Here is a 54,282-nt window from a genome sequence, read left to right as displayed (position 1 = left end):
ACGCTCCGAACAAGCTCAATTATAACCGTCACTCTGAGGTTGAGTTTGAAAAACGAAACCGCGAGAGTATGTTGTTTGGGAGAGGAGGTGCTAAAGAAAGTGGACAGAGTCCTTGATTAATAAATTGTCACAGGTTCGGTGAAGCTGCGACAGTGGTGGATAAAACACTATGCAATGGTTAGGTTAGCTGTGTACGCATTTTAGCTTTTATAGGAGTGTCTTTTTATTCTTTTTCAGTTTTAATAATGTGTACAGTCCCAAATCCCTTTTTGGTACTAACTGTGAAATACCAAACATTCACTAATCCGTTTAAAATTACTGGTTTTTCGTCAGAATCTTTTCTAAGTAATTGCTCTTTAATTTCCTTAATTGTTTTTAATCCAAGTTGGCCTATTTGTTTTTGCTCCTCATGAATTCTGTCAGTCCAGTCCTTTATTGAGGCTTCAAGATTATTGGATTTCACTTGGGTTGTGTATGTGCCTCCACGGAATTCCATTATGTATGTGTATATGTTTTCCATTCTTTAATGAATGCTAGCGTTATATATGTGACAAATTTGTATCGTAGATTACCCATCTAATTTATCAAAACTTCCTTACAACATACCAATAATATTAGCGATGAGGTTTCTTACCTAAACTGTTTTGGCTTTAAGTTTTCACTTGCATTTGCTGCGATTTCTGAAACTCTCTTTTGTCTGGTTTCTGGTCTTTTCGCAGAAATTACCCAGTGCAGCAAAATCTTTTTAGCGGACTTACTTAGGTCATCAAAGTAGTCTGTGGCGCCTTTATGTTTGGCTAATTCTACTGCTAAATCTTCTGGAATAACAAGGGCTTCAATTTCATCTAAGAATGTCCAAGAACCATTCTGTTTTGCGGTTGCTATACTGGCCAAACCAGCTTGGGTCATTTGGTTGTTTTGAATGAGTTGGTCCACCTTTTCTTTGTTTACTCTAGACCACATGCTATTCGGCTTTCTTTTGCTGAAATACTGCATGTACCTTTCTTCGTCAATGGTTTTTTTGGTGCTGTCTATCCACCCAAAGCAAAGGGCTTCATCCACAGCTTCGCTCCAAGTAAGAGAATCAATTTTTGTGGATGTCCTAAAATAAACCAGCCAAACAGACTGTTCAGACGCATGGTTTTTCGCCAACCATTCGCGCCATTCTGCTCGGCTTTTAGGGCAAAAGGTTTCTGTTTTTTTATTACTCATTTAAAATTGTCTATTGCCTTATATGGGTTAACTGTTCATTGGAGCAAACCTAAACCCAACAAGTGACAACCCTATGTCAGTAGTTCATTATGGTTTTTTTCGTTTGTAATGCAACTGAATTAACCCCGTTTCAAATGTTTTAGCAGTTACAAATTCAAGCAGTTGTTCGGGGCGCCCATCTTTAAATAACCTTGTTCCATTTCCTAACAAAACTGGAATGATTGAAATAATAAACTCATCAATCAAGTCATTTTTTAGAAGTTCGTTGATTACTTCTGCACCTCCATCACAATAAATATTTTTACCGTTTTCAGATTTTAGTTGTTTAACCAAATTTGTCAAGCTTCCTATGTAAAAGGTTGTTCTTCCAACACTTGGTCTTTGAGTTCTTGTAATGACATAAACATCTCTTTGTCCATTGTCGTAATGAGATGAACCGATTTCTTTTATTACATAATCATAGGTTTTTCTGCCAATAATCAGCGTGTCGATGGTGTCTGTAAATTGCTCATAGCCATAGTCTTCCCCCTCTTTTTCTACTAGCTTTAAGAAACTAAGGTCGTCATTGGGTTTTGCAATGTAGCCGTCTAAGCTTGTGGCGATGAAGAGCGATATTTTCCGCATTTGTCTTGAGTTTTAATATTTCTGTAAGTTAAAGTCGATAACCTCGAGTTCTTGGTTACATCATCAAGCAATCAATATAATCAGTAAGCATATGAAAGAGTAAACCAATGCCAATAATTCTAAAGGGCTTTTTGAAAAATAGAAGGACAACGTAAAAGCCCATGGCATAATAGGTATGCAGAAAATGAAAATTGATGCTGCATCGGCCAGGGTCGAAAATTGGGTTGGCGAATAAGTGATCTAAATCTACAAGCATAGTTGCCAGTAAAATCAAGTAAGTTTTCTTCCAGTCATTTTTAAAAAATACCAGAGCAATCACCAAAGGAAAACCGAAGTGCAAAAAGTAGTGAATTAATGATTGCATAAAGGCAATGGGTTAAGAATACAAATGATGTTGAGTATCTTCAAAAATACCGTGTTGCAATAATCACTAAAATCATTGAGGTATAAAAAATGAAAAATCGAACCTCTGTTTTATAACTATTCGGTTTGTTAGCCTTAATTTACAACCCCACCTGTAAGGTAGAATGCGGTTAGGCTAATGGTGTTGATAATCATATGCGCTAGTATTACGGGTATAAGTCTCTTTTTTGATATTAAATACATTGCTCCAAAAATCAGTGCTATAAAGGCTGTTGTAATTATTCCGACTAAGCCTTGATAGCTATGGAGCATTCCGAAAAATATGGATTGAACAATTAGCGAAACTACCCAGCCAATCTTGCTTTTGCCAAGAAAATCGGACAAGCGATTGAGTAAAAAACCACGCATCAGTAACTCTTCTCCAAGGGCGGCTCCAATCCAAACCACGGTTACAAGGTATAAAATGAAATAAACTGGTTTGCCAAGAAAAAATTGAAACCTGTCGGCTACATCAGTCGGTTTTTCTAGCCCATAATGGGAAAGGATAGGGTCAAGAATAAGGCCCATAACTAGAAATACACTTATTACGGCCAATAAGGCCAAACCTATATTGATTGCCCATTCTCTTTTACCTTTTGGTAGAGTTAGCCCATATTTTCGCCATTTTTCTTTAGGGCGCTTCATAAAAATTGTGGCGACAATGATTCCACACCAAATACCAATTGAACCAGCTCCGTTGATTCCGAAATAGTCGGCAATGGACTTGATTCCAACCATGACGATTAACACAGTGATGATTTCTAATAATATTTTGACGTTGAAGGCACTTCTAGGTTCTTGGGTCATTAATTTTTGGTTTTCTACAATAGTTCAGGAAGGATAAAATGGTTTTTGGCGAATTATTTTTTCGTTGCTGTTAGGCGTTCTGTTCCATTGAAATAGACAAAACTGTTTTTGGCAGCATTGAAAGTAAGGTGTTTGTTTGGAAACTGACCTTTTAGGTGAAACTGGGTTTCTGAAATAGGAGTGATCTCGAAAATGTAGGCTCCCTCACTTCTTAAAATCAGCTTACCTTGTTCCAAAATTATTTCATCAACCTGCCCATTTTCGTATTGATAAAAACCTTCGTATTGCTTTAGATTGTTTTCCGAAATGGAAAAATTAGAGGCCAAATCAGCTGAAATGGTTTTGTTGATGGTACGAAGTATCGATTCGCTAGAAATATTTTTCCTATCGTTGAAAACAATGCTCAACTGCTTAATCTGTTGGTCGTTCGCAATCTCTTCAGGGCTTTTCCCTGTTTCATGGAGTTGAGCAATTCTATCGATCCATTTTTGTGAATTTTGTTTATACGCTTTTAGGTCGCTTTTACTAGAAATCAGTTCACCATGGGCCGAAACTATTGTTGTTTTTGTGTCACCAATTGATAATGCTTTATCTAAAATCTCAATATGACCTTTTCCGCCACCACCGTAATAAAAATGTGGAAATGAGTTGGTCATGTAAGTGTCGCCCATAAATATGGTGTTGCTGTTTTTGAAGTAGATCAGCGCATCGTCAAAAGTATGAGCAGCAATGTGAAGTAACTCGACTGTTTCATTTCCCATTTCTAAGGAGAAAGAGTCTTTGAAAGTGAGGTCGTGTTTCGCTTGTGAATATTGGGCATTCTCATGCGAAACTATGGTAGCCCCTAATTCAGCAAAAAAGGCGTTTGCTCCACTATGGTCTGGGTGGCTATGTGTGTTTAGAACATATTTGATTGGCTTTTCGGAAAGTTGCTGTATTGCTTCCAGTAAATTTTGATGGTTATTTACACCAGACATTGGGTCTACCAAAAGCAATCCATTTTCACCTATAAATACCCCAGTATTTGTGTTGTAATTGACCGACTTTAAAACATAAAGATTGTCGGTTATTTTTTCTTGAGTAAAACCCACCAACAAAACGTTTTCTGTTCCTGTTGGTTGATTGCAAGCACTGTTGAATAGTATGGTTAAAAATATAAGGTACTTCATGTTTTCTTTATTTTATAGTTAGTTGGAAGGTTAGGAATGGGGCCTGAACTCCTTTTATTTTCCAATCATAATATCGTATTCGCTTGGTATTTCAATTCCGTTAAATCCATTTGTTAATCCATAAAGTATGGTTAATGACAACAATACTCCAAAAGCCAGAATTACAGATGATTGCTGGAGCGGCTTTATTCCCAAAATGGCATTCTTGAATTTTTGAGCATGAATTGCAGCAATGTGACCAAAAAAGGAAATGATAGCCAGTCCGTAATAGGGTACAAAGAATAGGTTAAACGGAAAGGTATTTAAGCCTGCAACTCCAAAATAGATGTTCGTGTCGAGTTCTAAAGCTAGCCTTCCCAAGAACACAGCAGCAAGGTGAAATATAAAGAAAATAGCCAAGTACAGGCCGCTCCATAATTGCAGTTTCCCCCAAAAGCTATTGGTAACTTTTCTCTTTTTTAAAAACAGTTTAAAACCAGTAATGATTTGTACAAGTACGGAGAGTAATAAAATGGTTTCAGCAAAAGCATTTCTATATACCACACGGAATTTCTCCATAAGCTCTATGTGTTCTTCTACTCCAAAGAGGCTGTAAGTATGATTGAGGAGGTGGAAAACAATGAAGATTGTAATTGTTAATCCTGATGTAAAATGTATTCGCCTTGTCATTTTTCAAATGTCAGGCTAAATACCGATGCAGCATTTGATCTATATCAAATTCGACTTTGTGATTTACGGATTCTGCTTAAAGTCTCGAGAGTGATCCCGATATAGGAGGCAATATGTGTCAAAGGTACTCTTTGGGTAATGTCGCTGCGAAGTGATATGATGTTTTGATACCTCTGTTCTGCAGATTGAAATTGGATTGCAACGATTCTTTCTTGCTGTTGTAGCATTGTTTTAATGGCTACATTTTTAGTTAGTCTTTCAAAATCGTGGTGTTTGTTGCTTAACTCGTCCGCACTTTCTCTTGATATTTCAAGTAGAATGGAGTCTTCTAGTACTTCTATATAATGCGGGCTTGGAACGCCTAGAAAAAAGCTTTGAATAGAGCTGATAAAGTCACCTTCGAAAGCAAACCAGTCTGAAATGTCCTTACCGTCATTTAAATAATAAGCTCTTGCACAGCCTTTTACAATGTAGAACGATTTGTCCGAGTACTGTTTTTCCTTGACCAGAATCGTGTTCTTAGTAGGTGTTACGAACCTTGATTTATTTAGTAAATCACCTTTACATGTTGGTGTTAAAGGAGAATATGAATCACTTATATGGTTAATGACTTCTGCTTTATTCATAGAGTACTGGCTCACAGCGCTTGTGCAGCCCATTTATAAAATAAAATTCAACCCAACCCATTTACGGATTACAGATTGATTTCTAAAACTAGCATTTGTTTTTAATTCGTTTAGACTTAAGAAGGTATCAAATATGATTTGTTACAATTCTACTTCTGTATTTTTATTAAAGGTTAGCCTCTCACATTAGGGGATTAAACGATTTTTTGATTTTAAATTTGGCAACGACATAAGTTGCTAACTTAGAACCCATATCACCATCAAATTTTTTGAGATGAAAAGAAGATCCTTACTTCAAAAACTCGCAGTTGGCGCAATTTCCTTACCCTTCATTGGTCGTTCCTTAGATGAGTATTTGCCTAAAGAGAGTATTGCAGAATGGAAGGGAGAGTTCGACCTAACCAAAACTCAAGATGAAGCATTTTGGGAAGCCTTTAAGAAAACGCACTATGATGTAAGCGACAAGTGGATCAATCTTGAGAATGGTTATTTTGGGGTACAGCCAAAACTGGTGGTAGACGCTTATGTGGAATCCATTAAAAAGGTGAATAGGGAAAGTTCTGGCTATGCACGTAAAAACTTTAATCAGGACATGTCTGCTGTAATGCACACGCTGGCTAAGTTTTCGGGAGCAGAGCGTGAAGAATTGCTGATTACCAGAAATGCCACGGAAGCGCTGAATATTCTGATTCAAGGCATCGACTTTCAACCAGGTGATGAAGTGATTTTTAGCGAACAAGACTACCCAAGCATGATTGAGGCCTTTGAAATGCTTGAAAAGACAAAGGGCATTACAATCAAGCGAATCGAGCTGCCGATGATTCCGGAAAGTGACGCACAAATTGTAAGCTTATACCAAGCAGCCATGACTAACAAAACACGCTGTATTTTGGTGACACACCTGATTCATTTAACAGGACAGATTATGCCAGTAAAGGCCATTGCCGATATGGCTAAGCCTAAGGGTGTAGAGGTAATTGTAGATGCTGCACACAGTTTCGCTCACCTCGATTTTAAAATTCCAGATTTAGGCTGTGATTTTGTGGGCGTCAACCTGCATAAGTGGTTCAGTGCACCCATAGGTATGGGGCTCATGTATGTGAAGAAAAACAGAATCAAAGATCTCAGCCCAATGTTTGGTGATGTAGGCCAACGTGAGGACAACATTAACAAATTAGGCCATTTCGGAACGCTGTCATTCCCTACTTTGCTTACGGTGCCCAAAGCCGCAGAATTTAATAATATGGTGACCATCCCTGTGAAAGAAGCACGACTTCGTTACCTACAAAACTACTGGACAAAGGAAATAGGAGGGATTGCTAATGCTGAATTGCTTACGCCCACGGAAGCAAAAAGAAGTTGCGCCATTGCTACCTTCAAACTTCGTAACCTAGATGCCGATGAAGTAATCAAAAGGCTCTATGATGACTTTGGCGTATTTACCGTTAAAAGGAATTTACCAGAGAATGAAAAAGCCATCCGCGTAACCCCAAATTTATATAGCTCAACTTCTGATGTAGATCGACTACTGGAAGGTATTCAGAAATTGAGTAAAGTGTAACAGGGTTTAACCGCGAAGGACGCTGAGTATCGCAAAGCCACAAGTTACTACCGCCAAGGTAAATTGGTCAGACCAATGGTTTAGTGCTACGTCACTCAGCTTCGAAACTGTCTTTTTTCTTTCCTTGAGGCACGAAAGGTCTAAAAGTGAATTTTGGGGAGTTGTGGTTCTATGTTTTAGTCTTTTATTTGAAAGTCTGATTTGCCTTGAAAATATAGGCGATTTCTTTACCCGGAGTTTCTAACTCCTCTTGATGAAGAAGTGTTTGCCTCTTCCTGAAATTTAAGAGAGTTTTAATTGTTGACCCTAATTTTAGTTGACCTAAGTTATTTAATATCTCTTCAGATATTGTAGTTAAGAACTCTCCTCCATCAAGGCTGTACTTTAACTTATAATTATCAATATGATTCATGTATTGATACCACAGATATTCGAACTTATCTGATAATTCTGATTTCGAACATTCACTTTTAGATATATCATTAATCCAATTTCGCAATGCAAAAAGTTTCAATTTCGTATCGGGGTCATTCTTGAAATCTAAGAGTCTGTTCAGGTCAAAGTCATATTGTAGCTTAGGTAACTTATTCATTGTGACACCCAATAAATAAGACTTTCTCCAATTGCTGTTTTGAATTGGCTCTAATGAATTATTTATAACTGATATGTCAAATCTTTCTGATAGTAGAAGTCTAGTTAATCTCGGGTCATTCTCGTAATCTTCAAATAGCCTTCTATTGTCTTGGGGTATGTTGATGTTTAGTTTGCTTAACCAGTTTTTTGATATTTGAATAGTATCTAAACTTACAATGAGATTTTGGCTAATTAATTCGCTAAATTTCTTACTTAAATATGGATGGTCATTTGGGACTTGAGGCTTCCTGTCTTTCCCAACTATCCATACTTGCGTTGTAAGTCTATGTTGGATACTAGGAGTGGTTATTATTTTATCAAAGACTAATAAGGAAGATCTTAGAGTATTATAAAAATCAAAGTACATATCGTCTAATATAAGACAGGCCTTTTCCATATTGTCTTTGTTAATATCGCCAATTTGTGATTTTCTACTGTAAAGAGCCAATTTTCAATAAGTTATTATACGTAGTGAAATAAGATTATTTTTAATAATTCATTACTGTTTCCAATCATGACTTGAATTTAGAAATTTGATTGGGTTTTAGTTAAGAAATCTTATGGATTATTGCATTCACGGACAGAGTCCTTTGGTTCATAGAGCGTCACAGGTTCTACCTAATTGTAGATAAGTCAGAGAACCTGCGACAGTAAGCTTCATTAGACTTTAAACAAAAACCCCTAAACAGATTTTCGCCCTACCCAATTCTTTTTCAAAAAAAAGAGTTGCCATTTCGAAAATGCATTTTACCTTTGGGGCAATGTTACATAGCAGCGCACATCATTATTACTATTACTACCCGAACGATCGGAACGGCAGCGCTATGTAAATTGTATAGAAACAATTAATCAAACATATAAGACCCGATTCCGCAAGAATCGGGTTTTTTGTTTTTTAGCCCATTCCAGCGGAGTCTTTAACAAGGAAAGAATGAAACAGATTTATGAGAATTACACAGCCGAAGACCAGAAAGTATGGGGTATCCTCTTCGACCGACAGTTTCCTAGTTTGCCTAAAGCCGCAACTACCGAATTTACCAAGGGTTTAAAGTTGGTGAACTTCACCAATGAAGGAATTCCAAACTTTGAAAAAACCAATGAGATACTTCGTGGTTTAACAGGTTGGGAGATTTACGCAGTGCCCGGAATTGTAGAAGATGGTCTTTTCTTTGAGCTTATGGCCAACAAGAAATTCCCTGCCACTACTTGGGTGCGAAAAATGAGTCAGTTGGATTACCTGGAAGAGCCAGATATGTTTCACGATGTATTTGCACACATTCCATTACTTACGAATCAGGCTTTTGTAGACTTCCTCCAGGCTATTAGTCAGTTTGGTCACGAATGGATCGAAGATGAATGGGCAATTCATTTATTGTCAAGAATTTACTGGTATACCATTGAGTTTGGCTTGATCAGAGAAGAGGGTGAAGTGAAAATATACGGAGCAGGAATATTATCGTCTGCGGGTGAAACTAAATACTCGTTGAGCGATGAGCCCAACCACTTTGAGTATGACGTAGATAAAATCTTAGAAACACCTTACAGAAAGGATAAAATGCAAGAGAATTACTTTATTATTGAGTCGTATGAGCAATTGTACAATTCTCTACCAGAGATTAAATCTAAAATTGAAGCGAAATTAAAACAAGGAAAAGAAGCGGTGGTTTAAACCGCTTTTTTCATTCAAAAATATGAGTGTAGTTATTGTAGATTATAATGCGGGCAATGTGCAGTCGGTTACTTATGCTTTAGAGCGTTTGGGCGTTTCTCCTGTGCTCAGTGCCAATCCGGAAGTGATTCGCTCTGCAGACCGCGTCATTTTTCCAGGCGTGGGCGAAGCCAGTACTGCCATGAGGTTTCTGAAGGAAAGAAAGCTGGACGAAGTGATTAAAGACCTAAGGCAGCCCGTTTTTGGCGTTTGCTTGGGTTTGCAGCTTATGTGTGCTCATTCCGAAGAAAACAATACCGATTGTCTTGGTATTTTCGATGTGCAGGTAAAAAAGTTTGAACCGACTTTAAAAGTGCCTCAGATGGGTTGGAATAACCTAGAGCATACTACTGGACCTTTGTTTAAAGGAATAGAAACTGATAGTTATGTGTATTATGTACATAGCTATTATGCAGAAACAAGTCCGTATACCATTGCTACCACTGATTACGTGAATACGTTCAGTGCGGGTTTAAATAAGGATAACTTTTATGCATTACAGGCCCACCCTGAAAAAAGTGGAAAAGTAGGAGAACGCATCCTTCAGAATTTCCTCAATATTCAGTGAATCGGTTGATCAGGGAAACAGTGGGGCAGAAAATCAGGGAACAGGTAATCAGTAAAAAAAGATAACCCTATCTCTGGATTTAAGTTTTTCCTAATTGACTATTGACTATTGACTATTGACTATTGACTATTGACTATTGACTATTGACTATTGACTATTGACCCAATACTAACTACCATATACCAGAAACAATGCACATTATACCAGCCATAGATATTATAGATGGAAAATGCGTTCGGCTCACGCAGGGTGATTACGCTCAAAAGACCGAATACGCTTCAGATCCGCTTATTGTAGCTCAAAAATTTGAAGCCGCAGGCATCAAACGACTTCACGTAGTGGATTTGGATGGCGCCAAAGCCAGCAAGATCGTAAATGAGCCTACTCTTAAGAGAATTGCGTCAAACACCAGTTTGCATGTAGATTTTGGCGGTGGTGTAAAATCCGATGAAGCGATTGATATGGCTTTTGCAGCCGGAGCAGCACAAATTACAGCCGGAAGTATTGCAGTGAACAACAAACCGCTGGTGCTAAGTTGGCTTAAGAAGTACGGTACAAGCAAAATCATTCTCGGTGCCGATGTGCATCACAACGAAGTGCGCATCAACGGTTGGCAAGAAGGTTCGGGGATGAATATTTTCGACTTTCTGGAAGATTATGTAAGCGCAGGAATAGAATACGTGATCTGTACGGATGTAAGTAAAGATGGACTGTTACAAGGGCCTTCATTTGATTTATATGATGATATTCTGAAGCGCTACCCAAAGCTAAAGCTGATAGCGAGCGGAGGAGTAGCTGAACTGGATGACCTTAAGAAATTGGAACAAGCAGGCATGTTCGGAACCATAGTGGGTAAAGCCTATTATGAAGGGAGGATTAGTTTAGAAGAACTGGCCTCTTTTGAACAAACCATAAACTAAGAACTAAATACTAAGAAGTGCTAACAAAACGAATTATACCCTGTCTAGACATTAAAAATGGGCGCACCGTAAAGGGAGTCAACTTTGTTGATTTACGCGATGCTGGAGATCCAGTAGAGCTTGCGGCCATATACGCTGCCGAAGGTGCCGATGAATTGGTGTTTCTAGATATTACAGCTACGGTAGAGAAACGAAAGACCCTGATAGAATTGGTAAAGCGTGTGGCTGCTGAAATCAATATTCCGTTTACGGTGGGTGGAGGTATATCTTCCATTGCCGATGTGTCTGCTTTGCTAAATGCAGGAGCGGATAAGATTTCTATCAACTCTTCTGCCGTTATGCGTCCTGAATTGGTGAGTGAACTGGCCGGAGAGTTTGGAAGTCAATGTGTGGTGGTGGCTATCGACTCTCGGTTTGTAGAAGGCGAACACATTGTTCATGTGAGCGGAGGACGTACCGCCACTGAAAGAAGAACTTTGCTTTGGGCAAAAGAAGTAGAAGAACGAGGGGCTGGTGAAATATTACTCACCTCTATGGATCATGATGGAACCAAAGCTGGCTTCGCGAATGAACTTACGGCTAAAGTTTCGGGCTCAGTGTCCATTCCTGTCATTGCTTCGGGGGGTGCGGGCAACCAAGAACACTTCCTCGATAGCTTCACAATCGGCCTTGCCGATGCTGCTTTGGCAGCCAGTATTTTTCACTTCAAAGAGGTGTCAATTCCAGATTTAAAAAATTATTTAAAGGGCTATAATATCCCAGTAAGAATATAAAAATGAGAGTACTAAAAAACATAAACGAAGTAGACTTTTCAAAAGGGGATGGACTGGTTCCTGTCATCATTCAAGACCAAGTTTCGAACAAGGTTTTAATGCTGGGTTATATGAACGCTGAAGCTTTGGAGAAAACGCTATCAGAAGGTAAAGTGACTTTCTTTAGTCGTTCTAAAAACAGATTGTGGACAAAAGGAGAGACTTCAAATAATTATATTTTTGTTAAAGAGGCTTTGATCGATTGTGATAGCGATACAATACTGATCAAGGCAAAACCAGAAGGCCCAACTTGTCATAAAGGTGATGATACCTGTTTCGAGGAAAGTAACGAAATTGGGGTTGAGTTTTTGGATCAGCTTACGCAAGTGATTAAAGAACGAAAAACAAAATCGCCAGAAGAATCGTATGTGTCTCATCTGTTTTCGAAGGGAATGAATAAGATTGCACAGAAGGTAGGAGAGGAAGCTGTTGAGTTGGTGATTGAAGCAAAAGACAACGATGAATCACTGTTTTTAAACGAAGGAGCAGATCTGTTATTTCACTACATGGTGCTCTTAGAAGCCAAGGGTTACACTTTGAAAGATGTGATCTCAATACTTAAAGAAAGACATAAGTAGGTAATTCATAAATATCTGATTTTTAAATTTTAATGATGAATTTTTAGACGAGTCGAAAAATGAGAAAGAGTGTATTTTTTACCATGTTGTTTTTTAGTCTGATGCCCAATGGAGTTTTTGCACAAGAGGCTAATGAAGGATCGGTTGGAGCATTAATTACTGATCGTCCTACACAGACTTACTCTTCGTTTGTAGTGCCAAAAGGTGCTTTTCAAATTGAGTCAGGGATCGGGTACTCAAGGGCTGCTTTCTCAAATTCTATTGCAAATGTTGTAAACCTCCCTGAGGATTATGCTTCTGAAAACTTCACTTTAAATTTCCTTCAGTTGAGGTATGGACTTAGTGATAATGTAGAGTTAAGGCTGGCTCAAAACGTTTACTTCAATCGAATAAAGTTTGACGGAGATGTTATTAATAGAAGCGATGTTCAATTTGCTCCAACTTGGATAGGTGCAAAATTTAATATTTTGAACGAGGATGGATTTGTTCCCCAAACCTCGTTTTTAGCAGAGTATGTTACCGATGTTTTTGATGAGGATATGGGGCAGGATTTGTTAAATCTTCGACTCAATTTTTCCAACACTTTGAGCGAGAAGTTGACTTTGGGCTACGGTCTTGGGGGCTTTGTTCCTACCAAAAATGGTCCTTTTTATTTAGAGTATTCAGTGGTAGGTTCATATGCTTTTCAACCCAATTGGGGAGCCTTTCTTGAGTTGTTTGGTACGCTAAGAAATGACTGGGTAAATACACATAATGTAGACATGGGCATAACTTATTTGGTGAACAATAATCTTCAATTGGATGCGTACACTGGATTTGATTTGACGAATAATCTTGGGGAGATAGATTTTATTTTTGGATTAGGATTTTCTACTCGGATTCTCAAGAAATAATGTTTCTTTGCGGCATGTCAAAACAAGCTGCCAAACGAATTATGATGATGAGGCCGAAACATTTCGGCTTCGATCCTTCTACTGCCCGTTCAAACTCTTTCCAAAACCAAGAAGGAGCGGAAGATATTAGCTCTATTGAAAGTCTGGCTAAACAGGAGTTTGAACAGGCCGTGATTAAGCTTCGCTCAGAAGGGATTGATGTGATTGCTTTAGATGATACCGATCATCCTGTTAAGCCTAATGCCGTTTTTCCGAATAATTGGGTGTCTTTTCATGAGGATGGCAGAGTGTTGCTCTACCCAATGATGACCGAAAGCAGACGATCGGAAAGAAGAGACGAAGTGTTGACACAGCTTTCTGAAGAAGGAATTAATATAAAAGAAGTGGTTGATTTATCGGTATTTGAAAAGGAGAATAAGTTTCTTGAAAGTACTGGCAGCGTAATTCTCGACTACGATTATAAACTTGCTTACGCCTGTATTTCTACACGTACACACCCAGCAGTATTAGATAAGTTTTGCGAATTAATGGATTTCGAACCTGTTGTTTTTGAAGCTTTTAATAAAACAGACGAGGCCATCTACCATACTAATGTGTTGATGTGTTTGGCTGCGAAGTATGCAGTGATTTGCCTAGATGCAATTCCTTTTATTCAGCGCGAAGATGTTATTAGTGCCTTGGAACGCACTAATCATGAAGTGATAGAGATTACTATGGATCAAATGTATGCTTTTGCGGGTAATATGTTGGAGGTAATCAATAATGAAGGTGAGTCGGTGTTGGTTATGTCAAAAACTGCCTATAATTCTTTATCAGAAAACCAAAAATCAAGGATTGAGAAGTATTCTAAGCTATTATGGACGCATATTCCAACAATTGAGAAATATGGAGGAGGTAGCATTCGCTGTATGATGTGTAAGGTTGAATAAGAAATTTTTATATGAAACCAGTTACTTTTTTGTTTATTTAAACGGTTGATTATTTGATTTGAGTGGTATTTTGCCGATTGTATATTTGGTGAAACTGCCGATTACCTAAGTATAGTTTTGTGTTTGTTCTGATCGTTAGAATTATTTGTAACTATCTGATAGTGAGTAATTAATGATTGGTTTATGACGTATATGCTGTATATTTGCACCCTTAATTTCAAAAAGGGGTCGCTATGTTGTTGATTGTGGGGTACGAAGATGAGATGGATTATGTGTTTGGAAAAATAGAAGGTGAATTAACTAAGGATGTAGCCAGTAGTTATTTTTCTAAAGTAGCGAAGGTGGCTGAGGAATATAACTGCTATAAAGTAATTACCGATCTTAGAGATGCCCAACTCATTGCTACCAGAAGGGAGCTTGAAATTATGGCAAAAGAATTGAAAGGGGTAGGCTTAGATTCTAACTTTAAAAGAGCACTTTTGATTTCAGAGAATATAAAAGATTATAAAGTTTGGGAGAATTTTAATTTCCATCATGGCTTTAAAGATATCCGCTTATTTTCAAACGAAGAAGTTGCCTTGGAATGGATTAAGCAATAACTGAGGCACCTATTTTAGATAAAACAAAGGCCAAATGAGTTAATCATTTGGCCTTTGTTTTTAAATGTATCTTGGTTAAATAATCATCTTGTAGATTTATAGTCAATACGAAGTTCTCTGTCGTTTAATTGATCAGAGGCTCCCTTAATTACTTGCATTCCGCCTCTGTAGTATCCTGTATTTTTCTTAACCTCTATAAGTACGCAATACTCAAGGTCTCCTAAATCAAATTGGTAAAAGCCGTTTTTATTTGGAATCACAGTAAACTTTGGTTCAATATCCTTTTTCTTCAGCTTTTTGAGATCGTAAAAAGTAGTTCCTTCACTTTGGTAGGCTACCCCCTCTATGGTTTCTTTATGTTCAATGTCATACAGAAGAATGCTATTCTGCACAGGTACTCCTACGCTGTCTAAACCTTCAAATTTTTTCAAATGGCCATAAAGACCACTTATAATAGTAGCGTCATTAATTTTGTCAGACATTTTAACCTTAAAATTGAAGTCTGTTGGTTTTTGGGGAACACTTTCTTTTTTACAACTTACTGCTATTGCAAAAATTAAAAGAGCTGAAAGGGTAATCTTAATACGCATTGAATACTAATTTTTGAGATCACGAAGTAAACAAAATTATTTGAGCAATCCGTTTTCTTTGTTTTAAGACTTGTTAAATCTTTAAGTGCTTGATTGGAGTTGAAAACAAAAGAGGTTGATCATTAACGATCAACCTCTTTATATACAATCAAAATTTAAAACGATTACTTTTTATACCAGATGTCTTGAAGTACTCTGGTTTCTTTACTTTGTTTCTTGCCGTTCATTTCAAGAACAACAGTAAACTCGCCTGGTTGGGTTGATTTAGTGATGTATCTCGATTGAGCGATTCTTTCTTCCAAATCTTCACCGCTCATTCCAAAACGCTCGAAACGCTCTCTCATTTGTTGTAGTTGAGCAGCAGATCTTTCGCTAACAATTTCGTCCATTCCCCAAATCATTTGATTTAACCCAGCTTTGGCGTTTACCTCAGTTTTGTAAATCTCTCTTGTACCTTTAAGGATTTTGATGGTTGCTTTGCCAGCGTTCTTTGCGTGGAAATTGATATGAACACCATCTGCACGGCTTTCTCCGTCAAAGTTAGTGTAAGCAGAAGTATTACTTAAACCGCGTACCCACTGAACCGCAGGCTGTACATCAAATAATGTAACATCTGAATTCATTGCTTCGGCAGTTAAGCCTTGAAGTGGGCTAATATCTGCAATAAAAATACCTCTACCATGTGTAGCCACAACAAGCTCATTTTCTCTTGGGTGAATCACCATGTCGTAGGCTGGGTTAGTAGGGTAATTATTGCTAAGCTTTGTCCAGTTTTTACCACCATCAATACTTGCGTATACAGAAAGTTCTGTCCCTACAAATAACAAATTAGGGTTTTTGTGGTCTTCGCGAATTACGTTTACAGGTTCAGTTGGAAGACCAGCAGCAATTGAAGTCCATGTTTTTCCATAGTCTGTTGTTTTGTAAAGGTATGGGGTGAAAACATCTCTACGCATTCCGTTGTATGATAGGTAAGCAGTACCAGGAACGTGTGCAGAAGCTTCAATTCTGCTCACCCAATATTCAGGGTTGTTAGGAATGTTAGCGTTTAGATTCGTCCATGTTTTACCTCCGTCACGTGTAACATGCACATTACCATCGTCTGTTCCTGCCCAAAGCTCGTTGGCATTAATTGGAGATTCTTCTAAAGTAGTAATGGTTCCGTATTGAATATTACCTGTACCATTGGCTTTAACAGCGTCATTTTTAGATAAATCACCACTGATTTCTGTCCAGCTTTCACCTCTGAAGTTCGACTTAACCACTTTGTTTCCGGCATGATAAATCACATCGCTATTGTGTTGTGATACTATAATTGGAGCGTTCCAGTTCCAACGCATATTACGATCGCCAGTATAACGAATGCTTTTGCTTTCGCCAGTTTCCATGTCTAGTCTTGAAAGCGGACCAAATTGAGACTCATTGTATAGGTAACGGTTGTTTGTTCTGTCTACAACATTGTACATACCATCTCCGCCACCTGTACGGTTCCAGTCTTCCAGTCCAATAGAAGCTCCACCTCTTTTAGAACTTGGGCCTCTTACCGAACCGTTATCTTGTAAACCACCATATACATTGTAAGGATAAGCCATATCTACATCAACAGCATAGAACTGCGCCAATGGAATTTCATCAGGGTGATACCAAGTTTTACCACCATCATAAGTAATTCCCATTCCGTGGTCGTAGCCTAATAGCATGTGCTCAGGGTCTGCCGGGTCAATCCACATCGCGTGGTTGTCTCCACCGAATCTAAAAGGAGTTTCCCAAGTTTCTCCGCCATTTCTAGATTCCCACATGCCAATACCAATTACATATACATGGTCAGGATCTTTAGGATTAACTCTTACCTGTTGGTAGTAGTAAGAAGGGGCGCCACCAATATCTACTCCATCAGGGCTGATTTTCTTCCAAGACTCTCCACCATCGTCAGAACGATACATTTCTGTTCCGTCTACAGATTGACCTCTTTCTAAAGGAATACCAATCTCTAACATTTTTCTTCTCTCTTCTGTAGAAATGCCCTTAACGTTTACGTTTTCAACGTTCGCATAAACCACTTTAGAGTTGCTTGGTGCATAAGCCACACCAATTCTACCTAAGAAGCCACCCGGAAGACCTTTGGTTAACTTTTTCCAAGTTTTACCACCATTAGTTGATTTATAGATTCCACTACCTTCACCACCTTCATTGAAAGTCCAAGGCGTTCTGATTTTATCGTAAGCTGCTGCAATTAGTGTGTTCGGGTCTTTCGGACTCATGGCCACATCTACTACGCCAATGAATTTTCCATCCTCTTTTTTAACCTCAAGAACTTTGGTCCAAGTTTTACCACCGTTGGTTGTTTTGTACAAGCCTCTTTCTGGGTTGTCTGAATAAAGTTTACCTAAAGCTGCTACGTATACTATGTCTGAGTTTTTAGGGTCAATAAGTATTCTACCGATGTGATGTGATTCAGGAAGCCCCATGTTGGTCCAAGTTTTTCCTGCATCAGTAGATTTATAGATACCATTTCCCCAGTAAGAGCTTCTAGAGTTGTTGGCTTCACCTGTACCTACCCAAACTACATCATTGTTTTTTTGGTCTACGGCAATGGCGCCTACAGAAATAATATTCTCATTGTCGAAAATTGGCTCCCATGAAATTCCGTTATTCACAGTTTTCCATACACCACCCGATGCCGTTGCAGCATAGATAATTTTGGTTGATTTGTCTACTACTGCAAAATCCACATAACGTCCACCTTGTCGGGTTGGGCCAATGTCTCTAAAATGAATTTTGTCGGCTACATTGGCCGGAATCTTTTGCGCTTGGGCAAACGGAGCTGCAAAGCACAATAAGACAAGCAAAAAGCTAGCGATCTTAATGTTTTTTGTAAATCTAAATTTCATAGTTATTGATTTGAATCGTGTTAAATTACTTCAATTTAGACCGTGGGCAAAAAACGGGTGCAAAGATTACATGAATGGTTTGATTGTGATAGGATTCATTAATGTATGAATTGAACTGGTTGATTATCATTTGGTAAATTAGCTGTTTGGCCAAATTAAAAATTCAAATTAGTCTCGGTCTTTTAAACGAAAAACAAACTTTAACCCCGACCAAATTTCATCAACGGCACAAACCTTTACATCAACCAAACCGCTTTCTAAACCAATTCTTCTCACTACACTATCGTTAATATCGGTGAAAACTTTTGAGGCTTTTTTAGGCCAAGAAATCCATAACATTCCACTCGGTTTAAGTCTTAATTTTAGGGCTAAGATTCTGTTTGAAAGTTCTTCTTCAGACTTGGTGAAAAAATGAATAAAATCGACCTGAACTTCACTTTGATCCTCAATAAATTCAATATGATCAGGTAGGCTTTCAAATAGACCGTTGTAATAGTCAGGTGGATTTATGAGCATGACTTTGAAGTCTTCCTTAATTCCTAATTTTTTAGCCAATGGGGTGCCAGAATATCCGCTCATTATTTTGTAGTGTTGAATATAATTTAATCTGGTGTCATCAGTTTCAAGTTATGGAAGTTGTTTCCAATTGGCAATACGGACGGTTTATCTTTTCTACTTAAAAGATGCGATACAATTACTTGTCATTTATTAGTGATTAGTCGACTTGAGTATTATTTTTGCGCATGGCTGAACAGATACTTATTCTGGATTTCGGTTCTCAATACACTCAACTAATTGCCCGTAGAGTAAGAGAACTCAATGTCTATTGCGAAATCCACCCTTTTAACAATATTCCACCCATTACAGACGACATTAAAGGAGTCATTCTTTCAGGTAGTCCTTGTTCTGTAAGAGATGCAGGTTCCCCTGATTTAGACCTTAGTCAGTTCAGAGGTAAATTGCCTTTATTAGGTGTTTGCTATGGTGCTCAACTTATGGCTCAGAAATTTGGAGGCAATGTGTTGCCTTCCGAAATCAGAGAATATGGTCGTGCTAAGTTGAATCATGTAGATATGCATTCCGATTTGATGAAAGAAATCAATTTGGGTTCGCAAGTGTGGATGTCGCATGGAGATACAATTTCCGATCTTCCCGCAGATTTCGATATAATTGCCAGCACACCAAGCGTTAAGGTAGCTGCGTATAAAATTCGTAATGAAGAAACCTACGGAATTCAGTTTCACCCAGAGGTAACCCATTCCACTGAAGGGAAAGAGTTGCTAAGAAATTTCGTGGTGCATATCGCAAATTGTAGTCAAGATTGGACCCCAGATGTATTTGTAGAATCTACTGTAGCCGAGCTTAAGGAAAAACTAGGAAATGATAAAGTAGTGCTTGGTCTTTCAGGAGGAGTCGATTCTTCAGTAGCTGCTGTACTTATTCATAAAGCTATTGGCGAAAATCTACATTGTATTTTTGTAGATAACGGACTTTTAAGAAAGAACGAATTTGAAAGCGTTTTAGAGTCGTACAAAGGAATGGGCTTAAACGTAAAAGGCGTTAATGCCAAAGATCAGTTCTACAAAGCCCTTGAAGGAATTTCTGATCCTGAAGGAAAACGTAAAGCCATCGGTAGAGTGTTTATTGAAGTTTTTGATCAAGAAGCACAGAAAATTCAAGGCGTAAAATGGTTGGGGCAGGGCACTATCTACCCAGATATTATTGAGTCTGTTTCGGTTAACGGCCCATCGGCCACAATAAAGTCGCATCACAACGTTGGAGGTTTACCTGATAAAATGAACTTGAAGGTAGTTGAGCCGTTGAATACGCTTTTCAAAGACGGTGTAAGACTTGTAGGAAAAACTTTAGAGATCGATCCAAATATTCTGGGCAGACACCCTTTTCCAGGCCCAGGTTTGGGAATTCGTATTTTAGGAGATATTACCGCTGAAAAAGTGGCTATTCTTCAAGAAGTGGACTACATTTTTATCAATGGTTTGAAAGAAGCTGGTTTATATGATGATGTGTGGCAGGCAGGTGCAATGCTACTCCCAGTTCAGTCGGTTGGAGTAATGGGCGATGAACGTACCTATGAAAAAGTGGTAGCACTTAGGGCCGTGAGCAGTGTAGACGGTATGACAGCCGATTGGTGTAATTTACCGTATGAGTTTTTGCAGGATATTTCGAATAAAATTATCAATCAAGTAAAAGGAGTAAACAGAGTGGTGTATGATATCAGTTCTAAACCACCGGCTACGATAGAATGGGAATAAACATGATAATTAAGACCCGCTGTTTTATAGTATTGACCTTCTTATTGTTTGTTGGTTCTTCAGCCTTCGCTCAAGATATTAAATCCATGTTTGACGAAGCAAAGGCTTTGTTGGACCGCGATCAATATGCTTTGGCAATGGGAAGGTTTAAGCAAATTACTGCTCTAGATCAGGATAATGACTTAGTGAGGTATGCTGGTTTTTACGAAGCCATTTCGGCTTATCATTCAGGTGATGCAGCAATGGCACAACAGCTATTCACACAGTTGGAAGAGAAGTATCCAAATTGGTTAGAGTCGGCCAATGAGATTAATTTTTGGCAGGCGAAAATTGCTTTAGAAAGTGGTGAACTCGAAGCTGGATTAAGCCATTTAGCATCGATAAATGATAATAATTTCAAGGAAGAAATTGAGGCCCTTAAAATTGAACACATAGCTAAGGTAAATGACAGAGATCAGTTAAAGTCTTTGCTTAAAGACCATCCAGATCCAATTATTGCTTCTAACTTATTGACTTCGTTACTTTCAGATAATGTGATGGATCGAAACTTTGTTTTGATTGATAGCCTTATTACTACCTTCAAAATTAATCCCGAAGCAAATATTGACGGAGTAGATTTCTCTCCTAAAAAGGATGTCTATAACATTGGTTTGTTTTTCCCTTTTCAATACGGATCAGACTCTATCAGTCTAGTCCGAATGATGAATGATTGGCCTGTTCGTTTTCTCCAAGGAATGAAATTAGGTTTAGAGAAGTTGGCGGAAGAAAACATCAATATCAATTTGATGACCTTCGATACCAAAACGAGCGCAACAACAACCCGTGCTATTCTAGCCGACCCTAAACTCAAAGAGCTCGACTTAATAGTTGGCCCTGCTTACCCAGGCCCAATTGGCGAAGTAGTTAGGTTTTCCAAAGAGAATAAGATCAATTTTATTAACCCGTTATCTTCAAATGGTGAAATCTTGATCGATAACCCATTTGCTTTTCTGTATTACCCAAGCAATGAGTCTTTGGCCATAAGTGCAGCAGAATATGCTCGAAAATACCTGACAAAGAACAAGAATGTAGCGATATTCTATGCTAGCGAAGCAGATAAGCCTAGGGCTCAGCTTTATAGAAAGCTGATAGAAAAGGATACATTCAATGTGGTAATTGAGCAAATGGTAAGGCCAAATGAATCAGCTAAAATTCAGCAAATGCTGGTAGAAAAAATCAAAGTTGATAAAGATTCTGCTAGGCGTGCTCGAATGATTGCTGAAATGGACTCACTATTAAACGCTGGCGTAAAGAAATGGGAGAAGTACTCGGGAGATGATTTTCTAGAAGAAAAGTTGGGCATAATGCCCGATAGTATTGGTCATATCTTTATCGCTTCCGATATCCCTTCGCTCTCTGCAAGTGTTATTAGTGGTATCGATGCCCGAGAAGACACCATCTATTATGTAGGCTCATCTCGCTGGTTAAGTTCTGAACAGTCCATTTCATTTCAGCAATTAGAAAGGGTAGAAGCTGTATTCACAGGCTCTAACTGGATTGATTATGATAAAGCTAGCGTAACGGAATTTAGAGAACGCTATTTAAATAAGTTCTCTGCTGTACCTAGAAAAGAAGATAGGCTAGGTGATGCCTACATCGGTTACGACATTATGGTTACTTATGGTAGGTTGCTGAATCAGTATGGAAAGTACTTTCAATTGGGTTTAAAAACTGTAGAAACGGTACCAGGTGAATTAACTGAAAGATTTAGCTATCAGCTCTCAAACGACAATAGGTATACACCGATCTTAAGAATGGTCGATTCGAAAGTAAAAAAATCAAATAATTAATTTCTCATGCTCAACTCTTCTCGCAGTCAAAAGCTATTTGACCAAGCTCAAAAATCTATTCCAGGTGGTGTAAATTCTCCAGTTCGTGCTTTTAAATCTGTAGGAGGAAATCCGCTTTTTATTAAAAAAGCAAAAGGAGCATTTATGTACGATGAGGATGATAACGCTTTTATTGAGCTTATTAATTCTTGGGGGCCAATGCTTTTTGGGCATGCCAATGATAAAATTGAGTCAGCTGTAATTGAAGCAGTGAAAGGATCGCTTTCTTTTGGCGGGCCTACCAACGCTGAAATAGAAATGGCGGAAATGATTTGCAGTATGTTTCCTTCCATTGAAAAAGTGCGAATGGTGAATTCTGGTACCGAAGCTACCATGTCTGCTGTGCGATTAGCAAGAGGGTATACGGGCAGAGATAAGATAATTAAATTCGAAGGCTGTTATCACGGACACGGTGACTCATTTTTGATTGCGGCAGGTTCTGGAGCAATGACGATGGGAGCGCCAGATAGTCCGGGAGTAACTAAGGGAACCGCTGCAGATACCCTTACCCTTCCTTTTAACGACCTCGAGAAGGTCAAAGATTTACTACATACAGTAGGGAATGAAGTGGCGGCAATAATTCTTGAGCCAGTGGCTGGAAACATGGGTTGTATTCTACCTAAAGAAGGTTACTTACAAGGTTTAAGAACATTGTGCGACCAGTATGGAATCATACTTATTTTTGATGAAGTAATGACGGGCTTCCGTTTGTCAAAGTCAGGAGCACAAGGTGTTTTTGATGTACAAGCTGATTTAACCACTTTAGGGAAAATTATTGGTGGTGGAATGCCAGTGGGGGCTTATGGTGGTAAAAAAGAAATAATGGATTTTGTTTCTCCAGTAGGACCAGTTTACCAAGCTGGAACACTTTCAGGAAATCCCGTGGCAATGGCTGCTGGCTTAGCTATGCTAAATCTCATTAAGAATGAGAGTGGTTTATATGATCGTTTGGCAAAAATTACTCAGCGAATAGAAGAAGGTTTTCAGAAGAATCTTGATGGGTTAGGGTTGCCATATACTATGAATAGAATTGGGTCCATGATCAGTATTTTCTTTACAGATCAGAAGGTTACCGACTTTGATTCTGCTAAAACTTGCGATACGACTATGTTTGGTAAATACTTTAGAGAGATGCTCAATAATGGCGTTTATTTGGCTCCATCTCAGTTCGAAACACTCTTTATTTCTGATTCAATTACCGAAGAACTAGCCGATAAAATTATTGAAGCCAACTACAAGTCATTAAAAGCTATTCATTAATAGTACCAGAAGCTCATAAAGATTTCGAAGCTGAAGAAAATCTGTAAGAGTATAATGTAAATAAAGCCTACAATGTTAAACTTAACTAGGGTTTTAAACCAGCCCTGTTTGTACACATTTAAGAAGGAAATATATACATAAGTACTTACTCCAATAAAAGTTAATATTCCAACGATGACCTGCCACCCTGAGTGACCTACCAATAGCTTGAACATCACCAATAAACTGATGCCATAAATAAAGTAGGCAAAAGAATGTACATGAAGCGCGTGTACAATATGTTTGATATACAGGTGGTTACGTCTTGCGTAAACTACTTTAAGTACTAAGGCAAAAAGCGGAATAAGCAAAAACATCATAATAGGAAGGTTGCCAAGAATAAAGCCTTTGAAACCTTCTTCATTTTTAAAAACCTTTCTCACTTGTGATTTAAGGTGTCGAGCATCTTCTCCACTAGTAGTGTCTGTAATATTAAAAACCTTATAACGACCTTTTCCTCCCATTAAAGAGTCCATAAAAGCATCGTCACTCATGTGCCTGTCTCTAGCCCATCGGTTTGTTTTATCAAGAAAATGTTCATTCTCGTTCGAAGCAATAAGATCAACTGCATTTAATGTTACTTGGGTGTTATTTATAATAGCGGAATCGTATTTACTTACGAGTGAATCATAGAGCATATTGAAGTTACCAATACCACTAAATTGCTTCACGAGCGAGTCGTTTAAGGCTTTTATTTTGAGTGAATCCGTAAGAATAGCAAAATCTGGGTCATTGCGAAGTTCCTCAATGTCGGTCCTGGCAGGAATACTAAAACTGTCGTCACCTAGTTCTCTAAGATCGAAACTGAGCAGGTACGAAATAACAAAAAAGTAGAATACACTGAGTACTAAATAAAGCCTTACTGGATGAATGAAGTGCTTAATTTTACCATCCTGAAACCTATTCGTGAGCTTACCAGGGCTGAATAAAAACGGCATAATGCTGTTGGCCATCTTAGAATCTACCCCAAGGTAGTTGTCTAAAAACTCCCTGATTAGAATTGAAAATGTGATATTATTATCGGTATTGGATTGTCCGCAGGTAGGGCAAAAGTTATAACTTTCTTCCAACGCACTCTCACAATTACTACAGTGCGTACTTCTACGTTTTTTGGCTTTCATTCAAAAAAAAGTGTTTTCCCTAAAGTTAAAGATAGGTGCTTAATACCATTCCCCAAATATGGGGCAAGAAAAAAGAGCTAGAAAATCTCCCAGCTCTTTTAATGAGTAGTATTTAGGTGTAAGTTTTTTAGATCATTTTCAGAATCATGTCATGATTCAACTGCCCGTGCTTTTCTTTTAAGACATGAATCTTTGCTACTTGTGCTTGTATTTCGTTTCGAACGGACAGACTTCCCGAAAAATAAGTCATTCGTTGTATCATCCCTTCCTGTATTTCCAGTGTATTATCTTCACTATCTACTAAAGTGCCAACCCAGTCTTCTTGCTGTACATTGTATTTTTTACGCACTAAATCTGTTATTTCTTTATGGAGTTGAATAGAAGTGTTTTTCACTTCAATTACGCCCAAGAAAAATTCATCTTTTAAAAAGTGGAATTGTAGTATACAGTTAACATTACAAACAGTGATTCTGTAGAAGAGAATCTTATGATTTTTTAATACGGATTTCTTTCGTGAAATATAGTTTGGCTTGCCTAAATGCTTAACGGCTTCTTTTGTTGTTTGGCCAAAGCTTACTCCGTAAAAACGGATGTTCTTATCCGTGTTTAATTTGTTGGTGTTTCTTAGGTTATTAGTAAGGTTGAGGAGTCGAGATTGGTTTGCTAAAAAGTTCTTTCCTTCATAGAAATCACTTTTGCTTACTTTGTAGCGCTGGCTTTTATTGCGTAACATGAAAAACCCTCCAAAAAAAGGATTCATCTTCAATGATTGCATCACACGGGTGTTTAGGTCTAGTAATTGGCGCTTTTGGTTGAAGAGCCGATTTGAAGTAACAAAGAATATCATTCTTTTCCAAAAGGGTAAGCGTTACTAAATCATTAATTAGGATGCTTTAGCCCACTTTTTTTGATTTTACAGCTTCGTTTTGCTTGTGAAATACGAAAAATTGTGTGTGTAAAAAGTATTGAATTTTGTTAAGTTTTTATTTCTTAGCTCGCTAGTGATCAGAGAATGACAAAATCGATTGAGAACACTGTTTGATCCCATATTAACTTAATTACTCCCCCATTTTCTGATTCTTCTATTTTAATAGTAAAGGGTTCTGTAACCTCTTTTTGCTGATTGATCTGCATTGGAACTCGCCCCAAATCACGATCTTGGTTATATGACTGTCCATTTTGGCCTGTCTGCTTGTTGATAATCAAGGTTCCGCCATCGGGCTCTGGGATAGTAAAAAAGGTGTATTCACCTGCAGGCACATTAAGATCACCAATTTTAAGGTTTTTAGAGGTTTTAAAATGTGTGGCTCTGTTGGCGCCAGTTCTCCAAAGCTGTCCCCAAGGAACAATCCCTCCGAATATTTCTCTGCCTCGTTTTTGTGGCGAACCATAAGATACATCAAATTCAGCACCTTTAAATTCAAAGTGTTCTTCTGGAGCTCCAGAAAGTTCGCCAAAGGTTTTTCCATTTTTGTCAGCTTCAGCAAAAGAGGCCGCAACCTTATTTATGTCTACAGTATTAACTCTATGAACTTTCAGTTTTCTAGTAGTAAGCCCGGCATCTAACAATTGAATGTCTCCATTTTCATGAATATCAACGCCCATAACACCTCTAGAAGGGTGGCGGATTGTAAGGCTGTCACTTCCTTCTTTGGCGATTATAAAAGTAGAAAAGCCTCTTCCAGTCCAAAGTCTCTGATTAATACTGTCGTTAGGACTTTGAACTGCTTTATTAAAAGCTAAGTCGTAAGGCCAGTGTACCATATCTATAAACGGAAGCATGTCTTTTTCGAATGCTACTGTTCTGACCGTTGTACCATCTCTACTTTCTGATTCTACTCGAAGACTGTCTTGCAGTCTGGTCATTCTTTGAACCAAAGTTCCAGCGCCATTAAAGCCTTGAGTAGGATCGTAGTCCGTGACTTCTAAAGTTGAAAAGTCGCCATTTGCAAAAGTTAGATCGTATTTTCTTAAAGAAATGCTAGGTGAACGCAGTACCACTTTGGCTGTAAAATAACCCTCCGACTTGCTGAATGACTCTACCGCTAAAGTGTCATTTCCTAATAAAGTGATAAAACCAGCTTCGTTGGATGTGTTTGGAGATTTACAGGAGGCAACAACAGTGGCTACCAATAAGGCAAGGAATATCTTTTTCATAAGGCTTGACATAATTCTATTATGAGAAAGATAAACTAAAGTACTAATGCTACAAACAGCCTTTATATCAGTGGTTAAGCTTTTGTTCTAACCTTATTCCATGCTTTAATTTGCCAATAGATATTGCCCGTGGTTAAATGGTTTCCCTCGCTATCGTGTGTTTTTACTTCGCAATTGACTACTATAGATTCTTGAGTTTTTAAAGGGGCAATTACTTCATTCTCGAGCCACTCATCGGTTACAGAAAATTCAGCAAACGAATCCATTTTACCTTGGTAATGGTAGTTCATTTCCATTTTCTGCATAATAATTCGGTATTGTTTGGCATCTAAGGTGGAAAGTAAAACAATACCTGTTGTAAATTCAGATACAGTAGCTAAGCCGCAAGCGTGTAAACCTTTAATATGATTGAAGTTGCTTCGCTTGTAGGGGAATAGAGTTTTAACAGATTTATCGCCAATAGATACGATCTTAATTCCATGAGGTTTGTTGAAAGGAATCATTCGGGCAAGCCCCCAATTAAGAAGTGATAAATGACGTTTTGAATTTTTTGCTTTTTCTAAGAGTTGGGCGGGATCGAACATGGTTTACATTTTTCAATTAATTTAGGCAAGTTTCTTTAAATACATAGAATATGCTCAGTTTTTGGGAAAGAGAATCATTTATAAATTTCGATCATATAATAATAGGAGGGGGAATAGTAGGGCTTTCCACAGCTGTGGCCATAAAAGAAGAATTCCCGATGCAGTCGGTAGCTATTTTAGAACGGGGTACTTTCCCGACTGGCGCAAGCACCAAAAATGCTGGTTTTGCCTGTTTTGGTAGCCTTACTGAGATTATGAATGACTTGAAGGGAATGACAGAAGAAGAGGTGCAAGAACTTGTTGAGTTTCGCTGGAAGGGGCTCGAGCTTCTTCGTTCGCGCTTAGGTGACGATAATATTGGCTTCAAAAATTACGGAGGCTATGAATTGCTCTTTCAACATGATTTATTGGCATTAGACGCTATTGATAAAGTAAATCATTTATTAAAACCGATTTTTAATAGGAAGGTCTATTCTGAAAGATATGACCTGATCAAAACTTTTGGTTTTAACCAGACTCATGTTAAATCCCTTATTGAAAACCCATTGGAGGCGCAAATCGACACCGGTAAAATGATGAAAGCCCTCGAAAGTTTCGCACAACAATTGGGTATTAAAGTGTTTACTAATTGTGAAGTGCTTTCTTTTGAAGAAACTTCAGAAGGCGTAACAGTTAATACACCCCAAGCAAGTTTTAAAGCCAGAAAACTGGCCATTTGTAGCAATGCATTTACCCGAAAATTATTGCCAGAAACAGAACTAAAACCGGGTAGAGGGGTGGTTTTGGTAACAAAGCCAATAGTTAATCTTCCATTTAAAGGTACTTTTCATTACGAAGAAGGCTATTATTATTTCCGTAATTATGAAGATCGAATCATTTTTGGAGGAGGAAGAAACTTAGATATTGAGGGGGAAGAAAGTACAGAGTTCGAGGTACGGGAACTGATCTTGGATAAACTAAAATCAGATTTGAAGAACATTATTCTTCCCAACCAAAATTTTGAGGTAGATATGGCTTGGGCAGGCATTATGGCTTTTGGTAAAACAAAACAACCTATCGTTAAAAAACACAGCGAAAATATTGTTTTGGGAGTTAGGCTAGGAGGTATGGGAGTTGCCGTTGGAAGCAAAGTTGGACAGCGTTTAGCATCTCTAATGCTCGAATAAAATAAATCTTCTTATCTTCAAATCCTGACTTCAAAAGAACTATGACGAATACTCAAAGTAAGCCTACTCTTTTTCAGGCTTTTATACCAATTATCTTTTTAGTAGTAGCCCTTTTTATCAATGTTAGAATCTTTGGAGATTCCTCTCTTGATGGCTCAAACCAAATAATTCTAATTCTTTCGGCTGGGGTAGCTACTTTGGTGGCGCTTAAGTTGGGATATAAATGGGATACTATTCAAAGTGGAATTGTGAAAAGTATCAGTTCTGCTATGGCTTCCATCATCATTTTACTTTTGATTGGCTGTTTGGCCGGAACTTGGTTGCTAAGTGGAATTGTACCCGCCATGATATACTATGGTTTACAAATCCTTAATCCCACCATTTTTCTTTTTGCTGCTTGTGTTATTTGTGCTGTTGTTTCAATGGCCACTGGTAGTTCTTGGACCACCGCAGCTACTGTTGGTATTGCACTAATTGGAATAGGTCAGGCCTTGGGCTTGAATGAGGGTATGGTTGCTGGAGCGATTCTTTCAGGTGCCTATTTTGGAGATAAAATGTCGCCATTATCAGATACTACCAATTTAGCTCCAGCAATGGCAGGAACGGATTTATTTACCCATATCAGGTACATGACATTAACTACCGTGCCGTCAATTATCATTGCATTAATCTTGTTTTTGATTTTAGGTTTTACCAGTTCTGCAAGTGGAGATATTAACGAAACGGGTGAGATTCTAACAGCCATTTCTTCACGTTTTAATATTAACGGATGGTTATTTTTAGTGCCTTTGGCTGTAATCGCAATGATTCTAAAGAAAATGCCAGCCATTCCGGCCATTCTAATTGGTGCTCTGTTGGGAGCTATTTTCGCGTTGATTTTTCAACCCGAAGTAGTTACATCGGTTGCTGGATGGGAAGGTGCTAATTGGGAAGTTACTTTTGTAGGTATTATGAAATCGCTTTACGGAGATATTAGTGTGGTTACAGGTAATGCAATGGTAGACGAATTATTAACTTCTGGTGGTATGGCCGGAATGCTCAACACCGTTTGGTTAATTGTTTCAGCCATGATTTTTGGAGGAGTAATGGAAAGAACTGGTTTATTAAAACGAATTGCAGCTGCAGTAATTTCGAAAGTAAGTTCTACGGGTTCATTGGTTACCGCTACAGCTGGAACTACCATTTTCTTTAATGGTACAGCATCAGATCAATATTTAGCCATTGTGGTGCCAGGCAGAATGTATGCTGATATTTATAAGCAAAAAGGGCTTGCACCAGAAAACCTTTCAAGAACTTTAGAAGATTCGGGTACGGTAACTTCGGTACTTATTCCTTGGAACACCTGTGGAGCTTACCATTCAAGCGTATTGGGTGTAGCTACCGGGGCTTATATACCTTACGCTTTCTTCAATTTAATAAGTCCGCTGATGACAATAGCTTTTGCTTACCTCAATATTAAAATCAAAAAAATAGATCCTTCAAAAGTTGAAGAGACCGAAGAAGAACTAGCAGCCGAATGAGTTTTACCAAATCAATAACCAAGGCAGAGTTAATGGAATTACCGCTTTCTGGTTATAAAGGAAAAGTGGTCATTGCAAATACAAAAGAATCCATTCAACAGGCAATGGATGAAATTAATCAGTTTGATGTAGTAGGCTTTGATACCGAGGCCAAACCTACCTTCAAAAAAGGCCAGATTCGTAGAATCTCTCTTATTCAAATAGGAACGCCAGAAAAAGTATATCTGCTTAGAATATTACATTCAGGGCTTTTGCCTTGTATTGTTGATTTTATGGAGAACCCTAATATTACCAAAGTTGGAATTGGTTTGGAAGACGATTTCAACCTATTGAATAATCTACAACCTTTCAATCAACAGGGCTTTTTAGATTTGAATAAGAAGTTCGCTGATATTGGTGCCGAAAATGTAGGCGCCAGAAACTTAGCAGGTATGATTATGGGAATTCGCATTTCGAAGTCTGCTCAAACTTCTAATTGGGAAGTAGAGCAGCTAACCGAAAAGCAAATACGTTATGCCGCTACCGATGCATGGATTTGTTTAGAGATATACAATAAGCTCGATGAATGGGGCTTTATAGATTAGACAACCTTACCAAGAATGGTATTTGATAAATTGAAAATGAAAAAAACACTGATTTTGTTTTTGGGGCTCGTGCTGTCTGTATTTCAGGCAAATGCCCAACAGTTAGACTCGTTTGTAGAAAATTACTACAACATGGCCGATGCCGAATTTAATCAAGAATCGGCTTTTCAGACCGTAGATTACGTGCAGCAATACTGGCGATTGGCTGGAAACGAAGGTTTCAATAACAGTATTTACCATGTAGTAGAAAAGCTAAAAATGGCGGGTTATGTATTAGAAGAAAATGCAAAACCTACCGATCGACTTACCTATAGAATTGAGAAACGAGCCATGTCGCGCCCCACTTGGGAACCTGTTTCAGGCTCTTTGAAAATTGGAAATCAGGAGTTGCTTAACCTTAAAACCAATTTCAATATGATTGCTTCCTATTCGTATAGCACTGATGGCGAAAAGGAATACGAAGTGGTGTATGTTGAAAAGGTATCTGCCGAAAGTCTGAACGGAATGGACTTAAAGGGCAAGGTGGTAATGACGGAAGGTAGCCCTAGCCGAACCTTTAATGAGGCGGTGAAAAAACATGGTGCTGCTGGAGTGATTACTTATGGTTTGCCAAGCTATAACCAGCCAGAAAAGCATCAAAATTCTATTTCTTTTACTGGAATTCCTAACGACCCTGAAGCCAAAGCTTTTGGTGTTTTACTTTCATATAAGGCACATGAAGTGCTGAAAAAGGCTGTTTTGGCGGGGCAAACAAAAGTGAAGATCAACCTAGAGACCAAAATTTACGAATCAGAAGAATTGACACTAGTAGCGGAGTTGAAAGGAAGCACATTGCCAGATGAACGTTTTGTTTTCAGCGCCCATGTGCAAGAGCCGGGGGCAAACGATAATGCGAGCGGAGTAGGGGCTTTGGGGGAAGTAGCTTCTTCTACTGCCAGACTTTTTAAAGCTGGAAAGGTAAACCCTGAACGCACCATTACTTATTTATTTGGCGATGAAATTGTTTCCACTCGTAGATACGTGCAAGAAGACGCTGAACGTGCAAAAGGCATAAAATGGGGGATGAGCCTTGATATGGTGGGAGAGAACACAGCCATTACTGGCGGTTCTTTCTTAATTGAAAAAATGCCTGATCCAGGAGCCATTTGGACCAGAGGAAAGGAAAAGCATACAGAATGGGGCGGAAGACCTTTAAAGAAGGATCAATTGAAGCCGCATTATTTCAACGACCTGACCATTGGTGTTTTCGAAATGATTGGCGATAAAAAGAATTGGGAAGTAAATTATAACCCATTTGAAGGAGGTAGCGATCATACGCCATTTCTTCAAGCCAATATTCCGGGCCTATTGCTCTGGCACTTTACCGATCAGTTTTATCACACCGACCAAGATAGAATAGACAAAGTATCGCCTGTGACTTTAAAGAATGTAGGAATTGGCGCGATGATTATCTCTTTAATGCTTACTGAAAACAGCGATCGTTTGGCTGATGTGGTGCTGTATGAGGCTTCAATGTCGGCTACGATGCGTCTGCAGGCCGAATTGAAATTGAGTAAAGATGCAATTGCCAATGGGGCTGATCTAGCAGAACAAAAAGACATTATCAGTACTTGGGCAGATTATTACAGAGATGTGTTTAATGCTACTTTAGATATTGAACCAAAAAATATGGAAGCCTTCAAGAATAACTTATCATCAACTCAAGATGCATTAATGGGCTATAGAAATCTTGTTTTAGGGCAGTTGAAGTAGTCTTTTCTTGTTTTAAAGAATCAAAAAAGCCTCGGTTTGAATATTCAGACCGAGGCTTTATTATGAAATGAGCTTTTGTTTAATCTTCGTGTACAACGATTTTATTGATTTTATCACCCTGACGGATTTCATCAACAATATCTACGCCTTCAACCACTTTGCCAAAGCAAGTATGATTTCTGTCTAAATGAGCAGTATTATCTCTGCTATGGCAAATGAAGAACTGAGAACCACCAGTATTTCTGCCTGCATGCGCCATTGAAAGCACACCACGATCGTGGTATTGGTTATCACCATCTAATTCACAATCGATTTTGTAACCAGGGCCACCAGCACCAGTGCCATTAGGGCAACCACCTTGGATTACGAAGTTTGGAAGTACACGATGGAAAGTAAGTCCATCATAAAAGCCTTTCTTAGCCAAGTCAGTAAAATTCTTCACTGTGTTTGGGGCGTCCTTTTCATAGAACTCAACTTTCATTACCCCTTTTTCGGTTTGTATTTCTGCTGTCATGAATTGTTATGATAAATTTGAAGTACAAAGCTAAGCGTTTCAGAACAAAACACGTTTCACCTTTTAAAAAGAATAGAAATTATGCCACTACTTTCCCGAAAACAAAAAGTGAAAATGATTAATTGGTACCCTCCGTTTTTGGGGGCGGGCATTAAACTCACTTACTTGTCTGACGATTTTATGAAGGCCGAGGTGCAAATGAAACTACGCTGGTGGAACAAAAACCTCGTAGGAGTACATTTTGGAGGTTCTTTAGCTTCAATGTGCGATCCGTTTTATATGCTTTTACTGATGAACACCTTAGGACGTGATTATATTGTTTGGGATAAAGCGGCCTCCATTCGATTTAAAAGACCCGGCAAAGGAACAGTGAAGTGCGTGTTTGAATTAACCGAGCCGCTTTTAACCCAGATAAAAGAAGAAGTGACAGCCGCTGGTAAGAAAGATTATTACTTTGATCTAACCGTTACGGATGAAGAAGAAAATGTGGTTTGTGAAGTGCATAAAACAATTTATGTAAGGAAGAAAGAAGGCTAGGTAGAACTTTTAAATTTATCAATTCATCAAGGGGTTGTTAACCTATTTATCATGCCTTGAAAAATTAAGCCGTGAAAGGGAAGCACCGAGAACCAGTATAACCGACCAAACAAACCTAAGGGTCTGAAGGTGGCGGTTTGAACTAGTTTGTCTCCAATAATTCGGAATTCAAGCCATGCATCACCAGGTAATTTCATTTCAGCATATAAAAGCAATCTCCCTTCTTCTTTATCAGCATACAAAACTCTCCAGAAGTCTAATGCATCGCCAGCGTTTAAAGAGGTTAAGGAAGTACGGCCTCTTCTTAGCCCCACTCCGCCAGATAGTTTATCTAAAAAGCCTCTCAATTTCCACAGCCAGTTTCCATAATACCAACCGTTTTCACCTCCAATACTCCAGATTTTATTGATCGAATATTCACGGTCTGTAAGCTTTTTCTCTCTAACATCTTTAAAACAACCAAAAGTGGGGACTTCGAGAAAATCTGATAGCTTAAATTCAAAATCACTACTTATAAAAGCATCTTTCCAACTGGATACTACTTCGTTTCTTTCGATTTTACTGAAGGCCTTTTTCAACGATTCTTGATAATTCAAGGGCTGTATTCCCAGTATTTTATTAATATCGTCATTCCTGCAAATCACTTCTACTTTCATGCTATTGACCAATGCCGTGGCAAGTTTGTAAGAGGTTGAGGTTACAAAATATAGCCAATAGGAGGAGAGTTTGGGTGTCATTACCGGAACAGTAAATATATATCGCTTGAGGTTGCGTATGCGGCCAAACTCAATGAGCATTTCTTTGTATGAAAGTACATCAGGCCCTCCAATATCAAAATCTCTGTTATAAGTTTTAGGGTTCAGTAGGCTTTGAGAGAGAATCTTTATTACATCTGAAATTCCAATAGGCTGACATTTGGTGTTGAGCCATTTGGGCGTAACCATAATGGGCAATTTCTCTACCAAATCCCTCATTATTTCAAACGAAGCACTTCCAGAACCAATAATAATCCCTGCCCTTAGCGTGGTTAAGTTGTAATTTCCTTTTCCGAGTTCTGTTTCTACGTTTTTCCTTGAAGCTAGGTGTTTCGATAAAGCTGATTCATTTACAATCCCACTCAAATAGACCACATGTTCTATTTGCGTTTTACTCATTGCCTCTCTAAAATTTACGGCTGATTCTTTCTCTAACGATTCATAATCGGAGGAGGCAGACATAGAATGAACTAAATAAAATGCACCGTCAATATCTTTAGGAATAGCGTCTAAAGAAGCTTTATCAAGTAAGTCAACCTGAATAACTTCGATCTTCGACTTTAGTGATTGTGGAGGGGTAAATCTATTAACATCTCTAACACAGCAGATAACTTGGTGACCCGATTCAACTAATATGGGAAGAAGCCTTTTGCCGATGTATCCTGATGCGCCTGTGAGTAGTATTCTCATGTACTTAATTAAACGCAGCGGTTTTATTTAATATCTGCTGGAATATCAACCTGAAATGGTAGTTGGTTGTTGTAAAATCAATGAAATTCTTTCAGGCGTGAAGTTCAATGGTTAATTGCGCTATTTTCAGCCTCAGTCTCCGAATTTCCTAAATGTTAGACTTATTCTTGGGTTTTTATAGATTGGGTTTGTTGGTAAGCTATGTTCAAATTTTTCCTGACAGCCCTTATTCATTATCAATAAACTACCATGTTTCAGTGTGATTGCACTTTCTTTCATGGTTTCATTTTCTCTCAAATAAAATGGCCGTTCTTCTCCTAAACTTATAGCTGGTATTATAGAAGTATCTCCAAAGGCAGGTTTATCAGAATGATAATCTACTCCAGAATTTCCGTCAGGGTAGAAAATACAAACGCATGTTCTAAACTCCTGACTTGTGTGTTTTTCGATACGTTTTTTTATGGATTTCATCTCCTCAGACCAAGGCATAGTTTTCCCCCATGTAGATTCCGGGAATTGATTTGCTTCTAGAAGTTCTTGATCTATAAACATCATCTTCCCAAAATTAAATTTGAAAGAATCACCGCTAACAGTATCCATTTCCATCATACTTGTGAGTTCACTATACCCTAATAAATGAGTGAACAACTCATTTGCTTCTTCTTCGGACATAAAACCCTCATCATAGCTGACTACATTGTTGAATGGATTCATATTATAGCTTTCTGTGTATACAGTTTAGGTTTAAATAACTTAGTTTATGTATCCTTTAATGCACTCTTAAATTTCTGATGCCTTCGTAAACCACTATACTCACTGCATTGGCTAAATTTAAACTTCGAATATGAGGACTATAAATAGGAATACTGAATACTGAATTGGTGTTTTCCGAAACTATGCTTTCTGGTAAACCACTTGATTCTTTTCCAAAAACTAAGAACATGTCGTCTTTGTAATCTATTTCGCAGTAATCTTGAGTTCCATGACTAGAGAAGTAAACAAAATCTCCTCCTTTGTTTCTTGCATAGAAATCGTTAATGCTTTCATAAATGAAGAGAGAAACGTGCTTCCAGTAATCTAATCCAGCCCTTTTTACTCGTTTATCATTCAGTTCGAAACCAAAGGGTTTTACTAAATGTAATTTAGATCCAGAGGCCAAACTTAGGCGGCCTATATTTCCTGTGTTCGTGGGTATTTCTGGTTCAATCAATACAATATTAAATCCCATGGTTTTTTTGATTTGCTAGTGACTTTTGATTGCATCTTGTTAAAGAAAAGTCAACCCAAGCGGAATAGAAATAGTAGGAGGCTCTTATCACCTCCCAATTTTTTAAATACTATCTACAAACTCTTTAAACACTTTTTTATGGAGTTCAAGGTCCATATTAGCAGAAAGTGCTACTCGAGCAATATAATCCTTGTCGCCTTCTTTGGTTGTGCCTTGGGTAGAAGTTGCTGGGATTGTCCAGTAACAACCTTTTAGCTGGCCATAACTTACGCAGTATTTACTTTCATTTGGAATTTCTGTAATCATCAAGTCGATTAGCTTATGATTCAAGGCTCTTTTATAAGCTTCTTTTTCTTCGGCAGTATTCCCTTTGGTAGGAAGGTCTAATGAAAATACAGATGGCATAAAGCCTTGCTCAGCCAGTTCTTCTGAAACGAAATTGATTTTCGCAGTAGGCAGCGTTTCGTGAATGAAGTTTACAAACTCACGGGTGTTCTTATAAGCATCAATGATTCTTTGGTTCATTGAAGGCAATTGCTTTGCTAAGATTTCATACTGAAGATCCGTAGCTTCGTTATCGCAGAGTGTTAGGTGTTTTTCTATGTGGCCCATCAAAGCCTCAGTTTTGTTATTTCCAACCACGTAACCTGCGGTACATTTTCCACCACTTGGAAACTTAGAACCACTGGCATAAGAAATGGCCTTCATGGTTGAGAGTATTTCGCCCTCGCCTAAAAAGTGGAAATTAGGGCAAAAGGTTTGGTCTAAAACGAAGACTGAATCGATGGCGTCTGTTCCATTACTAGTTTTGCGCACTTTGCTTAAAACAGCTTTTAATGCTTGAAGGTCGGGAACTTCAACCCGAGGATTGGTAGGGATTTCAGCAATAATATACGGAATGGCATCTTCCTGAGCGATTTTCTTCAATACGGAATCGATGCTTCGAACCATGTCATTATCTCCGTCTACGAGTAAATCCACTACTTCTACATTATCTAGGCAAGCCGCAACGCGTCTGGCTTGGTCGTTTGTACCACCATAGCAATTTGGAGGCACTACAAATTTGATGGCCTTTCCTTTATGGTTTTCAAGCGCGTCATGAACGAGCCCCATCATAATGGCATATTGCATAGAAAGCCCACTAGAAGCTACGAGCGGTTTTATGGTCGTGCCGGTAATGTTCTTCAGTAAACCTAAAACCAATTGTTTGTCTGTTTCTACATTACTTTTCTGAATGTCGAAAGAAGATTGCCCCACTAGCGCCCTTAAAGCTACAAGGCAATTGGAAGGCGTCATTGCAATGGTTTCTCTTCTTCTTACATGCTGAATTTCAGAGATGTAGCTTTCATTATTTTCATTTACCAATATCACACTTCCTAATTGAGCGTGAAGGTTAATCACAAAATCAATATTCGAGTTAGAATCAATTGCAGAAATTTCATTTTGCTCAGAAATGAAAACAGTACTGCCATCAAAGGCGGAAACTTCTGAAGCCTTTTCTACTATATTCAATTCAAACTGATAACCGTAAACACTTTTTAGTAATTCGGTATCGAAGTAAGCAGGTAATTCGCCCGTATAATTGATTTGGGTCTTTTTATGGGTCAGTAAGTTCTTTCTTAGAATGGCCAAAATAGGAGCCGTTTTCGAAGAAAAACTAATTACATTTTGTGGTTTTAAATTATTGAAATGCGCTATAGCCCATTCTAATACACAAGATAGGGGATGACCTAATCGTATATAATCATATGCCGTTGGTAATGCATTTAATGCCGAAGTTGAAGCATCGCCATTTTTAAATAAGGTTTCAAACTGCTCTAAAAATTGAGTTTTAGCCTTTGATTCATCATAAATATCTAGTCGATGGGTAGTTAGTTTCAGCCAATCTGCTGGCATATTTTCTAATACCTCTTTAATATAATTGAGCGTTTTACTGCCTTCCATAATTTGAAAATTAGATAGGCCGCTATAATACATCAATTCGCTTTATTATGTAAATCTTAGTGCAGGTTTTGTGTTTACTATAGCTTCAAAAATAGACTTGCTTTTTAAGTGGGCTTGCAAAGCATTACTGGTTTTTTTCGCGCTTTACGATCTTAACAATGCGGTTGTAAATTATGTCAGCCAAATTCCAGTTGTATAATTTGGGGTCTGTTGTATTTGTAAATTGAATAATCACCGTGTCGATGTCTTTGTGATACTTTGCAATGCTCTGATAGCCAGGTACCCAGCCCTTGTGTTCATATTCGTAAATTGATGAATAGATTTTCTGTTCTCCTTCATCGAATAATGATCCATCGTTCAATGCCCTTATGAAAATCCCCACATCCTCTGCCGATGCCAACATTCCTTGGTTATCGGTTTTTAAATCATAAGGGTGTCCAACATGATAACCACTCATTACATTATCTATATTCACATCATTAATAGAAGCAAATGTGTTTTTTAACTGAAGTCGGTTAAGAATTTCTTCCTGGATGAACTGAAAATGAGGGTAGCCCAATACTTTATCCATAATTTCGGTGAGCAATAGGTAATTAGTATTGCTGTATTCATAGTCGGTGTCGGGTTTGAAATTGGCGGGTTTATCCAGTACTAAATCTAGATTTTCCTTATTGCTTTCTTTTGGAGCCGCCCAATAATCGGGGGTGTCAGTATAATTCGGAATTCCACTTCTATGCTGCACCATCATTCTTAGGGTAATCGCATTGGCATTCTCAATTCTTCCGTTGAGTTCAGGAAGATAATCAGTTAGCGTTTTATCCAGCGACAAGCGGCCATCAGCAGTAAGTTTTGTTATCGATACAGCAGTGTATAATTTATTAATACTGGCTAGTTTGAATAAGGCTTGTGGGTAAGCCGGTATTTTCTTTTCACGGTTGTGCCAGCCAGCGGCATAAAACTCGGGTGGTTTTCCGGCCTCGTCAACATAAACGATAATCCCTTCAAATCCATGGTCAAGGGCTTCGTTTGCTTGTTCCTGAACGTTGCTTGGAAGTGGTAATATCCAAGCCCAAACTAAAATCCAAGGCACAAAAAATAAAGAACCTACGCTCGCCAGAATGAATATTATTTTAAAATGTCTTTTGGCTTCTTTCTTTTTCATGCGTTTTGAAAATTTGAGATGAACATTAATGGAGCGCCTTTATGTTTTATTTTCTGAATTAGGTTTCTTTCTTTTTAAGAAGAAAAAATAGGCAAGAATCAAAGGGAAAAATGTGAAGAACTTAAAGCCATTGGTAATGGCACTATAAATAAAAATACCTACCAAAAGCCCGATCATAAGGGCAGTCGTAATCCTTTCCGACTTTAACTTCTTTTGTTCATGAATTGATTTAGGCCCTTCTTGCTCCATAGTTATAACGGTTCTACTTCTTGCCTCTTTTGAAAATTTTAGACAGACCTTTAAAAAGAGTTAATGCTATAATACCTACAATCAAGCCAACGATAAATTCACCCAATATTCCGGGCAGAGCATGTACAAGTTCATGTATAAAGTGAATGTTGTGAACATATATTCCTCCGCCCACTAAAATCATGGCGATGGTTCCCACAACGGTTAATACTCTGATCAAAACGGGCAAAGTCTTTATTAGGGCGGTACCTATACTTTTTGATGCCCCAGCTTGGTTGCCGCTCTTTGCAATCAACTTATAGCCTATATCATCCATTCTTACCAGTAATGCTACTAAGCCGTAAACACCGATAGTGGCCAATATGGCGATAACCGTTACCACAATAATTTGAACATTGATAGGCTCCTCAACCACTGAGCTCAAGGCTATAATCACAATCTCTACCGATAAGATGAAGTCCACAATAATGGCCGATTTAATTTTTTTTGCTTCTCGCGCTAGTACTTCCGCCTTCGATGGTTTTATCAAGTCAACAGCTTGCTTAGTGTGGTTTCTATGGAATAGGTAGTGATATATTTTTTCGGCACCCTCAAAAGCTAAATACATGCCTCCAATTAATAGAATGGGGACAATTGCTTCTGGTAGATAAGCACTCAATAGAAAAGCAATGGGCAGGATTATGAGCTTATTTAGAAAAGAACCTTTGGTTATTTTCCATAAAACGGGCAACTCTCTAGACGAAACAAAACCCGAGGCCTTTTCTGCATTTACGGCCAAGTCATCTGCCAGTAAGCCGGCTGTTTTCTTGGTTGCCACTTTGGTCATCACCGCTACATCATCCATGAGCACTGCAATGTCATCGAATAGCGCAAAAAATCCTGAAGCCATATTATGTATTATCTGTTTTGAATAGGTTGAATTCCTCTATTTTAGAAATGTGAGATAAATCTAGTGAAACTGTACAACGGCTACAACTTTCAGGTGCAGTCTCTTTTCTTTCCCTGAGCCAGCCTCCGAAGACAAGGTACGGAGGGTATAAAGCCTTAATGTTAGAGCTTGGTGCTAAACCATATCGGTTCGAAACCGATTTGTCGTTCATCCTCGATACAATCGAGGATGAGTAGAGCTAGATTGGTTTTCACAAACGAAAAGTCTATTTACTTTCTAATCTCTTTTTACGGCCCATCGTTAGGTAAAAGATCGGCCCCAGAATGGGTACAAAAATTACGACAAGAACCCATATAAGTTTGTCGTTGCCGTTAAATTGATGCTTCAATATGCTCACCAGACATAGAATTGGCAAGAGTATAGCCAGCAATATGACAGATTGATACAAAATCAAACCAAAACCCGGAGATATTAAATCCATGTTTTTTCTTTTTTAAAATAAAATGTAACCTTATTCATCAGTCACAAACACAAAGTATAGCCATGAATATACTGATTTTAAAGACGTAAATAAAATAGATTTATCTTGAACCTCCGATACGATCAAGTAGCGCTAGATCAAACCGTTGAAACAGTAAATGGAATATTTTGCTTTATAGCCCACGGTTTAAACCGTGGGCTATATTAATGCATGATTTGAGGAATGGTTTTAACCATTTTAATTGGGCTTATTGTCTACAAAAACTAAGGATATAGATGACTGCTACTTGTTCATTTGTCCTAATTTTTCAATTTTCTTCAACCATTTTAGCCTGAAATCTTCTTTTGATAGTCTTATTGGTCCAATAGCGGTGATCTTTACTTTTTTTACACCAATAAACTTCAAGGTTCCTCTTTTCATGGCATTATGACTCGGGCCTCGATAAATTAATCTGTAGTACCAAGTCGGCTGATCCATTGTGCAAATTATTCTTGCTGTCTTTCCGCTCAAATGAGGGGAGCAAAGCAATGACTTTTCTCTTTTACTAAAGGCAAACCCAGGAAGTAGTACCCGGTCTAAAAAACCTTTCATTATGGCAGGTACAGAACTCCACCAAATAGGATAAATCCAAACCAAATGATCTGCCCATTTTAATTTCTCTTGGGCGTCTAGTAAATCAGGCTCCAGTTCAGTTCGCTTCCGATAACCAAATTGAAGGTTTGGGCTGAAATTCAGTTCTCGAATATTAATTTCTTTGATCTCAATATTCGATTCTCGTGCGCCCTTCTTATATGCTTCTGAAATTGCAAAACTGAAACTCTCCGCATCAGGATGACCATTTATTATGAGTGTTTTTTTCATGTTCATCAGAAAATGGGTTTCAATTTTGATTCAAATTTAGAGCTCGTCAAATTTTCAATTTTGAAAAATTTATAAAGCACAAAGCAGGCAGGCACAGTTAAGAAAAGCGTGCAGACAACGAAAGTGCCTACGCTCGAGAAAATATCTAAAACTTGTGTGCCAGTTTTCCCAATGTCTGATGCGATACCATCCTTCTGCTTTATGAAATATTGATGAATCGATAGTGAGTAATCGTAAAAGCGAATTGAAGTTTCGTAGCCTAACCAAGCAGGGTAGAACCATTTTCTAATGGGTTCCCACCACTTTCCCCAAATAGACTTAAGTTGTCTGTTGTTTTCTTCCATTGTTTGTTCTTTTCAACAAAAGTCACTCTAATGGAAGAGTTGGAATTTGATATAGATCAAATTGGGTTTTTAAGACCTCTTATTCTGCTTAAAGTTTCAAGGGTAATACCTAAATAGGAGGCAATATGGGTGAGAGGAATTCTTTGGGTTATATCGGGATATATATTTAAGAGGTGTTTGTACCTGTCTTCTGCTTTATTGAATTGAATGGTATACAATCTTTCGCAAAGACCTAACATTGTTTCTGTTACCACTTTACTAATAAAACGTTCAAAATCATGATGCTTGCTGGATAGCTTTTCAACGGTGTCTTTTGAAAACTCCAGAACAACTGAATCTTCCACAAACTCAACATAGTGAGGGCTTGGTGCATCACTAAAAAAACTCACAACAGAAGCCATAAACTGATTTTCGAAGGTAAACCAATCTGAAATGTCCTTGCCATCTTTTAAGTAATACGCCCGTGCACAGCCTTTCATAATTAAATAGGCTTTTTTAGAAAACTGCTTTTCACGAATTACCACTTCACCTCTTTTGAAAGCTTTAATTTTTGAACAAGCAATGAATTCTTGTTTACATTCAGTTGATAGCGGAGTGTATATTTCTCCAATTTCGTCTAATATTTTCTCACTATCCATTTCCAACGGTTTGTGTATAACTTTTCTCTTTGAGCTTTATATAAAGCGCCTATAGTATTGGCAAATATAGATAATGGAGTAAGAGTCTCCTATGTTGCTTATAAAGAGGGGGTAATTGGTGCAAACCGTTGAAACGGTTAATGGAAACCTTTTACTTTATAGCCCACGGTTTAAACCGTGGGCTATTAGAATGCATAACGTTAGGGAATGGTTTTAACCATTTTAATCAGGTTGTTGGTTTACTTGTTTAATCGCAAAAAGGGAATTAGTTGAACGAAAATGATCTAGCGCCTACTGACCTTGGAAAGGTTAATTGTTCGATGATGTCTCTTTTCTTTCCCTGAGGAACGAAGGGTCTAAAGCTTCAATGTTGGAGATGAATACGGTTTCCCAAGGACAGAGTCCTTGGTGAATAGTGGTCACAGGTCCTGCCAAAGGCAGATAAATCGGAGAACCTGCGACAGTGGATGTGTTGGGCTAACCGTCTGTTGGTAGTAAAAATGAAATGCCGAATTCAAGAATTGTTAATCCTATTAGAAGGCCGAACATTGAAAGGAATTGGGTTAGAGCTTTACGTTTTGAAGTTGGGTCGTTCTTCTTAAATAGGCTCATCATAATTCGAGCAACGAAATAGATGATTATCCCTGCCTTTATTATGGTTAGAATTGCAAATATAGCCGATCTCATAGGTAGCTATTTTGGAAGCTTTTTTCTTTTGATTTACTAATCGGTTTAAAACCGACTTGTCTTACCTCCTCGATGCAATCGAGGATGAGTTTTACCCTATCCTATGTAGTATTATGTTGAATGGAGGCCATGGTGGGGAGGCTCCCGAAATCCTTTGAAGGTAGATTCTCAAGCCAAATTCCTTATTTTTAAAGTTCAGAAGGAGAAAAAAGTTGTAAAGTAAATTTGGGTTACTTGTATCTAGTTCAGACTCTCTCGATTGCCGATATACGTCAAAATGTATAGTGAATGGAGAAATGGATTCAGGCAACTTAAGAATTATGTCTGTTGGTTTTTTAGTGCCATTTTCTTTCGGGAGTAGATCGACTTTTTTGGAGAGAATGACTAAGATCAGCTTAGATATATCGATTTCATTAAACGGAATCCCGGTTACTCCATCCCTTAGGCGTTCACGATTTTTGTTAGTTGAGTGAATAATCCCGCTTTGATGATAACTAATTTTATGTCTTTGAAATCCAGTTTCTATGTAATCCTTCAGATCGATTTTATTATCACCTCTTTCCTCTAAATGTGTTTTTGGTGATTGAACGATGGAGGTTGAATCGTCATAAATATGAAAATATAATGACTAGTCTGATTTGCTTGGGAAAATCTTCATAAACTTGAATAATTCTCCTGAATACTCAAATAAAATTCTAGGGTCTGGCTTTTTGGGCATGGTAATAGTAAGGCACAACTTTATACAATCACAAAAGTGACTTATAGCCATGAATATACGTGACTTTTTTATTTCTTACCACTTCCAACAAAAAACCCGCTCCTTCCTTAGTGTCGGATGAAGCGGGTTCTGATACTTTACAAGCCTTAGCGGCTCAATACTTAATACTCAATACGCATTACCGAGCTACGCTCGCGCAGCCACCCATTCCTTAGCATTTATAAAGGCTTTAATCCACGGGCTGAGGATGTCTTTGCGTTGTTCTATTGGGTAGTGTGCCCAGTTCCAAGGGAAAATGGAGCGCTCGAAATGCGGCATAATGGCCAAGTGTCTGCCGTCTTTACTGGCCAAACCTGCTACATGGTAGTCAGAACCGTTTGGCGAAGCAGGGTAGGCCTCGTAAGAGTATTTAGCAATTACATTGTAAGCCGACTCTTTCTCTGGTAAAGCAAAACGGCCTTCACCGTGCGCCACCCAAATACCAAGCCTTGCACCCGAAAGTGAGCCTAGCATTACCGAGTCATTTTCTGGAATGGTCACATTCACAAAACCCGACTCAAATTTTCCTGCAATGTTGTGCTTTAATTTAGGATGCGTTTCGTGTTCTGGGTAAAGCAAACCAAGTTCGCCCATCAACTGGCAACCGTTACAAATCCCCAATGAAATGGTGTCTTCACGGGCATAGAAATTGTCGAGGGCGGCTTTTGCTTTTTCGTTATACAAGAAAGCACCGGCCCAGCCTTTGGCAGAGCCCAATACATCGGAATTGGAGAATCCACCTACAAAGGCAATAAAGTTAACATCGCTCAGGTCTTCGGCACCAGAAATAAGGTCGGTCATGTGAATGTCCTTCACATCGAAACCAGCCAAATGCATGGCATAAGCCATTTCTCTGTCACCATTCACGCCTTTTTCACGAATAATCGCTCCTTTGATTCCCGTTTTCTCTTTGCGGTCGGGGTTTAAACCCAAAGCTGCATATTGGCCTTCGAAGCCTTGCGGGAAAGAGAATTCTAAAGGTTGTTTTTTATAGTTTTCAAAACGGGTTTTGGCCAGTTCGGCACCGCTTTGTTTTTGGTCTAATAAAAAAGAAGTTTTGTACCAAAGGTCTCTCATTTCCAAAATATCGAAGTTGTAATCAGCGTTGGCTGTTTTAATCGAAACTTCGTCTTCTGGTTTTGGTACCGCAATTTCATGGTAGCTTACGCCCAAGGCTTTCAGTCTGTCTTTTACCGAAACGTTATTTTCGTTGGCAATTTGAATGATCAAACCTGGCTTTTCAGAGAAGAGCAATTGCGCATCGTCTCCCGCCTTGATGCCAGAAAGGTCCACTTCCAAACCAAATTCTTCTTGTGCAAAACACATTTCCAATAAGGCGGTTACCATACCTCCGGCAGAAATATCGTGTCCGGCCAAAATGTGTTCTTCTTCAATTAAAGTCTGAATCAAATCGAAGGTTTTGGCGAATTTCGCGCTGTTTTTTACCATTGGTGCCGAAGTGCCCACTTTGCCAATGATTTGCGCAAATGAACTTCCGCCCAGTTTAAAATCATCTTCAGAAAGATCGATGTACAATAAAGAAGAGTTGACAATCGGTTGAAGCACAGGCTCCACTACTTTCTTCAGGTCGGTTACTTCGCCTACGGCAGAAATAATCACAGTACCAGGAGAGTATACCACATCGTTCTCGTATTTCTGCGTCATCGACATGGAATCTTTCCCCGTAGGAATATTGATGCCTAACTCGATGGCAAACTGACTTACGCCTTCTACCGCTTTGTATAAGCGAGCGTTTTCGCCTTCGTTTTTCGCTGGCCACATCCAGTTGGCGCTCAACGATACGTTTTTGAGTCCGCCTTCAATCGGTGCCCAAATAATGTTTGTCAAAGCCTCAGCAATCGAAAGCTGAGAACCTGCCACTGGATCGACCAAAGCCGACACTGGTGCATGACCGATAGAAGTGGCAATTCCTTTGATGCCTCGGTAATCCATGGCCATTACGCCCACGTTGTTCAAAGGCAACTGAATTGGCCCTGCTGTTTGCTGCTTGGCCACACGCCCCGTAACGCAACGGTCTACTTTGTTGGTCAGCCAATCTTTACACGCTACTGCTTCTAACTGCAGCACCGCTTTTAAATAGTCTTCAATTTTAGCGTTGTCGTAAGCCAAGTCCGCAAACTTGTTGGCTACGGTTTTGTCTTTCAAAATGGTTTTTGGAGAAGAACCAAACATATGAGAGAGGTTCCAATCAATTGGGTTTTCACCCGATACTTTATTCTCAAATTTGAAGTGTTGGTCGCCAGTGGTTTCACCCACCACATAGAAAGGAGCCCTTTCTCTTTTGGCCACGCGCTCCATCAATTCAATGTCTTTTTGCTTCATTACCAAGCCCATTCGCTCTTGAGATTCGTTACCGATAATCTCTTTGTCGGAAAGGGTAGGATCGCCTACGGGCAGTTTCTTCACGTCAATGGTGCCGCCTGTTTCTTCTACCAGTTCCGAAAGGCAGTTCAAATGACCGCCTGCTCCGTGATCGTGTATAGAAACGATTGGGTTGTCATCCATTTCGGCCATGGCACGCACCGCGTTGTACACACGCTTTTGCATTTCTGGGTTCGAACGCTGAATGGCATTTAATTCAATACCGCTAGAGAAAACACCCGTATCTACAGAAGATACAGCACTTCCGCCCATACCAATGCGGTAGTTGTCGCCACCCATTACCACGATTTTATCGCCTGCCGCAGGAGACTCCTTCAAAGCATCTTTTTTCTTTCCGTAACCCACGCCACCGGCCAGCATAATCACCTTATCGAAACCGTATTTTTTGTCGGCTTCTTGGTGTTCAAAAGTAAGTACAGAACCAGCAATCAGCGGTTGACCGAATTTATTTCCAAAATCAGAAGCCCCGTTCGAAGCTTTGATCAGAATGTCCATTGGGGTTTGATAAAGCCATTTTCTTTCGGGCATGTTGGCTTCCCAGTTTCTGTCGTTTTCTAAACGAGAGTAGGAAGTCATGTATACGGCAGTTCCCGCCAAAGGCATAGAACCTTTTCCACCCGCCATTCTATCTCTAATTTCTCCGCCTGCACCCGTGGCCGCTCCGTTAAAAGGCTCTACGGTAGTAGGGAAGTTGTGTGTTTCGGCTTTCAATGAAATAACCGAATCAAAGTCTTTGGTTTCGAACCAGTCGGCTTTGTCTTGGGTTTTTTGTGCAAATTGCTCTACACGAGGGCCTTCCACAAACGCTACGTTGTCTTTATAAGCAGACACCAATCTACCCGGGTGTGCTTCTGAAGTTTTACGAATTAGCTTGAATAGGGAAGTAGGCATTTCTTGACCATCGATAATGAACACGCCATTAAAGATTTTGTGACGGCAGTGTTCTGAGTTTACCTGAGAAAATCCGAATACTTCGCCATCAGTAAGTTTTCTGCCCAGTTGCTCGCTAACTCCGTTGAGGTAATCAATTTCTTCTTGGTTCAGCGCTAAACCTTCTTGCTGGTTATAAGCCGCAATGTCTTCGATATAAAGCACAGGTTCTGGCTTTACATCAATGCTATAAATTTCCTGATCTAAACCTTTGTAAGCCGCTTGCAACATGGGATCGAAAGCGGTATTGCTTAAATCTACTTTGTCAAATTCTTCGATACGCTCGATTCCGGCAACGCCCATGTTTTGCGTAATCTCAACAGCATTGGTACTCCAAGGCGTAATCATTTCTTTTCTGGGGCCGACAAAAGTGCCCTCTAGCGTTTCGCTTTCAATCAAAGTAGCATTCCCAAAAAGCCACGAAAGCTTTGGTATGTCTTGATTTTGAAGGGGTTGGGTAAGGCCTAAAGCGTAGATTTTATCGTTTCCTGCATCGAAAAACTGAATCATTAGAACGAGGTTTTAAGGGGTGTAGATTTAGGTGAGCAAAATTAGTAAAAGATTCGGCATTGGGAATTAAAAACATGGAGATTGAGCAATGTGATTTATTAAAATTGGAAACCAAGACTAGTGATTCATTCTTGAGAACTTCAGCTCTCATTTTCTTCGAGTACATTAAAGATTTTTTAAAAAAGTAAAAATTTGGTTTTAAGTAAATTATGGTTGTCTTATTGCAGTAATATACCCTCTTGAGGGTATGTTTTTTGTCATCGTGATAACGGTACTTTGAGCATCTCAATTATTGAGATACCTCAACCAAAGCTAAATTGTACCATGTTCAAACGTCTGTTAGCAGCCGTCTGTTTGTTCCATATTACGCTATGCGCTTATGCCGAACAAAGTGCTCAACTTGTTACAGCCTTAATAAACGGCTGTGGCCCTTCTGAAGGAGCCAGCGAATACCTTATACTCTACAGTGGTGGTAGTTCTTTTACCGCCAATGCCACCAATATTAACATTCAATATTCTTCAACCGACATTGCTAGTTTAGGTACTATTACTGATTCTTTTGTTGCAGGGGGAAATTCTACTTTTGTTTCTAGCCTTAATGCTCAATTGGTAGGTTGTGATTTTTCCTTTATCAATGTAATTCCAGGGTCTACCTCCATTGCAGCAGGTAGTCACATTCTGGTCTTGAATGATGATGTGGTGGATACGATTGATTTTAGTGCTTTTTGTGGTCAGAATTTAGGGAATATTTATGTTATGTTTTCTGAAGATACCAGTTGGCCATCAACTGGAAAATTTGCTAATTCTCCGTCATCAAATCGGCTTTTTCGTTCGATTATAAATGGTAATCAAACCGATTTTACTTACATAGACAATTGGGACACAGACACTGATGGGGATTATGTGACTTGGAATGACGGGGGCGGTGCGGGTTCAGTCTATAGTAACTATGCTAGCTGTGTTCCTGATAATGCTAACTCTCTTCCCGTAAATCTATTGAGCTTTACTTGTCTCCAAATTGAAAATTACGTGCAAGTGGAGTGGAAAACAGCTTCTGAAGAGAATAATAGTCATTTCACAGTGTATCGATCTTCGGATGGGCGAGAGTGGCATGAAATAAGAATGTTATCGGGAAAGGGAACCACTAATGGACTTACATCTTATTCAATTACCGATACACCGCCATACTCGGGAAGGTGGTATTACCGATTAAAGCAAACTGATTTCAACGGTGAGTCTGAATTTTTTGAAATTATATCTATTCAATTCAAAACCGAAGACTCCGAATTGAAAATTTTTCCAAATCCAGCCAGCAATGTGTTGAATATAAGGAGTACTAATTTGATTGAAGAGATATGGGTGATTAATAGTTATGGAAATATGACTACTAGAAAGCCTGTGTCAAGGGTTGATCAAGTAAGCACTTTCTCAATAGCTGATTTGCCGCCTGGGGTGTATCATTTAATTATTTTTGACAAATCAGGTCAGCGCCAAAAGGTCAAATTTATGGTAGATAATTAATTATTACCGCTGGAAGTTTAAATGAAAATAGAGTTTTCGGCTTCAGGTAAAAAAAAATCCGGCAGCTCATCATATGATGTTGAACTGACGGATGATTAATTATTTTGTATGCCTAAGGCGATTACTTCATTTTACTCAATTGCTCTTCTCCAGCTTTATTGATAGCGTAATCGCGCCATTTTTCATATTCTTCTGCATCCATATTTTTTTCTGCAGCACCTGCCGAAGGAGGGGTGAAGCTAAAGCTTGATTCCCACCATTGACGGGCATATTCTTTGGCTTGTTCTTTATCAATTTCAAATTGGCTGACCTGACCGTCACCCAATAACCAAGGTTTTTCTTGGCTGCTGTATTTTTGAAAAATCATTGTGCGCATTTTGGTACCCATTTCGTCATTTCTTTGAAAATGAGCTTTTGAATAAGCCAGTGTTTCAGGCTCTATCATTTTGTTATCCCAAAAGCGTTTTGATTTAATAATCTGTGCGGATGTAAGAAGATAGCCTTCACCGAATTCTAATAGTGAGCCTTCTAAATCACAAGATCTAGCAGGTTTCTTCTTTTTCTTTCCGAAACTAAATAATCCCATTGTTGTTTGTTTTGAATTTTGATTTAACCGTTCGCAATATGCGAAGAAAAATATAATTTATTGTTGTCGCCTAGGGTAAACGACATTGATAAGCTGCTATTGTGAAATTAACTTTCAGCGGATTTTAACTCATTTACAAGGTCGATATAAGCTTTCATTGCATTCTCTTTGCTTTCACCTTTAAATTTTTCCCACGCATTGTATTTGGCAGCAGCTTTAAAGTCGAAACCGCCCGGTCTTTCAGTATCGTTGTCTCCGTGGGTAGCTTGTTTGTAAAGGGCGTACAGCTTTAAAAGTTGTTCGTTGGATGGACGTTGGGTAAGGGTGTCCACTGTTTTTAATGCATTCTGAAATGCTTCGTTTGATTCCATTCCGATGTTATTTATATAAATTTGAAGTCTAAAATTATTGAATCTTCAGCGATATGCAATTAAGAAAATGGGGCGAAATGATTTTAAAGAGCTCGATAGCGATTATCGCCTTCATGGGTTCGTTTTCTTTTGCTCAGGCTCAAGATTTTTATGATGTTAGTTATAAGGCAGGGCCTGTTTTTAAAATTGTTAGTCCGAAAATTAGAATCGATAGCGATTACGTCTGTATTCCGGAAGAAGGAAATGAGATTGGCTACCAGTTTGGCTTGTTTGCTAAAGTAAGGGTGAATAATGTTTATGTACAGCCTGAGTTACTTTTATCTACTGCCCAAAGTAGATTGGATTTCTTGAATTACGATGGTGTAGTTGGATTTAATCCTAGTGCTGACTTTGAATTTACCACACTCGAAATTCCGCTTTCGATTGGTGTTAATATTGGCAATTTGAGGTTAGATACTGGCCCCGGTTTTAGTTTAATGCTTTCTGGAAACGAGTATTTTTTGAATGAAAGGATTAACGTAACTCAAGAATATAATCAGATGACCATTCTGTGGCGGCTTGGTCTTGGGCTTGATATCAATCACCTGCTGCTTGATTTTAAATATGAATTTGGCTTGAGTAAAACTGAAGAGAGTTTATCCCGACTGATTGAGAGAGAATTGGTGCCTAAACAAAGCCAATTGGTTTTCAGTATTGGCTACTCAATTCTTAGGGATTAGCGGCTTTTTAAAAAGCCCAGCTCAGTTTTAAACTTAGGTCGAAATTTGCCGACCAAGCTGTTTCTTTTTTGTTCGATGAATAACTTAAATCAAACCATTCCCAAAAGCCGGGTTGTTTGATGTAATTTTCAGGTATTGAAGGGTAGGTAACTTTTCTATGCCTTAACCCTATACCAAAATAGGTTTCAACAACAAAGCCTCGGGTTAAATAATACTGTAATCCAATATGGGGGGTGATGGAAACGAATTGTTTATTAATTCTGGTTCTTTCTCTAAAGTGAAATCGCTGATTAGGTATTGGCTCGGTGTAATAGCTGATGTCGGCATCGTTTTGCTTATAAAAGAACTCGGCTGCTATTCCTGAATACCAACGTGTGTTTTCATGGTTTCTGAAAAAGTACTTTTCCTCCAATACTATTTTATATCCCTTACTATTCCTGGCAAAATCATTGTCTCTGCTTAAAAAGTAAGTATAGCTTAGTTGAGTGCCAAACTTACTTCCGTGCAATCGCTCGTAGCTTACTTCAATTCCAGGGTGATATCCTATTACCATTGATAATGGATTGAATCCAACTTTATTTTTTCTGTATAACAAAGTGCTGTCCATAGGGAAGTATGGCGTATAAGCATTACCCGGTTTATTCAGGTCAATAAACACTTTCCTTGGGTATTTCCATTTCTTGCCTGTGATTTCATCCACTAAAAAGCCAGAAAAATAAGGACTGAATGTGTTAAGCCAATAGACAGGCGCTTTTTTAGGGAGAATATGTACTTGCTTGGTTTTCTCTTCAGTAAAAATTGATACTGTAATAGGCTCTTTGCTATTTTTGGCTACAAAAGTAACGGGGTCGCTCAGTTTGTTAATAATGGTGTCGCCTTCATAGATATAGTTGACCGCTTGGTCGGACTTTATACTTACTTGCGAATAATTGCCATTAATGACTGTAGCACAAGAAGAAACTAGCCATACGAGGCTAATTAGAAGGGTAGTATTACGCATACAAAAAGTATGGGGTTTTAAAAGTCTAAATTTCGTCTAATATAGAACTTCCTTCCGAAATATCTCCCGAGGCCGACTTCCAAGCTTCGTGTAGCCTAATTTTGCCATTACTAAGTATTTCTGGGCGTGAATAGCACATGCCTTTTGATACTTCTCCCTTTTGATTTACTTGGTGGTAATGCATTTCGATATACCCTTGGTCATCAACTAATCCTGATATATGCCCTTTAACCACCTGTCCCCCTTGGTATTGAGCACTAAGAACTGATCCTTCCTGTATATATTCAAAAACTGTTTCGCTCGAAATTTCGCAGTTTACTGTATTTATTACAGCTCTGAATTTGCGCTTATGATAGTTCATTGAGGTATTCGGTGATGATGTTAGGGTACAATTAATGAAAATATCTTTACAGATATTGTGCTCCTATTAAATGATAAAAGAAACTTAATATTGAAGTTGATTTGCGGGTAGTACTAAAATCACTTGAGTTGCATTAAAGTTATTGTAAATGAAAAGGAGCAAACCACATTGATTTGCTCCTTTTGTATTCTGAAAATAGTGTTTTGCGTCAAGATTTTTTCACAGCCGCAAAGGCCTTCAGTCTTTCGTCTTTTAAAGCCCCGTTAGAAAAGAAAGACATGCCCTTGGCTCCACCTGCTTTGGCGGCAGCTATGGCTTGAGCAATTTCTTCTGGTTTCATTTCTGGTAAATAAACACCTGTATGTAGAGGGAATTTACCATTCAAATCATTCACGCCTTGTTGCGTAGCATATTCAATCCAAGGAATGTCTTCTTCATAGAAGTTGTGGTAAATCATAGGGAACACAATGTCCAAATCCCATTCGTTCCAAGACTGGCGCACGAGTTTTCTGGCCAATTCAGGGTAAGGGAATACTGCTGCCGACATTTTTTTACCCTCAGCATGTACTGCTGCCGAAACTTGATTTACCAGTTTAGTAATACTGTCCCATCTGTATTTTCTCCACTTTTCATCTTGACTCGGGTCTTCTAAGCTGTCGGGTCTGTATCCATTTTCTGCTTCGAAATTACCTTGGCAAGTTTCGCAATAGCAGAAGTCATATTCGGGCATTTCGTGGTCTTGTACTAAGTCGTATTTAGCCCAAAGCCCTTTGGGAAGAATGACATCGCAATAGCGAACATAGTCTAAATGAATGGCCGAAAGCCCTTCAATATCGCAATGCGACACCATGAAATTCTTCACATATTCTTGCACTTCTGGTTTGGAAGGGCAAAGCCATTGGTAATAACCTACATAGGGGTTTACATCAAGACTCGATTCTCCATTTCTGCTCACGGCATACCATTCCGGATGCGCTTGTGCTTCGGTGTCGCCCGGGCGGTTCATGGTCCAAAGCCAAGCATGTACTTCTTGCCCAAGCTCTTGTGCTATCGGAATTAGTTTCTCTAGCATTTGTCGTCCACCACCAATTATAAGCCCGGTTATTCCTGCTTCGCGAAGCCCAGTTAATTCTGTTTTCCAGTCGGCTATGGTTTTTTCATTGTTGCCATCTACCCACACCCAGTATTTAAAATCTTCTTCAGTAGAATTGGCAGTTCCGCACGAAGTAAGTAGGGTAGGTGCCAGCATAAAGGCTGCTGAACCGAGGCCAATGTTTTTTATAAAGTCGCGTTTTTTCATGGTTTTATTTCTTTCCAGATTCTACCTGTTTCATTAATGAACCAAGTTGCATCTGTCGTTTGTGCTTTTAATAAATAGGTCTGTTCCGTAGTGTTCAAGGTGAAGTTTACTTCGGTTGATCGTCCCACTTTCTTAGGAAGGTTAAAATTTTTGAGTGATTGATCAAATACTTTATGTTCTCTTCTGAAATCAATTTGAGCTCGATGAAAATAGTAAAGCACTTGCCTTATTTCCTCTTCGGCTTTATTAACTTTTATAATACTAAAGCCTTCATCAAGCACATTTTTGTCTGAAAACTGAACAATGCCCCAAAACTCAGGTTCGTGCATG

Annotated in this window: 54 protein-coding genes (1 of these 54 cut by a window edge); 19 read left to right on the top strand and 35 right to left on the bottom strand. The window is 38.7% G+C overall.

Annotated elements, in window-relative coordinates:
- Positions 1–223: 223 nt before the first annotated feature.
- The 8 genes from OB69_RS01400 to OB69_RS01365 all read right to left on the bottom strand — a co-directional run bounded on the left by OB69_RS01400 (position 224) and on the right by OB69_RS01365 (position 5,542).
- Positions 224–520 (bottom strand): hypothetical protein, encoded by a 297-nt coding sequence (locus OB69_RS01400; RefSeq protein ID WP_053221898.1) that lies wholly within the window; start codon positions 518–520, stop codon positions 224–226.
- 110 nt (positions 521–630) lie between these two features.
- Complete coding sequence (locus OB69_RS01395; RefSeq protein ID WP_053221897.1) at positions 631–1,212, bottom strand: YdeI/OmpD-associated family protein; 582 nt, start codon at positions 1,210–1,212, stop codon at positions 631–633.
- 87 nt (positions 1,213–1,299) lie between these two features.
- Positions 1,300–1,836 (bottom strand): dihydrofolate reductase family protein, encoded by a 537-nt coding sequence (locus tag OB69_RS01390; RefSeq protein ID WP_053221896.1) that lies wholly within the window; start codon positions 1,834–1,836, stop codon positions 1,300–1,302.
- A gap of 55 nt (positions 1,837–1,891) precedes the next feature.
- The gene (locus OB69_RS01385) at positions 1,892–2,200 is read right to left on the bottom strand and encodes a DUF6122 family protein (protein WP_053221895.1); all 309 of its coding nucleotides are present in this window, start codon (positions 2,198–2,200) and stop codon (positions 1,892–1,894) included.
- A gap of 134 nt (positions 2,201–2,334) precedes the next feature.
- The gene (locus OB69_RS01380) at positions 2,335–3,045 is read right to left on the bottom strand and encodes a CPBP family intramembrane glutamic endopeptidase (protein WP_053221894.1); all 711 of its coding nucleotides are present in this window, start codon (positions 3,043–3,045) and stop codon (positions 2,335–2,337) included.
- A 53-nt stretch (positions 3,046–3,098) separates the two neighbouring features.
- Positions 3,099–4,214 carry an MBL fold metallo-hydrolase gene (locus OB69_RS01375; protein WP_053221893.1) on the bottom strand — a complete coding sequence of 372 codons (1,116 nt, stop codon included), beginning with the start codon at positions 4,212–4,214 and terminating at the stop codon, positions 3,099–3,101.
- Between the two features lie 54 nt (positions 4,215–4,268).
- Positions 4,269–4,883, bottom strand: coding sequence for a hypothetical protein (locus OB69_RS01370; RefSeq protein ID WP_053221892.1), 615 nt, complete (start codon positions 4,881–4,883; stop codon positions 4,269–4,271).
- Positions 4,884–4,927: 44 nt separating this feature from the next.
- On the bottom strand, positions 4,928–5,542 hold the full coding sequence (locus OB69_RS01365; protein WP_245620760.1) for a Crp/Fnr family transcriptional regulator: 615 nt from the start codon (positions 5,540–5,542) through the stop codon (positions 4,928–4,930).
- Between the two features lie 241 nt (positions 5,543–5,783).
- On the opposite strand from OB69_RS01365, the gene OB69_RS01360 reads away from it, so the two are divergent.
- Complete coding sequence (locus OB69_RS01360) at positions 5,784–7,070, top strand: aminotransferase class V-fold PLP-dependent enzyme (protein ID WP_053221890.1); 1,287 nt, start codon at positions 5,784–5,786, stop codon at positions 7,068–7,070.
- 184 nt (positions 7,071–7,254) lie between these two features.
- Here OB69_RS01360 and OB69_RS01355 read toward each other — a convergent pair whose 3' ends face one another.
- Positions 7,255–8,100: a hypothetical protein gene (locus tag OB69_RS01355; RefSeq protein ID WP_053221889.1), complete on the bottom strand. Its 846-nt coding sequence runs from the start codon at positions 8,098–8,100 to the stop codon at positions 7,255–7,257.
- A gap of 534 nt (positions 8,101–8,634) precedes the next feature.
- On the opposite strand from OB69_RS01355, the gene OB69_RS01350 reads away from it, so the two are divergent.
- From OB69_RS01350 to OB69_RS01315, 8 genes are all read left to right on the top strand, one after another.
- Positions 8,635–9,372: a phenylalanine 4-monooxygenase gene (locus OB69_RS01350; protein ID WP_053221888.1), complete on the top strand. Its 738-nt coding sequence runs from the start codon at positions 8,635–8,637 to the stop codon at positions 9,370–9,372.
- 22 nt (positions 9,373–9,394) lie between these two features.
- Complete coding sequence (hisH, locus tag OB69_RS01345; RefSeq protein ID WP_053221887.1) at positions 9,395–9,979, top strand: imidazole glycerol phosphate synthase subunit HisH; 585 nt, start codon at positions 9,395–9,397, stop codon at positions 9,977–9,979.
- A gap of 191 nt (positions 9,980–10,170) precedes the next feature.
- On the top strand, positions 10,171–10,899 hold the full coding sequence (hisA, locus tag OB69_RS01340; protein ID WP_053221886.1) for a 1-(5-phosphoribosyl)-5-[(5-phosphoribosylamino)methylideneamino]imidazole-4-carboxamide isomerase: 729 nt from the start codon (positions 10,171–10,173) through the stop codon (positions 10,897–10,899).
- Between the two features lie 17 nt (positions 10,900–10,916).
- A complete protein-coding gene (hisF, locus tag OB69_RS01335) occupies positions 10,917–11,672 on the top strand; it encodes an imidazole glycerol phosphate synthase subunit HisF (RefSeq protein WP_053221885.1) in 756 nt (251 codons plus the stop codon).
- Between the two features lie 2 nt (positions 11,673–11,674).
- On the top strand, positions 11,675–12,289 hold the full coding sequence (hisIE, locus tag OB69_RS01330; protein WP_053221884.1) for a bifunctional phosphoribosyl-AMP cyclohydrolase/phosphoribosyl-ATP diphosphatase HisIE: 615 nt from the start codon (positions 11,675–11,677) through the stop codon (positions 12,287–12,289).
- A 59-nt stretch (positions 12,290–12,348) separates the two neighbouring features.
- Entirely contained in the window at positions 12,349–13,182 is an 834-nt protein-coding gene (locus OB69_RS01325) for a transporter (protein WP_053221883.1), read from the top strand.
- Positions 13,183–13,196: 14 nt separating this feature from the next.
- On the top strand, positions 13,197–14,111 hold the full coding sequence (gene ctlX, locus OB69_RS01320; protein WP_053221910.1) for a citrulline utilization hydrolase CtlX: 915 nt from the start codon (positions 13,197–13,199) through the stop codon (positions 14,109–14,111).
- Positions 14,112–14,344: 233 nt separating this feature from the next.
- Positions 14,345–14,710 (top strand): hypothetical protein, encoded by a 366-nt coding sequence (locus tag OB69_RS01315; RefSeq protein ID WP_053221882.1) that lies wholly within the window; start codon positions 14,345–14,347, stop codon positions 14,708–14,710.
- Between the two features lie 83 nt (positions 14,711–14,793).
- Here the strand turns inward: OB69_RS01315 and OB69_RS01310 are convergent, their stop codons facing one another.
- The 3 genes from OB69_RS01310 to OB69_RS01300 all read right to left on the bottom strand — a co-directional run bounded on the left by OB69_RS01310 (position 14,794) and on the right by OB69_RS01300 (position 18,770).
- On the bottom strand, positions 14,794–15,300 hold the full coding sequence (locus tag OB69_RS01310) for a hypothetical protein (RefSeq protein WP_053221881.1): 507 nt from the start codon (positions 15,298–15,300) through the stop codon (positions 14,794–14,796).
- 164 nt (positions 15,301–15,464) lie between these two features.
- Positions 15,465–18,191 (bottom strand): VPS10 domain-containing protein, encoded by a 2,727-nt coding sequence (locus OB69_RS01305; protein WP_082338020.1) that lies wholly within the window; start codon positions 18,189–18,191, stop codon positions 15,465–15,467.
- Positions 18,192–18,359: 168 nt separating this feature from the next.
- Positions 18,360–18,770: a DUF3052 family protein gene (locus OB69_RS01300; RefSeq protein ID WP_053221880.1), complete on the bottom strand. Its 411-nt coding sequence runs from the start codon at positions 18,768–18,770 to the stop codon at positions 18,360–18,362.
- A 164-nt stretch (positions 18,771–18,934) separates the two neighbouring features.
- Here OB69_RS01300 and guaA point away from each other — a divergent pair, with 164 nt between their 5' ends.
- From guaA to hemL, 3 genes are read left to right on the top strand one after another with little or no spacing between them, the layout of a single operon-like run.
- The gene (gene guaA / locus OB69_RS01295) at positions 18,935–20,464 is read left to right on the top strand and encodes a glutamine-hydrolyzing GMP synthase (protein ID WP_053221879.1); all 1,530 of its coding nucleotides are present in this window, start codon (positions 18,935–18,937) and stop codon (positions 20,462–20,464) included.
- Positions 20,465–20,466: 2 nt separating this feature from the next.
- Entirely contained in the window at positions 20,467–22,293 is a 1,827-nt protein-coding gene (locus OB69_RS01290) for an ABC transporter substrate-binding protein (protein WP_185096840.1), read from the top strand.
- 6 nt (positions 22,294–22,299) lie between these two features.
- Entirely contained in the window at positions 22,300–23,592 is a 1,293-nt protein-coding gene (gene hemL / locus OB69_RS01285; protein WP_053221877.1) for a glutamate-1-semialdehyde 2,1-aminomutase, read from the top strand.
- Here hemL and OB69_RS01280 read toward each other — a convergent pair.
- The 4 genes from OB69_RS01280 to OB69_RS01265 all read right to left on the bottom strand — a co-directional run bounded on the left by OB69_RS01280 (position 23,589) and on the right by OB69_RS01265 (position 27,493).
- Positions 23,589–24,752 carry a DUF3667 domain-containing protein gene (locus OB69_RS01280; protein ID WP_053221876.1) on the bottom strand — a complete coding sequence of 388 codons (1,164 nt, stop codon included), beginning with the start codon at positions 24,750–24,752 and terminating at the stop codon, positions 23,589–23,591. The genes hemL and OB69_RS01280 overlap by 4 nt on opposite strands.
- A gap of 127 nt (positions 24,753–24,879) precedes the next feature.
- Positions 24,880–25,485, bottom strand: coding sequence for a hypothetical protein (locus OB69_RS01275; protein ID WP_157608461.1), 606 nt, complete (start codon positions 25,483–25,485; stop codon positions 24,880–24,882).
- A 272-nt stretch (positions 25,486–25,757) separates the two neighbouring features.
- A complete protein-coding gene (locus tag OB69_RS01270; protein WP_053221908.1) occupies positions 25,758–26,909 on the bottom strand; it encodes a DUF2911 domain-containing protein in 1,152 nt (383 codons plus the stop codon).
- A 74-nt stretch (positions 26,910–26,983) separates the two neighbouring features.
- Positions 26,984–27,493 (bottom strand): DUF4442 domain-containing protein, encoded by a 510-nt coding sequence (locus OB69_RS01265; protein ID WP_053221874.1) that lies wholly within the window; start codon positions 27,491–27,493, stop codon positions 26,984–26,986.
- A 50-nt stretch (positions 27,494–27,543) separates the two neighbouring features.
- On the opposite strand from OB69_RS01265, the gene OB69_RS01260 reads away from it, so the two are divergent.
- From OB69_RS01260 to OB69_RS01245, 4 genes are read left to right on the top strand one after another with little or no spacing between them, the layout of a single operon-like run.
- Complete coding sequence (locus tag OB69_RS01260) at positions 27,544–28,659, top strand: NAD(P)/FAD-dependent oxidoreductase (RefSeq protein ID WP_053221873.1); 1,116 nt, start codon at positions 27,544–27,546, stop codon at positions 28,657–28,659.
- Between the two features lie 41 nt (positions 28,660–28,700).
- Positions 28,701–30,179: a Na+/H+ antiporter NhaC gene (gene nhaC, locus OB69_RS01255; RefSeq protein WP_053221872.1), complete on the top strand. Its 1,479-nt coding sequence runs from the start codon at positions 28,701–28,703 to the stop codon at positions 30,177–30,179.
- Entirely contained in the window at positions 30,176–30,763 is a 588-nt protein-coding gene (locus OB69_RS01250; RefSeq protein ID WP_053221871.1) for a 3'-5' exonuclease, read from the top strand. Before nhaC ends, OB69_RS01250 begins: the two co-directional genes overlap by 4 nt.
- 36 nt (positions 30,764–30,799) lie before the next feature.
- Complete coding sequence (locus tag OB69_RS01245; protein ID WP_053221907.1) at positions 30,800–32,515, top strand: M28 family peptidase; 1,716 nt, start codon at positions 30,800–30,802, stop codon at positions 32,513–32,515.
- A 79-nt stretch (positions 32,516–32,594) separates the two neighbouring features.
- Here OB69_RS01245 and OB69_RS01240 read toward each other — a convergent pair whose 3' ends face one another.
- Positions 32,595–33,029: a peptidylprolyl isomerase gene (locus OB69_RS01240; protein WP_053221870.1), complete on the bottom strand. Its 435-nt coding sequence runs from the start codon at positions 33,027–33,029 to the stop codon at positions 32,595–32,597.
- Positions 33,030–33,143: 114 nt separating this feature from the next.
- Between OB69_RS01240 and OB69_RS01235 the strand changes: the two genes are divergently transcribed.
- Complete coding sequence (locus OB69_RS01235) at positions 33,144–33,566, top strand: DUF4442 domain-containing protein (protein ID WP_245620759.1); 423 nt, start codon at positions 33,144–33,146, stop codon at positions 33,564–33,566.
- Positions 33,567–33,592: 26 nt separating this feature from the next.
- Here OB69_RS01235 and OB69_RS01230 read toward each other — a convergent pair whose 3' ends face one another.
- From OB69_RS01230 to purL, 12 genes are all read right to left on the bottom strand, one after another.
- Positions 33,593–35,011, bottom strand: coding sequence for an SDR family oxidoreductase (locus tag OB69_RS01230; RefSeq protein WP_053221868.1), 1,419 nt, complete (start codon positions 35,009–35,011; stop codon positions 33,593–33,595).
- Between the two features lie 132 nt (positions 35,012–35,143).
- On the bottom strand, positions 35,144–35,725 hold the full coding sequence (locus OB69_RS01225; protein ID WP_053221867.1) for an alpha-ketoglutarate-dependent dioxygenase AlkB: 582 nt from the start codon (positions 35,723–35,725) through the stop codon (positions 35,144–35,146).
- A gap of 55 nt (positions 35,726–35,780) precedes the next feature.
- Positions 35,781–36,239, bottom strand: coding sequence for a tRNA (cytidine(34)-2'-O)-methyltransferase (locus tag OB69_RS01220; RefSeq protein WP_053221866.1), 459 nt, complete (start codon positions 36,237–36,239; stop codon positions 35,781–35,783).
- A 102-nt stretch (positions 36,240–36,341) separates the two neighbouring features.
- Complete coding sequence (locus OB69_RS01215) at positions 36,342–38,183, bottom strand: PLP-dependent aminotransferase family protein (RefSeq protein ID WP_053221906.1); 1,842 nt, start codon at positions 38,181–38,183, stop codon at positions 36,342–36,344.
- Between the two features lie 124 nt (positions 38,184–38,307).
- Positions 38,308–39,345 carry a serine hydrolase domain-containing protein gene (locus OB69_RS01210; protein ID WP_053221865.1) on the bottom strand — a complete coding sequence of 346 codons (1,038 nt, stop codon included), beginning with the start codon at positions 39,343–39,345 and terminating at the stop codon, positions 38,308–38,310.
- Positions 39,346–39,384: 39 nt separating this feature from the next.
- On the bottom strand, positions 39,385–39,594 hold the full coding sequence (locus OB69_RS01205) for a hypothetical protein (protein WP_053221864.1): 210 nt from the start codon (positions 39,592–39,594) through the stop codon (positions 39,385–39,387).
- Between the two features lie 13 nt (positions 39,595–39,607).
- Positions 39,608–40,483 carry a DUF808 domain-containing protein gene (locus OB69_RS01200; protein ID WP_053221863.1) on the bottom strand — a complete coding sequence of 292 codons (876 nt, stop codon included), beginning with the start codon at positions 40,481–40,483 and terminating at the stop codon, positions 39,608–39,610.
- Between the two features lie 265 nt (positions 40,484–40,748).
- The gene (locus OB69_RS18965) at positions 40,749–40,964 is read right to left on the bottom strand and encodes a PLD nuclease N-terminal domain-containing protein (RefSeq protein WP_053221862.1); all 216 of its coding nucleotides are present in this window, start codon (positions 40,962–40,964) and stop codon (positions 40,749–40,751) included.
- A 282-nt stretch (positions 40,965–41,246) separates the two neighbouring features.
- Complete coding sequence (locus tag OB69_RS01190; RefSeq protein WP_053221905.1) at positions 41,247–41,825, bottom strand: NAD(P)H-dependent oxidoreductase; 579 nt, start codon at positions 41,823–41,825, stop codon at positions 41,247–41,249.
- A 5-nt stretch (positions 41,826–41,830) separates the two neighbouring features.
- Positions 41,831–42,169, bottom strand: coding sequence for a hypothetical protein (locus OB69_RS01185; protein ID WP_053221861.1), 339 nt, complete (start codon positions 42,167–42,169; stop codon positions 41,831–41,833).
- A 56-nt stretch (positions 42,170–42,225) separates the two neighbouring features.
- Entirely contained in the window at positions 42,226–42,807 is a 582-nt protein-coding gene (locus OB69_RS01180; RefSeq protein ID WP_053221904.1) for a Crp/Fnr family transcriptional regulator, read from the bottom strand.
- A 1,591-nt stretch (positions 42,808–44,398) separates the two neighbouring features.
- Complete coding sequence (purL, locus tag OB69_RS01175; RefSeq protein WP_053221860.1) at positions 44,399–48,094, bottom strand: phosphoribosylformylglycinamidine synthase; 3,696 nt, start codon at positions 48,092–48,094, stop codon at positions 44,399–44,401.
- A 324-nt stretch (positions 48,095–48,418) separates the two neighbouring features.
- On the opposite strand from purL, the gene OB69_RS01170 reads away from it, so the two are divergent.
- Positions 48,419–49,615: a T9SS type A sorting domain-containing protein gene (locus OB69_RS01170; RefSeq protein WP_053221859.1), complete on the top strand. Its 1,197-nt coding sequence runs from the start codon at positions 48,419–48,421 to the stop codon at positions 49,613–49,615.
- 121 nt (positions 49,616–49,736) lie between these two features.
- Here OB69_RS01170 and OB69_RS01165 read toward each other — a convergent pair whose 3' ends face one another.
- A complete protein-coding gene (locus OB69_RS01165; RefSeq protein ID WP_053221858.1) occupies positions 49,737–50,201 on the bottom strand; it encodes a hypothetical protein in 465 nt (154 codons plus the stop codon).
- 107 nt (positions 50,202–50,308) lie between these two features.
- Positions 50,309–50,572 (bottom strand): acyl-CoA-binding protein, encoded by a 264-nt coding sequence (locus tag OB69_RS01160; protein WP_053221857.1) that lies wholly within the window; start codon positions 50,570–50,572, stop codon positions 50,309–50,311.
- A 53-nt stretch (positions 50,573–50,625) separates the two neighbouring features.
- Between OB69_RS01160 and OB69_RS01155 the strand changes: the two genes are divergently transcribed.
- Complete coding sequence (locus OB69_RS01155) at positions 50,626–51,291, top strand: outer membrane beta-barrel protein (protein ID WP_053221856.1); 666 nt, start codon at positions 50,626–50,628, stop codon at positions 51,289–51,291.
- Between the two features lie 7 nt (positions 51,292–51,298).
- On the opposite strand, the gene OB69_RS01150 is transcribed toward OB69_RS01155, so the two are convergent.
- The 4 genes from OB69_RS01150 to OB69_RS01135 form a co-directional block, all read right to left on the bottom strand.
- Positions 51,299–52,291 carry a hypothetical protein gene (locus OB69_RS01150; RefSeq protein WP_053221855.1) on the bottom strand — a complete coding sequence of 331 codons (993 nt, stop codon included), beginning with the start codon at positions 52,289–52,291 and terminating at the stop codon, positions 51,299–51,301.
- Between the two features lie 25 nt (positions 52,292–52,316).
- Entirely contained in the window at positions 52,317–52,652 is a 336-nt protein-coding gene (locus OB69_RS01145) for a hypothetical protein (protein ID WP_053221854.1), read from the bottom strand.
- 208 nt (positions 52,653–52,860) lie between these two features.
- Positions 52,861–53,952 (bottom strand): glycoside hydrolase family 10 protein, encoded by a 1,092-nt coding sequence (locus OB69_RS01140; protein WP_053221853.1) that lies wholly within the window; start codon positions 53,950–53,952, stop codon positions 52,861–52,863.
- Positions 53,949–54,282: the 3' end of a carbohydrate-binding family 9-like protein gene (locus OB69_RS01135; RefSeq protein WP_053221852.1), read on the bottom strand. The gene runs 707 nt beyond the window's last position; 334 of the gene's 1,041 nt are visible here — the last part of the coding sequence; the start codon falls outside the window, past its right edge; the stop codon is at positions 53,949–53,951. The genes OB69_RS01140 and OB69_RS01135 overlap by 4 nt, the downstream gene beginning before the upstream one ends.

Origin of the sequence: Roseivirga seohaensis subsp. aquiponti (assembly GCF_001267955.1) — a bacterium.
Taxonomy (GTDB): Bacteria; Bacteroidota; Bacteroidia; order Cytophagales; family Cyclobacteriaceae; genus Roseivirga; species Roseivirga seohaensis.
The sequence above is the reverse complement of the archived record's forward strand: the minus strand, read 5'-3'. Positions and strand labels throughout refer to the sequence as shown.

Excerpts from the sequence above, each read along its gene's own strand:
- OB69_RS01385 (WP_053221895.1), bottom strand. The coding sequence starts at position 2,200 with ATGCAATCATTAATTCACTACTTTTTGCACTTCGGTTTTCCTTTGGTG.
- OB69_RS01220 (WP_053221866.1), bottom strand. The coding sequence starts at position 36,239 with ATGGGATTTAATATTGTATTGATTGAACCAGAAATACCCACGAACACA.
- OB69_RS01390 (WP_053221896.1), bottom strand. The coding sequence starts at position 1,836 with ATGCGGAAAATATCGCTCTTCATCGCCACAAGCTTAGACGGCTACATT.
- OB69_RS01205 (WP_053221864.1), bottom strand. The coding sequence starts at position 39,594 with ATGGAGCAAGAAGGGCCTAAATCAATTCATGAACAAAAGAAGTTAAAG.
- OB69_RS01380 (WP_053221894.1), bottom strand. The coding sequence starts at position 3,045 with ATGACCCAAGAACCTAGAAGTGCCTTCAACGTCAAAATATTATTAGAA.
- OB69_RS01215 (WP_053221906.1), bottom strand. The coding sequence starts at position 38,183 with ATGGAAGGCAGTAAAACGCTCAATTATATTAAAGAGGTATTAGAAAAT.
- OB69_RS01140 (WP_053221853.1), bottom strand. The coding sequence starts at position 53,952 with ATGAAAAAACGCGACTTTATAAAAAACATTGGCCTCGGTTCAGCAGCC.
- OB69_RS01310 (WP_053221881.1), bottom strand. The coding sequence starts at position 15,300 with ATGCGTATTAAGATTACCCTTTCAGCTCTTTTAATTTTTGCAATAGCA.
- OB69_RS01365 (WP_245620760.1), bottom strand. The coding sequence starts at position 5,542 with ATGGGCTGCACAAGCGCTGTGAGCCAGTACTCTATGAATAAAGCAGAA.
- nhaC (WP_053221872.1), top strand. The coding sequence starts at position 28,701 with ATGACGAATACTCAAAGTAAGCCTACTCTTTTTCAGGCTTTTATACCA.
- OB69_RS01155 (WP_053221856.1), top strand. The coding sequence starts at position 50,626 with ATGCAATTAAGAAAATGGGGCGAAATGATTTTAAAGAGCTCGATAGCG.
- OB69_RS01225 (WP_053221867.1), bottom strand. The coding sequence starts at position 35,725 with ATGAATCCATTCAACAATGTAGTCAGCTATGATGAGGGTTTTATGTCC.
- OB69_RS01230 (WP_053221868.1), bottom strand. The coding sequence starts at position 35,011 with ATGAGAATACTACTCACAGGCGCATCAGGATACATCGGCAAAAGGCTT.
- OB69_RS01180 (WP_053221904.1), bottom strand. The coding sequence starts at position 42,807 with ATGGATAGTGAGAAAATATTAGACGAAATTGGAGAAATATACACTCCG.
- OB69_RS01275 (WP_157608461.1), bottom strand. The coding sequence starts at position 25,485 with ATGTTACGCAATAAAAGCCAGCGCTACAAAGTAAGCAAAAGTGATTTC.
- OB69_RS01250 (WP_053221871.1), top strand. The coding sequence starts at position 30,176 with ATGAGTTTTACCAAATCAATAACCAAGGCAGAGTTAATGGAATTACCG.
- OB69_RS01290 (WP_185096840.1), top strand. The coding sequence starts at position 20,467 with ATGATAATTAAGACCCGCTGTTTTATAGTATTGACCTTCTTATTGTTT.
- OB69_RS01260 (WP_053221873.1), top strand. The coding sequence starts at position 27,544 with ATGCTCAGTTTTTGGGAAAGAGAATCATTTATAAATTTCGATCATATA.
- OB69_RS01370 (WP_053221892.1), bottom strand. The coding sequence starts at position 4,883 with ATGACAAGGCGAATACATTTTACATCAGGATTAACAATTACAATCTTC.
- OB69_RS01350 (WP_053221888.1), top strand. The coding sequence starts at position 8,635 with ATGAAACAGATTTATGAGAATTACACAGCCGAAGACCAGAAAGTATGG.
- OB69_RS01245 (WP_053221907.1), top strand. The coding sequence starts at position 30,800 with ATGAAAAAAACACTGATTTTGTTTTTGGGGCTCGTGCTGTCTGTATTT.
- guaA (WP_053221879.1), top strand. The coding sequence starts at position 18,935 with ATGGCTGAACAGATACTTATTCTGGATTTCGGTTCTCAATACACTCAA.
- hisIE (WP_053221884.1), top strand. The coding sequence starts at position 11,675 with ATGAGAGTACTAAAAAACATAAACGAAGTAGACTTTTCAAAAGGGGAT.
- OB69_RS01300 (WP_053221880.1), bottom strand. The coding sequence starts at position 18,770 with ATGAGCGGATATTCTGGCACCCCATTGGCTAAAAAATTAGGAATTAAG.
- OB69_RS01160 (WP_053221857.1), bottom strand. The coding sequence starts at position 50,572 with ATGGAATCAAACGAAGCATTTCAGAATGCATTAAAAACAGTGGACACC.
- OB69_RS18965 (WP_053221862.1), bottom strand. The coding sequence starts at position 40,964 with ATGGATTTAATATCTCCGGGTTTTGGTTTGATTTTGTATCAATCTGTC.
- purL (WP_053221860.1), bottom strand. The coding sequence starts at position 48,094 with ATGATTCAGTTTTTCGATGCAGGAAACGATAAAATCTACGCTTTAGGC.
- ctlX (WP_053221910.1), top strand. The coding sequence starts at position 13,197 with ATGTCAAAACAAGCTGCCAAACGAATTATGATGATGAGGCCGAAACAT.
- OB69_RS01395 (WP_053221897.1), bottom strand. The coding sequence starts at position 1,212 with ATGAGTAATAAAAAAACAGAAACCTTTTGCCCTAAAAGCCGAGCAGAA.
- OB69_RS01200 (WP_053221863.1), bottom strand. The coding sequence starts at position 40,483 with ATGGCTTCAGGATTTTTTGCGCTATTCGATGACATTGCAGTGCTCATG.
- OB69_RS01360 (WP_053221890.1), top strand. The coding sequence starts at position 5,784 with ATGAAAAGAAGATCCTTACTTCAAAAACTCGCAGTTGGCGCAATTTCC.
- OB69_RS01355 (WP_053221889.1), bottom strand. The coding sequence starts at position 8,100 with ATGGAAAAGGCCTGTCTTATATTAGACGATATGTACTTTGATTTTTAT.
- OB69_RS01280 (WP_053221876.1), bottom strand. The coding sequence starts at position 24,752 with ATGAAAGCCAAAAAACGTAGAAGTACGCACTGTAGTAATTGTGAGAGT.
- OB69_RS01240 (WP_053221870.1), bottom strand. The coding sequence starts at position 33,029 with ATGACAGCAGAAATACAAACCGAAAAAGGGGTAATGAAAGTTGAGTTC.
- OB69_RS01170 (WP_053221859.1), top strand. The coding sequence starts at position 48,419 with ATGTTCAAACGTCTGTTAGCAGCCGTCTGTTTGTTCCATATTACGCTA.
- hisA (WP_053221886.1), top strand. The coding sequence starts at position 10,171 with ATGCACATTATACCAGCCATAGATATTATAGATGGAAAATGCGTTCGG.
- OB69_RS01315 (WP_053221882.1), top strand. The coding sequence starts at position 14,345 with ATGTTGTTGATTGTGGGGTACGAAGATGAGATGGATTATGTGTTTGGA.
- OB69_RS01400 (WP_053221898.1), bottom strand. The coding sequence starts at position 520 with ATGGAAAACATATACACATACATAATGGAATTCCGTGGAGGCACATAC.
- OB69_RS01270 (WP_053221908.1), bottom strand. The coding sequence starts at position 26,909 with ATGAAAAAGATATTCCTTGCCTTATTGGTAGCCACTGTTGTTGCCTCC.
- OB69_RS01145 (WP_053221854.1), bottom strand. The coding sequence starts at position 52,652 with ATGAACTATCATAAGCGCAAATTCAGAGCTGTAATAAATACAGTAAAC.
- OB69_RS01235 (WP_245620759.1), top strand. The coding sequence starts at position 33,144 with ATGATTAATTGGTACCCTCCGTTTTTGGGGGCGGGCATTAAACTCACT.
- OB69_RS01325 (WP_053221883.1), top strand. The coding sequence starts at position 12,349 with ATGAGAAAGAGTGTATTTTTTACCATGTTGTTTTTTAGTCTGATGCCC.
- hemL (WP_053221877.1), top strand. The coding sequence starts at position 22,300 with ATGCTCAACTCTTCTCGCAGTCAAAAGCTATTTGACCAAGCTCAAAAA.
- OB69_RS01210 (WP_053221865.1), bottom strand. The coding sequence starts at position 39,345 with ATGAAAAAGAAAGAAGCCAAAAGACATTTTAAAATAATATTCATTCTG.
- hisH (WP_053221887.1), top strand. The coding sequence starts at position 9,395 with ATGAGTGTAGTTATTGTAGATTATAATGCGGGCAATGTGCAGTCGGTT.
- OB69_RS01185 (WP_053221861.1), bottom strand. The coding sequence starts at position 42,169 with ATGGAAGAAAACAACAGACAACTTAAGTCTATTTGGGGAAAGTGGTGG.
- OB69_RS01265 (WP_053221874.1), bottom strand. The coding sequence starts at position 27,493 with ATGTTCGATCCCGCCCAACTCTTAGAAAAAGCAAAAAATTCAAAACGT.
- OB69_RS01375 (WP_053221893.1), bottom strand. The coding sequence starts at position 4,214 with ATGAAGTACCTTATATTTTTAACCATACTATTCAACAGTGCTTGCAAT.
- OB69_RS01165 (WP_053221858.1), bottom strand. The coding sequence starts at position 50,201 with ATGGGATTATTTAGTTTCGGAAAGAAAAAGAAGAAACCTGCTAGATCT.
- OB69_RS01190 (WP_053221905.1), bottom strand. The coding sequence starts at position 41,825 with ATGAAAAAAACACTCATAATAAATGGTCATCCTGATGCGGAGAGTTTC.
- OB69_RS01150 (WP_053221855.1), bottom strand. The coding sequence starts at position 52,291 with ATGCGTAATACTACCCTTCTAATTAGCCTCGTATGGCTAGTTTCTTCT.
- OB69_RS01305 (WP_082338020.1), bottom strand. The coding sequence starts at position 18,191 with ATGAAATTTAGATTTACAAAAAACATTAAGATCGCTAGCTTTTTGCTT.